Origin of the sequence: Streptomyces sp. Isolate_45 (assembly GCF_024721315.2) — a bacterium.
Classification (GTDB): domain Bacteria; phylum Actinomycetota; class Actinomycetes; order Streptomycetales; family Streptomycetaceae; genus Streptomyces.
On record NZ_JANFAK020000067.1, the window covers coordinates 1 to 42,856 of the forward strand.

At 72.4% G+C, this 42,856-nt stretch carries 40 protein-coding genes; 13 read left to right on the plus strand and 27 right to left on the minus strand.

The genetic code is table 11. The features are described 5' to 3' along the window. Nucleotides 1-230 precede the first annotated feature (230 nt). From NOD94_RS21670 to NOD94_RS21720, 11 genes are all read right to left on the minus strand, one after another. Nucleotides 231-1,403, minus strand: a complete 1,173-nt coding sequence (locus tag NOD94_RS21670) for a polyprenyl synthetase family protein (RefSeq protein ID WP_281207685.1) — start codon at nt 1,401-1,403, stop codon at nt 231-233. Continuing rightward, nucleotides 1,400-2,791: a hydroxysqualene dehydroxylase HpnE gene (gene hpnE / locus NOD94_RS21675; RefSeq protein WP_281207686.1), complete on the minus strand. Its 1,392-nt coding sequence runs from the start codon at nt 2,789-2,791 to the stop codon at nt 1,400-1,402. Before hpnE ends, NOD94_RS21670 begins: the two co-directional genes overlap by 4 nt. A gap of 139 nt (nt 2,792-2,930) precedes the next feature. Continuing rightward, nucleotides 2,931-3,881, minus strand: coding sequence for a presqualene diphosphate synthase HpnD (hpnD, locus tag NOD94_RS21680; protein ID WP_281207687.1), 951 nt, complete (start codon nt 3,879-3,881; stop codon nt 2,931-2,933). 8 nt (nt 3,882-3,889) lie between these two features. Continuing rightward, complete coding sequence (gene hpnC / locus NOD94_RS21685) at nt 3,890-4,822, minus strand: squalene synthase HpnC (protein WP_281207721.1); 933 nt, start codon at nt 4,820-4,822, stop codon at nt 3,890-3,892. A 389-nt stretch (nt 4,823-5,211) separates the two neighbouring features. Then, nucleotides 5,212-5,994 carry an ABC transporter ATP-binding protein gene (locus tag NOD94_RS21690; RefSeq protein ID WP_281207688.1) on the minus strand — a complete coding sequence of 261 codons (783 nt, stop codon included), beginning with the start codon at nt 5,992-5,994 and terminating at the stop codon, nt 5,212-5,214. Further along, entirely contained in the window at nt 5,987-6,916 is a 930-nt protein-coding gene (locus NOD94_RS21695) for an ABC transporter permease (protein ID WP_281207689.1), read from the minus strand. The genes NOD94_RS21690 and NOD94_RS21695 overlap by 8 nt, the downstream gene beginning before the upstream one ends. A 96-nt stretch (nt 6,917-7,012) precedes the next feature. Continuing rightward, nucleotides 7,013-7,906 (minus strand): glycosyltransferase, encoded by an 894-nt coding sequence (locus NOD94_RS21700; RefSeq protein ID WP_281207690.1) that lies wholly within the window; start codon nt 7,904-7,906, stop codon nt 7,013-7,015. Next, a complete protein-coding gene (locus NOD94_RS21705; RefSeq protein WP_281207691.1) occupies nt 7,903-8,682 on the minus strand; it encodes a CDP-alcohol phosphatidyltransferase family protein in 780 nt (259 codons plus the stop codon). Before NOD94_RS21705 ends, NOD94_RS21700 begins: the two co-directional genes overlap by 4 nt. After that, nucleotides 8,660-9,721 carry an iron-containing alcohol dehydrogenase family protein gene (locus tag NOD94_RS21710; protein WP_281207692.1) on the minus strand — a complete coding sequence of 354 codons (1,062 nt, stop codon included), beginning with the start codon at nt 9,719-9,721 and terminating at the stop codon, nt 8,660-8,662. The genes NOD94_RS21705 and NOD94_RS21710 overlap by 23 nt, the downstream gene beginning before the upstream one ends. Then, the gene (locus NOD94_RS21715) at nt 9,709-10,461 is read right to left on the minus strand and encodes a phosphocholine cytidylyltransferase family protein (RefSeq protein WP_281207693.1); all 753 of its coding nucleotides are present in this window, start codon (nt 10,459-10,461) and stop codon (nt 9,709-9,711) included. The genes NOD94_RS21710 and NOD94_RS21715 overlap by 13 nt, the downstream gene beginning before the upstream one ends. Further along, a complete protein-coding gene (locus tag NOD94_RS21720; protein ID WP_281207722.1) occupies nt 10,458-12,236 on the minus strand; it encodes a DUF5941 domain-containing protein in 1,779 nt (592 codons plus the stop codon). Before NOD94_RS21720 ends, NOD94_RS21715 begins: the two co-directional genes overlap by 4 nt. Before the next feature lie 399 nt (nt 12,237-12,635). On the opposite strand from NOD94_RS21720, the gene NOD94_RS21725 reads away from it, so the two are divergent. Together NOD94_RS21725 and idi are read left to right on the plus strand one after the other, a co-directional pair. Further along, nucleotides 12,636-13,874, plus strand: coding sequence for a bifunctional class I SAM-dependent methyltransferase/N-acetyltransferase (locus NOD94_RS21725; RefSeq protein ID WP_281207723.1), 1,239 nt, complete (start codon nt 12,636-12,638; stop codon nt 13,872-13,874). A gap of 142 nt (nt 13,875-14,016) precedes the next feature. After that, complete coding sequence (idi, locus tag NOD94_RS21730) at nt 14,017-14,616, plus strand: isopentenyl-diphosphate Delta-isomerase (RefSeq protein ID WP_281207694.1); 600 nt, start codon at nt 14,017-14,019, stop codon at nt 14,614-14,616. A 110-nt stretch (nt 14,617-14,726) separates the two neighbouring features. Here idi and NOD94_RS21735 read toward each other — a convergent pair whose 3' ends face one another. Continuing rightward, on the minus strand, nt 14,727-15,224 hold the full coding sequence (locus NOD94_RS21735; RefSeq protein ID WP_281207695.1) for an ATP-binding protein: 498 nt from the start codon (nt 15,222-15,224) through the stop codon (nt 14,727-14,729). 340 nt (nt 15,225-15,564) lie between these two features. Between NOD94_RS21735 and NOD94_RS21740 the strand changes: the two genes are divergently transcribed. Beyond that, a complete protein-coding gene (locus tag NOD94_RS21740; RefSeq protein ID WP_281207696.1) occupies nt 15,565-16,323 on the plus strand; it encodes an enoyl-CoA hydratase/isomerase family protein in 759 nt (252 codons plus the stop codon). Here NOD94_RS21740 and NOD94_RS21745 read toward each other — a convergent pair. Together NOD94_RS21745 and NOD94_RS21750 are read right to left on the minus strand one after the other, a co-directional pair. Continuing rightward, nucleotides 16,301-16,936, minus strand: coding sequence for a DJ-1/PfpI family protein (locus NOD94_RS21745; RefSeq protein WP_281207697.1), 636 nt, complete (start codon nt 16,934-16,936; stop codon nt 16,301-16,303). The two genes, NOD94_RS21740 and NOD94_RS21745, sit on opposite strands and share 23 nt — an antisense overlap. Before the next feature lie 125 nt (nt 16,937-17,061). Next, nucleotides 17,062-18,036 carry a GlxA family transcriptional regulator gene (locus tag NOD94_RS21750; protein ID WP_281207698.1) on the minus strand — a complete coding sequence of 325 codons (975 nt, stop codon included), beginning with the start codon at nt 18,034-18,036 and terminating at the stop codon, nt 17,062-17,064. Between the two features lie 145 nt (nt 18,037-18,181). Between NOD94_RS21750 and NOD94_RS21755 the strand changes: the two genes are divergently transcribed. Both NOD94_RS21755 and NOD94_RS21760 read left to right on the plus strand, forming a co-directional pair. Then, nucleotides 18,182-19,444 carry an SLC13 family permease gene (locus NOD94_RS21755; protein WP_281207724.1) on the plus strand — a complete coding sequence of 421 codons (1,263 nt, stop codon included), beginning with the start codon at nt 18,182-18,184 and terminating at the stop codon, nt 19,442-19,444. 33 nt (nt 19,445-19,477) lie between these two features. Further along, complete coding sequence (locus tag NOD94_RS21760; RefSeq protein WP_281207699.1) at nt 19,478-21,115, plus strand: ABC-F family ATP-binding cassette domain-containing protein; 1,638 nt, start codon at nt 19,478-19,480, stop codon at nt 21,113-21,115. Nucleotides 21,116-21,334: 219 nt separating this feature from the next. Here the strand turns inward: NOD94_RS21760 and NOD94_RS21765 are convergent, their stop codons facing one another. The 5 genes from NOD94_RS21765 to NOD94_RS21785 all read right to left on the minus strand — a co-directional run bounded on the left by NOD94_RS21765 (nt 21,335) and on the right by NOD94_RS21785 (nt 27,594). Continuing rightward, nucleotides 21,335-22,114 (minus strand): SDR family oxidoreductase, encoded by a 780-nt coding sequence (locus NOD94_RS21765; protein ID WP_281207700.1) that lies wholly within the window; start codon nt 22,112-22,114, stop codon nt 21,335-21,337. A 14-nt stretch (nt 22,115-22,128) separates the two neighbouring features. Continuing rightward, nucleotides 22,129-23,343 carry an MAB_1171c family putative transporter gene (locus NOD94_RS21770; RefSeq protein ID WP_281207701.1) on the minus strand — a complete coding sequence of 405 codons (1,215 nt, stop codon included), beginning with the start codon at nt 23,341-23,343 and terminating at the stop codon, nt 22,129-22,131. Next, complete coding sequence (locus tag NOD94_RS21775; RefSeq protein ID WP_281207702.1) at nt 23,333-23,785, minus strand: hypothetical protein; 453 nt, start codon at nt 23,783-23,785, stop codon at nt 23,333-23,335. Before NOD94_RS21775 ends, NOD94_RS21770 begins: the two co-directional genes overlap by 11 nt. Before the next feature lie 362 nt (nt 23,786-24,147). Further along, nucleotides 24,148-26,652, minus strand: a complete 2,505-nt coding sequence (locus tag NOD94_RS21780) for a Tex family protein (RefSeq protein WP_281207703.1) — start codon at nt 26,650-26,652, stop codon at nt 24,148-24,150. Nucleotides 26,653-26,730: 78 nt separating this feature from the next. Beyond that, nucleotides 26,731-27,594 carry a hypothetical protein gene (locus tag NOD94_RS21785; RefSeq protein WP_281207704.1) on the minus strand — a complete coding sequence of 288 codons (864 nt, stop codon included), beginning with the start codon at nt 27,592-27,594 and terminating at the stop codon, nt 26,731-26,733. A gap of 417 nt (nt 27,595-28,011) precedes the next feature. On the opposite strand from NOD94_RS21785, the gene NOD94_RS21790 reads away from it, so the two are divergent. Then, a complete protein-coding gene (locus tag NOD94_RS21790) occupies nt 28,012-29,550 on the plus strand; it encodes a M1 family metallopeptidase (protein WP_281207705.1) in 1,539 nt (512 codons plus the stop codon). Between the two features lie 36 nt (nt 29,551-29,586). Here NOD94_RS21790 and NOD94_RS21795 read toward each other — a convergent pair whose 3' ends face one another. Then, on the minus strand, nt 29,587-30,483 hold the full coding sequence (locus tag NOD94_RS21795; protein WP_281207706.1) for an oxygenase MpaB family protein: 897 nt from the start codon (nt 30,481-30,483) through the stop codon (nt 29,587-29,589). Between the two features lie 141 nt (nt 30,484-30,624). Between NOD94_RS21795 and sph the strand changes: the two genes are divergently transcribed. Continuing rightward, nucleotides 30,625-31,614 carry a sphingomyelin phosphodiesterase gene (gene sph / locus NOD94_RS21800; protein ID WP_281207707.1) on the plus strand — a complete coding sequence of 330 codons (990 nt, stop codon included), beginning with the start codon at nt 30,625-30,627 and terminating at the stop codon, nt 31,612-31,614. Between the two features lie 67 nt (nt 31,615-31,681). On the opposite strand, the gene NOD94_RS21805 is transcribed toward sph, so the two are convergent. Then, complete coding sequence (locus tag NOD94_RS21805) at nt 31,682-31,996, minus strand: 4a-hydroxytetrahydrobiopterin dehydratase (RefSeq protein ID WP_281207708.1); 315 nt, start codon at nt 31,994-31,996, stop codon at nt 31,682-31,684. Between the two features lies 1 nt (nt 31,997). Then, on the minus strand, nt 31,998-32,477 hold the full coding sequence (locus NOD94_RS21810) for a hypothetical protein (protein ID WP_281207709.1): 480 nt from the start codon (nt 32,475-32,477) through the stop codon (nt 31,998-32,000). A gap of 407 nt (nt 32,478-32,884) precedes the next feature. Between NOD94_RS21810 and NOD94_RS21815 the strand changes: the two genes are divergently transcribed. The 4 genes from NOD94_RS21815 to NOD94_RS21830 all read left to right on the plus strand — a co-directional run bounded on the left by NOD94_RS21815 (nt 32,885) and on the right by NOD94_RS21830 (nt 35,394). Then, the gene (locus tag NOD94_RS21815; RefSeq protein WP_281207710.1) at nt 32,885-34,075 is read left to right on the plus strand and encodes a helix-turn-helix transcriptional regulator; all 1,191 of its coding nucleotides are present in this window, start codon (nt 32,885-32,887) and stop codon (nt 34,073-34,075) included. Nucleotides 34,076-34,167: 92 nt separating this feature from the next. Next, complete coding sequence (locus NOD94_RS21820; RefSeq protein WP_281207711.1) at nt 34,168-34,377, plus strand: hypothetical protein; 210 nt, start codon at nt 34,168-34,170, stop codon at nt 34,375-34,377. Between the two features lie 220 nt (nt 34,378-34,597). After that, nucleotides 34,598-35,155 carry a hypothetical protein gene (locus NOD94_RS21825; protein WP_281207712.1) on the plus strand — a complete coding sequence of 186 codons (558 nt, stop codon included), beginning with the start codon at nt 34,598-34,600 and terminating at the stop codon, nt 35,153-35,155. Between the two features lie 32 nt (nt 35,156-35,187). Next, on the plus strand, nt 35,188-35,394 hold the full coding sequence (locus NOD94_RS21830) for a hypothetical protein (protein ID WP_281207713.1): 207 nt from the start codon (nt 35,188-35,190) through the stop codon (nt 35,392-35,394). A gap of 189 nt (nt 35,395-35,583) precedes the next feature. Here the strand turns inward: NOD94_RS21830 and NOD94_RS21835 are convergent, their stop codons facing one another. The 5 genes from NOD94_RS21835 to NOD94_RS21855 all read right to left on the minus strand — a co-directional run bounded on the left by NOD94_RS21835 (nt 35,584) and on the right by NOD94_RS21855 (nt 41,229). Continuing rightward, complete coding sequence (locus NOD94_RS21835; protein ID WP_281207714.1) at nt 35,584-35,748, minus strand: hypothetical protein; 165 nt, start codon at nt 35,746-35,748, stop codon at nt 35,584-35,586. A 56-nt stretch (nt 35,749-35,804) separates the two neighbouring features. Further along, on the minus strand, nt 35,805-36,452 hold the full coding sequence (locus NOD94_RS21840; RefSeq protein ID WP_281207715.1) for a hypothetical protein: 648 nt from the start codon (nt 36,450-36,452) through the stop codon (nt 35,805-35,807). 526 nt (nt 36,453-36,978) lie between these two features. Beyond that, nucleotides 36,979-37,566, minus strand: coding sequence for a pyridoxamine 5'-phosphate oxidase family protein (locus NOD94_RS21845; protein WP_281207716.1), 588 nt, complete (start codon nt 37,564-37,566; stop codon nt 36,979-36,981). Nucleotides 37,567-37,666: 100 nt separating this feature from the next. After that, nucleotides 37,667-39,283: a bifunctional aspartate transaminase/aspartate 4-decarboxylase gene (locus tag NOD94_RS21850; protein WP_281207717.1), complete on the minus strand. Its 1,617-nt coding sequence runs from the start codon at nt 39,281-39,283 to the stop codon at nt 37,667-37,669. Between the two features lie 125 nt (nt 39,284-39,408). Next, a complete protein-coding gene (locus NOD94_RS21855) occupies nt 39,409-41,229 on the minus strand; it encodes an AMP-dependent synthetase/ligase (protein ID WP_281207718.1) in 1,821 nt (606 codons plus the stop codon). Nucleotides 41,230-41,314: 85 nt separating this feature from the next. Between NOD94_RS21855 and NOD94_RS21860 the strand changes: the two genes are divergently transcribed. Together NOD94_RS21860 and NOD94_RS21865 are read left to right on the plus strand one after the other, a co-directional pair. Continuing rightward, nucleotides 41,315-42,043, plus strand: coding sequence for a MerR family transcriptional regulator (locus tag NOD94_RS21860; protein WP_281207719.1), 729 nt, complete (start codon nt 41,315-41,317; stop codon nt 42,041-42,043). Nucleotides 42,044-42,090: 47 nt separating this feature from the next. Continuing rightward, nucleotides 42,091-42,822, plus strand: a complete 732-nt coding sequence (locus NOD94_RS21865; RefSeq protein WP_281207720.1) for a 1,4-alpha-glucan branching protein — start codon at nt 42,091-42,093, stop codon at nt 42,820-42,822. Nucleotides 42,823-42,856 lie beyond the last annotated feature (34 nt).

Sequence of the window (42,856 nt, forward strand, 5' to 3'; positions counted from 1 at the left end):
CGATCTCCCGGCCGCCGTCCGGGCGGCGTCGGCCGGGGCCCGGCCGCCGTCGTGTCGCGGTTCGGCGCCGCCGGCCATCGCACCGCCGCCGTCGGTCGTCGCTGTCATGGCTTCCCCTCCGTGCAGTCTGCAGTGTCCTCTGCTGTGCTGGGGTCTGCCGTCGGCCGGTGTGCGCCTAACAGGTGCGGCGCCGGCCGGCGACTAGCGCGATATCCGCATTCGGGCGGCGATCACCTCTTGCGCACGACGACGAAGTCGGCGAGGGCGACGAGCTGGTCGCGCACCCGCTGCGGCATGTCGACGTCGTCCAGTGCGCGGATGGCGATCGCGTGCTGGCGGCGTGCTTCGTCCGCGGTCCACTGGCGGCCGCCCGCGGCTTCGATGAGGGCGGCGCGGGCCGCGAACTCCTCCTCGGAGAAGTTCTCGAAGTCGTTGCTCTTGGCGTCGGCGGTGAGCAGCCGGCCGAGCTCCTCGCAGGCGGGTCCGCCGGCCGCGAGGGCGGCGACGACGGGCAGGGACTTCTTGCGCTGGCGCAGGTCGCTCCAGGTCTGCTTGCCGGTGGCCTCCGGGTCGCCCCAGATACCGAGGAGGTCGTCGACGGCCTGGAAGGCGAGGCCGAGGTGGTAGCCGTACTCCTCCAGCTTGTCGGCGGTGCGGTCGTCGGCACCACCGAGGACGGCGCCGATGGACACCGCGCAGGCGAGGAGGGCGCCGGTCTTGTTGCCCTCCATCTCCAGGCACTCCTCGACGCTGACGCGCTCGCGGTGCTCGTAGGAGATGTCCTGGGCCTGGCCGTCGATGAGCTTGCGGCTGGCGGTCGTCAGGCGGCGGGCCGCGCGGCCGGCCTCGACGGTTCCCAGTTCCAGCAGGACCTCGTTGGCCAGCGCGAAGAGGGCGTCGCCGACGAGGATGGCCAGGGCCGGGCCGTGGACCTTCCACACGGTGTCGCGGTGGCGGCGCTGCTCGTCGCCGTCCATCAGGTCGTCGTGCAACAGCGAGAAGTTGTGGACGAGTTCCACGGCGACGGCGCCGGGGATCCCGACCTCGGCCGCGGCCCCCGCGGCTTCGGCGGAGAGCAGCGCGAGGGCGGGACGGACGGCCTTGCCGCCGTCACCGTCGGCAGCGTTGCCGTCGGCGTCGATCCAGCCGAAGTGGTAGGCGGCGACGGTGTCCATGGGCGCCGCGAGCCGGTCCACTGCGGCGCGGAGCACGGGAGTCGACAGCGTGCGGCCGCGTTCCAGGAGCGCGAGCGTGTCCGCCTTCTCCAGGCCCCCTCCGGCCGTGCCCACACTGGCAGCCGTGTTCTCGACAGCCGGGTTCCCCGGGTTCACTGGCTCTCCTCTGGTTCCTGTACGTGCTGTTCGTGCTGTGCCTGTGGCGGTGGTGCTGGTGCCGGTCGTCATACCGCCTCCTGCAGCGGGTGTTCGGCGGGACGCCCGAGCGCGGCGAGCGCGCTGTGTGCCGCGCCGAGGCCGCTGCGCACGGCCCCCTCCATGGTCGCGGGCCAGCCGGTCGCGGTCCACGCTCCGGCGAGGTAGAGCCCCGGCGTGTCGGTCCGCGGGCCGGGGCGCAGCCGGCCGACTCCGGGCGCGGGGGCGAAGGTCGCGGTCCGTTCCCGGGTGACGAAGAAGTCCCGTACCTTCGCTCCGCGCGCGGCGGGCAGCAGCCGCTCCAGCTCGGGCAGGTACTTGGCGCGCAGGGCCGCGACGGGCTCCTCGATGTCGTCCTGGGCGACCGACTGGGACAGGGCCAGGTACTGGCCGCCGTCGGTGAGGCCGGAGGCGTCGGTGCGGTCGAAGACCCACTGGACGGGCGAGCCGAGGGCCGCGAAGAAGGGCTGCTTGAGCACCTTGCGGTCGTAGACGACGTGGACGTTGAGGATGGGCGCGGTGCCGATGTCGAGGAGCTTGTCCGGGTCGGGCAGGGCTCCCGCGGGCAGCAGGGCGTGCGCCTCGCGCTGGGGGACGGCGAGGACGACGGTGTCCGCGTCGAAGGACCCGTCCTCGGTGTCGACCCGCCAGGCACCTTCTCCGGTACGGGAGACGGCGGTGACGCGGGTGCGCAGTCCGGTCGTCACGCCGGCCTTGTCGAGCGCCTTGCGGGCGAGGGTGTCGTGGAGGTCACCGAGCGGGACCTTGGCCCAGCCGATGTCGGCCGCGCCGTTCTCGGAGAGCAGCCCGGTCTTGAAGACCATGGCGGCCAGGCCCAGCGAGGACTGTTCGGCGGTGGCGTTGAGCGTGGCGATGCCGACGAGGTCCCACAGCGCCTCGATGGTGCGCGGGGACTGGCCGTAGCGGCGGAGCCAGGTGGCGAAGTCGAGTCCGTCGAGGGCCGGGTCGGTGGGGTCGAGGCGGCGCAGCGCGAGGGCGGCGCGCCCGACGGAGGCCCGCTCGGCGAGGGAGAGGTGCGGGTAGCGGGCCAGTGCCCCGGCAAGGTGCAGGGGTACGGGCAGGGCGCTGCGGCGCAACCGCCCGAGGCGGGGGCCGCGCGGGTGGGCGACGTCGAGGACGGGGACGTCGAGCCGGTCCTGGAGCGGGGCGAGGCCGGCTCCGTCCACGCGGTCGAGGAACCACCGGTAGGCGGTGCAGCAGCGGAGGTAGACGTGCTGGCCGTTGTCGACGGTCAGGTCGCCGCGCTTGAAGGAGAACGCGAGGCCGCCGAGCCGCGGGCGCCCTTCGAGGAGGGTGACCCGCAGTCCGGCGTCGGCGAGTTCGAGGGCGGCGCTGACTCCGGCGAGTCCGCCGCCCACGACGACGGCGCGGTCCTCGCCGCGCCGTTGGCTGCCGCTCATGACCCCTCCCCCGCGATGCGGTGCCCTGCCGGGCGCACCGGCGCGGGGGCCCGTCCGGCGGAGCCCGACGGGGAAGACGCGACTGCGGCCCGGGTGGTTGCCCGGTGGCCGGCGGCGCCGGGGTCGGTGGTGCGGTGCATCAGATCCGCCTCCGCGTGCTCTGGCGCGAGATGGTGCGCGCGTCGAGGCCCGACAGGCCGCGTACGGCGACGTACGCCTTCTCGTGCGTCGGCAGCGAGACACGGCCGCGCAGGACGGCCTCGGGCTCGCGCTCGATGCGGTCGAGGAGGCGGCGGTAGATGCCGGCCATGGCGGCCACGCAGGCGCCGCTGCGCCGGTCGAGCAGGGGCAGTAGCCGGTAGCCCTCGACGAACAGGGCGCGGGCGCGCCGGACTTCGTGGTGGACGAGTCCGGCGAAGTCGGAGCCGGCGGGGGCCCGGTCGCCGCGGAATCCTTCGGAGCAGCCGAACTTGGCGAGGTCCTCGGCGGGCAGGTAGGTGCGTCCGTTGGCGGCGTCCTCGCGGACGTCGCGCAGGATGTTGGTGAGTTGCAGGGCGAGGCCGAGGACGTCGGCGTACTCGTCGGCGCGGGCCGCTTCGGGGCCCGCGCCGCGCACGGTGCCGAACACGCCGAGGGAGAGCCGGCCGATGGCTCCGGCGACGCAGCGGCAGTAGACCTTGAGGTCGTCCCAGGTCTCGTACTCCTGACCGCGGACGTCCATCAGGACCCCGTCGATGAGTTCGTCGAGTCCGCCGAGCGGGATCGGGAAGCGGCGCGCGGCGTGCGCGAGGGCGACGGCGACCGGGTCGGTGTCGTCCTCGTCGATCTCGTCGGCCCGGACGCGGCCGAGGAGCGCGCGGGTCTCCTCCAGCCGGGCGAGCTTCGCCTCCGGGGGGAGGGTGCCGTCGCCGATGTCGTCGACGCGCCGGGAGAAGGCGTACAGCGCGGACATCGCCTGCCGCTTGTCGGTGGGCAGCAGCCGGATGCCGTACGCGAAGTTGCGTGCCTGCGTTCCGGTCACGGCCTCGCAGTAGCTGTAGGCCGCGATGACGGGTGCGGACGGTACGGACGCGTGTGTGGGGCCCTCCACGTTCGGGCTCACCCCTTTCTCGGCGCTGTGCGCAGGACGGCGGCCACCTCGCGGAGCAGGCCGCTCCGGGTGGGCTTGGGCGGTCCGGGAAGTACGTCGAACCCGACGTCCGAGACCGCTCTCAGGGCGGCGCGCCCTCCTCCCACGAAGCCCGCGAGCAACAGCCGGAGCCTGCCGTGGACGCTGCCCACGAGCGGGGTGCCCTCGGCCAGGAGCCCGCGCGCGCGTTCGGCCTCGAAGGCGATCAGGGCGCGTACGGAGGCGCCGGCGGACGGCGCCTTGAGATCGGCCTCGGTGACGTGGAAGCGGCGCATGTCCTCGGCGGGGAGGTAGACGCGGTTGCGGCCGAGGTCCTCGGTGACGTCCTGGAGGTGCTCGGCGATCTGCAGGCCGGTGCACACGGCGTCGGAGAGGCGGACGCGCTCGGGGGTGCTCGTGCCGGTGAGGGAGAGGACGAGGCGGCCGACGGGGTTCGCGGAGAGCTCGCAGTAGGCCAGGAGTTCCGCGTACGTCTCGTAGCGCGCGACCCGCTGGTCCTGGCGGTTGGCCTCGATGAGCCCGAGGAAGGGTTCGGGGCTGAGGCCGTGGGCTCGCACGACGGGCGGGAGGGCGGACAGCAGGGGGTGGCGCGGGGGCCCGTCGGTGCCGCCGAAGACGCGCAGGAGGTCGGCTTCGAGGGCGTCGAGCATGGCGGAGCGGTCGTCCGCGGCCGCCGGGTCGAGGCCCAGGAACACCGCGTCGCGGCCACCCGGGGCGAGGTCCCCGTCGCCGATGTCGTCGACGAGGCGGGCGTACCCGTAGACCGCCATCAGGCCGTCGCGCCAGGCGCGGGGAAGGAACGCGGGGGCGACGGGGAAGTTCTCCGCCGCGGCCTTGCGGAGAGTGGCGCGCGCGTGGGGGTCGAGGGTCCCGTCGGGGACTCCGGGGCCGCCGGGCCGGATGCCGTGCCCGGGGGTCACCGCCCGCCGCCCGGGGCGGGGACGGCCACTGTGCCTGGGGGCCGGAGAATTCCCGTAGCCATTGCCGTCACATCTCCCGTTCTACACTGCCGACCCAAGTCATCCTATTTCGGACACGCCGCCGGAGTTTACCCGGGGTACCCGGGGAGTTTCGGCTGCGGGGAATCGTCCCCTCTTGGCGCGATTGAGAACTGGTCCAGCTTACGCTGTACAACGTCGCGGAGGCCTATCGGGTATTCACCGGAGCACGGAATGTCGCCCCGCCCCGAATTGCGTCGCGGCCGCACATCCCGCTCCCCGGTGCTCCCGCACGCCGAGGCCCCCACCGCGCTTGGCGGCAGGGGCCCCGGGACCTACGAAGATCCCGCCGGTCAGTGGCCGGTGGCCTTTTCGTACGCCGAGACGACTTCCTCGGTGGGCCCGTCCATCAGGAGTTCGCCCTTCTCCAGCCACAGCACCCGGCTACAGGTGTCGCGGATGGACTTGTTGTTGTGGCTCACGAGGAAGACCGTGCCGGCCTTCTCCCGCAGTTCGCGGATGCGCGCCTCGGAGCGGACCTGGAACTTCCGGTCACCGGTGGCGAGCGCCTCGTCGATCATCAGGACGTCGTGGTCCTTGGCGGCCGCGATCGAGAAGCGCAGGCGCGCCGCCATTCCGGAGGAGTAGGTGCGCATCGGAAGGGAGATGAAGTCCCCCTTCTCGTTGATCCCCGAGAAGTCGACGATGTCCTCGTAGCGTTCCTTGATCTGCTCGCGGGTCATGCCCATCGCGAGTCCGCCGAGGACGACGTTGCGCTCGCCCGTCAGGTCGTTCATCAGCGCGGCGTTGACGCCGAGCAGGGACGGCTGGCCGTCCGTGTAGACCTTGCCGGACTCGCAGGGCAGCAGCCCGGCGATGGCGCGGAGCAGGGTGGACTTGCCGGAGCCGTTCGAGCCGATCAGGCCGATGGCCTCGCCGCGGTACGCGGTGAAGGAGACGCCGCGCACCGCGTGCACCCGGCGCACGCCGGGGGCCTCGCCCTTGCGGCGTCGGACGATCTTGCTGAGCGCGGCGGTGGCCGCGCCCTTGCCGGCGCCGCCGGTGTTGACCCGGTAGACGATGTGGACGTCGTCCGCGATCACTGTCGGGACGTGCCCGTCGGTCTTTTCAGCCACGGCCGTAACGCTCCTCAGCCTTCCAGAAGTACACGAAGCCGCCGAGGCCGATCACCACGGCCCAGCCCACGGCGAAGAGCCAGACGTGCGGGGGCAGGTTGCTCGCGCCGTAGTCGTCGATCAACGCGAACCGGATGAGGTCCATGTAGATCGCGACGGGGTTCCACAGCAGCACGTCGCTGATCCACTGCGGCTGGTCCTTGAGGTAGATGCCGATCGGGAACATCACGCCGGAGGCGTACATCCAGGTGCGCATCACGAACGGCATGAGCTGCGCGAGGTCGGGGGTCTTGGAGCCCATCCGCGCGAAGATCATGGCGAGGCCGGTGTTGAAGACGAACTGCAGCGCCAGCGTCGGGATCACCAGCAGCCAGGAGAGCCGCGGGTAGTTGCCGAAGCACACGGCGATCACGAAGACGACCACCATCGAGTACATCAGCTGCTGGAGCTGCTGCAACGAGAAGGACACCGGCAGGGCGGCACGGGGGAAGTGCAGGGCGCGCACCAGGCCGAGGTTGCCGGAGATCGCCCGCACGCCCGCCATCACCGAGCTCTGCGTGAAGGTGAAGACGAAGATGCCCATCATCAGGAACGGGACGTAGACGCCCTCGGGCATCTCCTTGCCCGCGCCGAGGATCAGGCCGAAGATCAGCCAGTAGACGGCCGCGTTCAGCAGGGGGGTCGCCACCTGCCAGACCTGGCCGAGCTTCGCCTGGCTGTACTGGGCGACCAGCCTGGCCCGGGAGAACGCCATGATGAAGTGGCGCCGCCCCCACAGCTCCCGGACGTACGCGCCCAGAGGGGGACGGGCCCCGCTCACGGACAGGCCGTACTTCCTGGCGAGCTCCTCGGGGCTCAGTCCCGCGTCTTCGGACACCGGCCTGCTCGTGGCGATGGCGCCGTCGTGGGTTGTGTCACTCACAAGTCGAAACTTTCCGTCTTCAAGATGCGGCAGAAGGGGCATCGGGCTGGAACGAAGGACCCGTGAACCGGGCCCATCGTCGCAGACACGGGCTTGTCAGATGACAGGCGGTCGGCCGAGCCGGGTCAGCCGCCACACGGTACGCCACTTCATCGGACGTCTGGGACCGCAGGGGGTGGTCCAGCCCTCCTTGAAGCCGCCGAACCAGGCCTTGAGGGCAGGCGCCGACGGCTTGCGCACCAGCGTCAGCGCGAGCCAGACGCCCAGGTACACCGGGACCAGCGGGGCGGGCAGGTTGCGGCGTGCGAGCCACACCCGGTTACGGGCCACCATACGGTGATAGACCGCGTGCCGGGAGGGGGCGGTCGTCGGGTGCAGCAGCACCATGTCCGCCCGGTAGTCGATCGACCACCCGGCGTCGAGGGCGCGCCAGGCCAGGTCGGTTTCCTCGTGGGCGTAGAAGAACTCGCCCGGCAGGGTGCCGACCTGCTCGAACACCTTCGTGCGGACGGCGTTCGCGCCGCCCAGGAAGGTGGTGACGCGGGACGAGCGCATCGGGTCCGAGGCGCGCAGCCGGGGGACGTGCCGACGCTGGGTCTCGCCGGTGTCGGGGTCGGCGATGCGGAAGCTGACGATGCCGAGCCGCGGGTCCTCGGTGAAGGCCTGGCGGCACAGTTCGGCGGTGTCGGTGCGCTCCAGCAGCCCGTCGTCGTCCAGGAAGAGCAGGACGTCCACGTCGCGGCCACCGGGTCCGAAGGCCTCGATGCCCGCGTTGCGGCCGCCGGGGATGCCCAGGTTCTCGGGCAGCTCGACGGTGCGGACGCCCTCGGGGACGCCCGTCTCCGCGGTGAGGGCCACGCCCTGCCCGACGACGACGACCTCGACCGGGTCGCCGTCCTGCCGGGCGACCGACTCGATCAGGGCCTTGAGGTCGTCGGGGCGGTTGCCCATGGTGATGACGACCGCGCCGACGCGCGGCGGGGCGCTCACCGGAGCCTGCTCGACGCGAGGACGGAGACCAGGTGGAGCACGGTCTGGAGCAGGGCGATGCCGGCGAGGACGGCGACGCCGAGCCGGGAGAAGAACAGGTCGCCCCGGACCTGGTCGAGCACGGCCAGCAGCAGGATGAGGAGGGAGGCCTCGATGCCCAGGACCAGCCGGTGGAACTTCAGCGCGGCCGCGGCCCGGCGGGCCAGGGCCATGCCGGAGGAACGCGGCTCGGAGGCGGCCTCCTGGACGGGAGGCTTGCCCACCTGGTGGCGGGCGACGCCGACCAGGTCGGTCTCGGCCTTGATCAGGATCGCGCCGAGCGCCGCGAGGGTGCCCAGGAAGGCCCACAGCCAGTCGATGCGGCCGGTGCCCCACAGGTCGGAGGCGCGCAGGCCGAAGCCGACCAGGACCGCCGCGTCGCACAGGTAGGCGCCGACGCGGTCGAGGTACACCCCGGACAGCGAGAACTGCCTCTTCCAGCGGGCGACCTCGCCGTCGACGCAGTCGAGCAGCAGGTACAGCTGGACCATGACCACGCCGAGGACGGCGCCCCACACGCCGGGCACCAGCAGGGCCGGTGCGGCGAGGACGCCGGCCAGGGTCATCACGTAGGTCAGCTGGTTCGGCGTGACCTTGGTGGTGACCAACAGGCGGGTGATGCGCAGGGAGATCTCGCGCATGTACAGGCGGCCGCCCCAGTGCTCCCCGCTGCGCCGGTCCTTCACGCCCGCCGGGTGAACGACGGGCCGGAGTTCAGCTACGGATGGTCTTGGCATAGTCGGAGTAAGCGTCCCTGATCTCGGCGGCGGACAGGTTGAGGTGTTCCAGGATCGTGAAGCGTCCCGGACGGGTCTGGGGGGCGTACTCGACGGCCGCGACGAACTCCTCGACGCTGAACCCGATCTCCTCGGGCAGCACGGGCAGTCCGTGGCCGCGCAGGACCTCGACGAAGAGTCCGGCCTTCTCGGCGGCCCCCCGCAGGTGCATGGCGAAGGCCGCGCCGATGCCGACCTGCTCGCCGTGCAGCGCGGAGCGGCCCGGGTAGAGCAGGTCGAAGGCGTGGCTGATCTCGTGGCAGGCGCCGGAGGAGGGCCTGCTGTCGCCGCTGATCGACATGGCGATGCCGGAGAGCACGAGGGCCTCGGAGAGCACGGTGAGGAACTCGTCGTCTCCGCAACCACCGGGGTGGCGGAGCACGGACTCGCCCGCGGTGCGGGCCATCGCGGCCGCCAGGCCGTCGACGGCCTCGCCGGTGATCGCGTGCGAGAGCTCCCAGTCGGCGATGGCCGAGATGTTGGAGATCGCGTCGCCGATCCCCGCGCGGATGAACCGCACCGGGGCGTCCTTGATCACGTCGAGGTCGATGACCATCGCGATCGGGGTGGGCACCCCGTAGGAGCCGCGCCCGTTGTCGTTGTCCAGGATGGACACCGGGGAGCAGATCCCGTCGTGCGACAGGTTGGTGGCGACGGCCACCATGGGCAGGCCGACCCGCGCCGCGGCGTACTTCGCCACGTCGATGATCTTGCCGCCGCCCAGGCCCACGACGGCGTCGTAGCGGCGGCCCTTTATGTCGTCGGCCAGTTTGACCGCGGAGTCGATGGTGCCGTCGACGACCGGGTACCAGTCGGCGTGCGGCAGGACGGGCTCCAGCTTGGCGCGCAGCGCCTGGCCGGAGCCCCCGCTGATCGCGATGGCGAGCTTGCCGGACGCGGAGATGCGCTGGTCGGCGAGCAGGCCGGCCAGGTCGTCCATCGCCCCTCGGCTGATGTCGACGACAACCGGCGAGGGGATCAGCCGCGTCAGTACTGGCATGCGATCGTCCGGCCCTTGGCGAGGTCGTCGTGGTTGTCGATCTCGACCCACTTGACGTCGCCGATGGGAGCGACGTCGATGGTGAAGCCGTCGTTCACGAGCTGCTGGTAACCGTCCTCGTAGTAGAGGTCGGGGTCGCGCTCGAAGGTGGTCTTCAGGGCCTCGGCCAGCTGCTCGGCGGCCTCGGGCTCGATGAGCGTGACGCCGATGTACTCGCCCGTCGCGTCGGCCGGGTCCATCAGCTTCGTGATCTTCCGCACGCCCTGGCCCTCGGCGGTGACGACCTTCATCTCCTCGTCGGCGAGGCTCTTCACCGCGTCGAGGGCGAGGATGATCTTCCGGCCCTCGCCGCGGGCGGCGAGCAGCGTCCTCTCGACGGACACGGGGTGGACGGTGTCGCCGTTGGCGAGGATCACGCCCTGCTTGATGACGTCACGGGCGCACCACAGGGAGTAGGCGTTGTTCCACTCCTCGGCCTTGTCGTTGTCGATCAGCGTGATCTTGACGCCGTACTTGGCCTCCAGGGCCTCGCGGCGCTCGTACACGGCCTCCTTGCGGTAGCCGACGACGATCGCGACCTCGGTGAGGCCGACCTCCGCGAAGTTGCCGAGCGTCAGGTCGAGGACCGTCAGGCTCTCCTCCTGGCCCTCGGGGCCGACGGGCACGAGGGCCTTGGGCAGGGTGTCGGTGTAGGGACGCAGGCGGCGTCCGGCACCGGCAGCGAGTACAAGGCCGATCATGCTGGTTCTCCTTCGTCATGTACGGCGGGTGCTCCGGAGGAGACCCAGAAGCGGATGCTCTCCACGAGCACCACCAGTGCCACGAACACGGCCATGGCCGTGAGCGCGACGGGGAACGCGTCACGGGCGAGGACGGTGGCCAGGACCACGGTCAGCAGGACCCGGCCCTCGTGGCCGCCGGTCGTCCGCACCAGCCAGTGCGGGGGCGCGCCCGAGCCACCGCGGATGCGGTAGACCGTGTCGTAGTGATGGTAGGCGACCGCCGCGACCAGTCCGAATGCGGCGGGAAGGGCCCCGGGGACGTCCGCCTTCCAGGCGAGGACGAGGACCGTCACGTACTCGGCGAACCGGAAGAACGGCGGGATCAGCCAGTCGAGGGGGCCCTTGAGGGGCCTGTCCACCGCCGCGCCGGAGACCAGGACGTAGACCAGAGCCGTCCCGATCAGCCAGGGGTCACCGAAGTCGCGGGTGACGGCGGCGCCGGTCATCAGCAGCGAAGCGAGCCCGGCCAGCCACACGGCGGCCCGGTCGGGCCGTTTGCCGGGCCGCCGGGAGGTCCAGGCGAGCACAGCGGAGTCGGCGAGGTCCGCGAGGGCCTGCGCCGCCCGGTCGGTGCGGGTCGCCTTGCGGGTCAGGGAGCGCAGGACGCGACCGGCGGTCGTGTAGAGGGCCCCGAAGGCGCAGCCGATGAGGAGCGCGTAGAAGACCGTGCGGGGGGTGGTGAGGGCGGTCAGGACCGCGATCATCGCCCAACGCTCACCGATCGGCAGGATGATCATCCGCCGGACCCAGACCGTCCATCCGACGCTGTCGAGCCGGCCGGAGAGGGCCGCGGTGGGACTCGTGTTGGCGGTCGCGTCGTGGTTCGCCTCGTTGAAGGAGAAGTCGACGACGTGCCGGCAGGTCATGAGGATCATCGCGCCGAGGGCCAGGCCCCAGACGTCGTCGCCGTTCCTGGCCGCGCCGAGCGCGAGGCCCGCGTAGAAGGCGTACTCCTTCGCGCGGTCGAAGGTCGCGTCGAGCCAGGCGCCCATCGTCGAGTACTGGAGCGAGTAGCGGGCGAGCTGCCCGTCGGTGCAGTCCAGGACGAAGGAGACGAGCAGCAGCACACCGGCCGCGACGTAGCCCCAGCGGTCACCGGTGGCGGCGCAGCCCGCCGCGATCAGCGCGGTGATCAGCGAGGCCGTGGTGACCTGGTTCGGGGTGAGGCCGCGGCGCGCGCACCAGCGGGCGATGTAGCGCGAGTAGGGGCTGATGAAGAAGGTGGTGAAGAACCCGTCGCGGGACTTGACCGCGGTCCGCAACCGGACGGCCTCGTCGTCCACGGCCGCGACGGCGGCGACGGCGCTCTCGCGCTCCGCCTCCCCGGCGGGTACGGCGGCGACGAGCGTGCCCAGTTCGGGCCGCTGGACCGTCGTACCGGAGTCTTCGACGGCGGCCGCGAGCCGGTCGGGGTAGGGCCCGGCGCCCAGCGCCTCGGGCGCGAGGGCCGCGGCCTCGTCGAGGGCGGCGCGGGCGTCGCCCCGTACGGCGAGTGCGCCGGTCACGGCGCAGGCGTCGAAGCGCGGGTCGGTCAGTGCGAGGCGCAGTGCGTGGACGTGCCCGACGAAGGCGCTGTCGACGACGGCCACGCGTTGATCGGCCGGTACGTCGGCCAGGGCCGCGGCGGTGTCTTCTGGACCGGTGACCGGGCGGACGTCGAACCCGAGCGACAGCAGCTCGTCCGCAAGCGGCGATCCGGGTACCGGCGGGCCGGTGAGGATGACGGTCGGCAGACGAACTCACTCCTTGCAGCGCGTACGGGACGGCCGCCGCGAGGGGCGGCGGCACGTCGGCAGAGGCTATCGGATGAATGGAAGCCGGCATTCATCAGCTGTTTACGGCCGGATGTTACGGTGGACGAAGACGCGTTCGACTTGTGTAAACGCGTCCGTGAACATCTGGTCGGCACACGAGCGGGAAAGAGGTGGGGTTGATGACCGTCGTAGCGATCGCGGCCATGCGCGGCGAGCTCCGGGACATCACCACTTCCTTCCGGGCGTCCGGCCGGGTCTGATCGGACCGATCGACCCCGTCGGCCGGAGCCCCTTCCTCAAGGGTTCACGTTGACCGACCACACCAGCACCACCCCTTTCTCTCCGGACACCTCCGACGAGGCCGTCTTCGCGGCCTTCATGGAGCTGCACCGGGGTCTGCCCCGGCAGTCCCCGGGCTCCGACGCGTCCACGCGCCGGTTGTTGTCCCTGTGCGGACCGCTGCCCGAGCGGCCGCGCGTCCTCGACATCGGCTGCGGCCCCGGCCGCAGCGCCCTGCTGCTCGCCGCCGAGGCGGGCGGCGCGGGCCTCGCCGAGGTGACCGCCGTCGACCTGTACGAACCGTTCCTCGACGAGCTGCGCGCCGCCGCCGCGGCCCGCGGGCTCGGCGACCGCGTCCGGGCCGTCAACGCGGACATGGGCGCACTCCCCTACGAGGACGGCTCGTTCGACCTCGTGTGGGCGGAGGGTTCCGCCTACGTCCTCGGCTTCGACCGGGCACTCGCCCGGTGGAGGCGACTGCTCGCACCCGGCGGCACCCTCGTGCTGAGCGAGTGCGAGTGGACCGCGGCGGAGCCCTCCGCCGGGGCGCGGGCCTTCTGGGACCCGCAGTACCCGCTGCGCTTCCCCGCCCGCCACCTCGCCGCCGTCCAGGCGGCCGGGTACCGCGTGCTGGGAGTCCACCCCCAACCGGACTCCGACTGGGCCGAGTACTACGGCCCGCTCGGCGAACGCGTCCGGACCGCCGAAGCCCCGACCGCCGCGGCGGGGGTCGCGCTCGCGGCCGTGCGCGAGGAGCTCGACGTACGGGTGCGGCACGGGCACGAGTACGGGTACACGGGCTACGTCCTGAGCCCGGTGACCGACGGCGACGACGGGCGGTGGCCCGCCCGGCCGGAGACCCCGGCCGACGTGGCCGCCGTACGCGCCGTCAACCTGGCCGCCTTCGAGAGCCCGTTGGAGGCCGACCTCGTGGACGCGTTGCGCGCCGACGCGTCCTGGCTGCCGGGGCTCTCGTACGTCGCCGAGGCACCCGACGGGTCGGTGGCGGCGCACGCCCTGCTGACCCGCTGCGAGGTGGACGGCGTACCGGCGCTCGCGCTCGCCCCGGTCGCGACCGATCCCGCGCTGCAGCGTTCGGGGGCCGGGAGTTCCGTCGTACGGGCCCTGCTCGCGGCGGCCCGGGAGCGGGGCGAGGCGCTGGTCCTGGTCCTCGGACATCCCGAGTACTACCCGCGCTTCGGCTTCGCTCCGGCGTCGCGGTTCGGGATCCGGGCGCCCTTCGAGGTACCGGACGGGGCCATGATGGCGCTCGTGCTGGACGACCGGCTGCCGGTCCCGACCGGCACCATCCGCTACCCCGCGCCGTTCGGTGTCTGATCCACCGCGCGTGACGGACTGACGCTCCGCCCCCCATCGCCTATCACGCGATGGGGGGCGGACATGCGTGGATCACGCGAAGTGGGGATGAGCCCCTTTTGTACGGCAGACTGAAGGTCGAAGTCCGAAGCGAAGGATGGGTATGCCGACCACACCAGCCACCGCCGCGCAGAGCGGGTCCCCCGGCGCCGGCACTCAGGAAGCGATCATGCTCGAACTGGTCGACGAAGCCGGCAACACCATCGGTACGGCGGAGAAGTTGTCCGCCCACCAGGCGCCCGGTCTGCTGCACCGGGCGTTCTCCGTGTTCCTCTTCGACGAGCAGGGCCGACTGTTGCTCCAGCAGCGCGCCCTCGGGAAGTACCACTCCCCCGGCGTCTGGTCGAACACGTGTTGCGGTCACCCCTACCCCGGCGAGTCCCCGTTCGCGGCGGCGGCCCGGCGGACCCATGAGGAGTTGGGGTTGTCGCCGTCGCTGCTCGCGGAGGCCGGGACCGTGCGCTACAACCATCCGGACCCCGCGTCCGGGCTGGTAGAGCAGGAGTACAACCACCTGTTCGTGGGACTCGCGCAGGCCGGACCGGAGCCGGATCCGGAGGAGGTCGGCGACACCGCGTTCGTCACCGCCGAGGAACTGGCGAAGCGGCACGCCGAGGTGCCGTTCTCGGCCTGGTTCATGACCGTGCTGGACGCGGCGAGGCCCGCGATCCGCGAGCTGACCGGCGACAACGCGGGCTGGTAGGTCGTCCGCGGGCAGGGCGTCCCCGAACCGGCGGGACGCCGGCGGGTGGTGGGACGTACCTGAACGGTGGGACACCCCGGGCCGCCGGCCCGTCGTTCCGCACGGGCCGGTCAGGACGTGGGGTTGCGCGGGGCGGTCAGGGGCAGGGCGGCCCAGATCACCTTGCCGCCGGTCGAGGTGTGCTCGACGTCGCAGACCCCGCCGGCCTCCAGCGTCACCTCGCGGACGAGGAGCAGGCCCCGGCCGCCGGTCTGGCCGAAGTCGGCCTCCAGCGCCTTGGGGCGGTACGGGTGGTTGTCCTCGACGGCCACCCGTACCCACTCGCGACCCACCGCGACCTCGACGGCCACCTCCGGGGAGAGCAGGGCCGCGTGCCGCACGGAGTTCGTCACCAGTTCGGAGACGATCAGCAGCAGGGAGTACACGAGGTCCTGATGGGCCGGTACGCCCTGCCGGCCGAGCAGGTCACGGACCGCGCGGCGGGCCTGCGGAACGGATTCTTCTACCGCCGGCGCGGTGAAGCGCCACACTCCCTCGTACGCGAGGGGGTCCGCCGGAGCAGGCGCCTCACCTCCCCCGGCTGGCGGGACGTTCCCGCTGTCTGTCATTTTCCGGCCCCCGTCTTCGCGCTCGATCGTCTCCACGCGTCAAGAGTGGGGAACAGCCTGGTCCGGACCGGACCCCTGACCAGAAGTCAGCGTCAATCGGACACTTTCTGACCACTGGCGTATGACAGAGTCAGTTGTTGGACTGTTCCTGATCCTGTTCGGGCGCTTTACGGATGGTCTCCCCGTCCCGTCCGCCGCGTCCGGCCCGCCCGCCACCTCGTCCTCCCTGACCGGGCCGCGGATCCGCCGGGCACCGAATCCCGGGGCCACCGCTTTCCGCGCCCCCGGGCTCGGACTCCCCCTTGATCCAGTACCGGCGGGCCCGGATAGCATCCGGCGCATGGACGCAGCCCGGGACGCAGCCCTCTCCCACACCGTGGCCGACGGGGTGGCCACCGTCGTCATCTCGCACCCCGCCAAACGCAACGCCATGACCGCGTCGATGTGGCGGGCACTGCCCGCGCTGCTGCCGGGTCTCGCCGCCGATCCGGCCGTACGCGTGCTGGTGCTGACCGGGGCCGGTGCCACGTTCTGCGCGGGCGCCGACATCTCCTCGCTCACCGGGGACGACGACCCCCAGGCCCTTTCCGTGGCCGCGGAGGAGGCCCTCGCCGCGTTCCCGAAGCCGACCGTCGCGGCGATCCGGGGGTACTGCGTGGGCGGCGGGAGCCAGCTCGCGGCGGCCTGCGACCTGCGCTTCGCCGAGCAGGGGGCGTCCTTCGGGGTGACCCCGGCGAAGCTGGGCATCGTCTATCCGGCCTCCTCCACCCGGCGACTGGCCTCGGTGGTCGGCCCGGCCTGGGCCAAGTACCTGCTGTTCTCCGCCGAGTTGATCGACGCGGAGCAGGCCTTGCGGGCCGGCTTCCTGAACGAACTGCTGCCCGCCGGCGAACTCGGCAAGCGGGTGGCCGAGTTCACCCGTGTGCTGACCACCCGCTCCTGGCTGACCCAGGCGGCGGCCAAGGAGTTCGTGGACGGCCGCACCGACCGGGACGCCCACTGGTCCGAGCGGGCCGCGGCGAGCGGCGACGCCGCGGAGGGCGTCGCCGCGTTCCTGGAGCGCCGCGCGCCGCTCTTCAGCCGGCCGTCAGTGGATTAGAGCCGCGCAGCCGGGCGACGATTTCGGCCGGGGCCTTGTCCGGGGAACCGGCGTCGTACGGCGGCTGGGGGTCGTACTCGCACATCAGCTGGACGGTCTGCGCGTACGTGTCGCCGGCGATCCGGCCCAGCAGGCCGAGGCCCATGTCGATGCCGGACGACACCCCGGCGGCGGTGACGTACTTGCCGTCGTACACCACCCGCTCCCCGGTGGGCTCGGCGCCGAAGGGGACCAGCCGGTCCAGGTAGAGCCAGTGGCTCGCGGCCCGGCGCCCGTCGAGCAGCCCGGCGGCGGCCAGCAGCAGGGAGCCGGTGCAGACGGAGGTGGTCCAGGTGGTGGTGGCGTCGACCCCGCGCAGCCAATCGAGGACCGCGGGGTTCTTCATCTCCACCTCGGGGTGCGGACCGCCGGGCACGACGACGATGTCGGGCCGGGTGACCTCGCCCAGCGCCCGGTCCGCGACGAGGGCGAGCGAACCGTTGTCGGTCCGCACCGGCCCGGGGCGTTCGGAGACGAAGACGGTCTCCGCGCCGTCGAGCCGGCCGAGGGTGTCGAAGGGGCCGACGGCGTCGAGTGCGGTGAAGCGGTCGTAGAGCAGTACGGCGATCTGCATGGCTCCTCCGGAGCTTTGACGGGGCGGACCGGTTCCGGGTCCGGTTCCGGATGCGGGTACGAGTACGAGTGCGGGTGCGGGCTGTCGGTGACCGCGTGGGGCTCCTGGGCGGGCCACCGGGGCGGTCAGGGCCGGGGCGCGGGCTGCGGGCCGAAGCGGCGCCGGTATTCGGCCGGGGACTGTCCCAGGGCTCTGACGAACGCCCGGCGGAGCGCCTCGGGGGTGCCGTAGCCGCACTCCCTGGATATCTGCGCCACCCCGTCCCGGCCGTCCTCCAGGAGCCGCCGGGCGTGCTCCACCCGGACCCGCTCGACGTAACGCCCCGGCGTCACCCCGGTCTCGGCCCGGAAGGCCCGGGAGAAGTGCCGCGGCGAAAGGGCTGCGCGGGCGGCGAGCGCCTCCACCCCGAGGTCCCCGGCGGGGTGCTCGGTGATCCACTGCTGGACGTCCCGCAGCGGCTCCCGGCGGGCCGTCTGAGCGGCGAGCTGGGCACTGAACTGGGCCTGGTTGCCGGGTCGGCGCAGGAACACCACGAGGTGGCGGGCGATGAGCAGGGCGACGTCGCGGCCGAAGTCCTCCTCCACCAGGGCGAGCGCGAGGTCGATCCCCGCGGTCACCCCCGCCGAGGTGGCCACGGGGCCGTCGCGGACGTATATGGGGTCGGGATCCACCGTCACCGCCGGGTAGTCCCCGGCCATCCGCTCGCACACGTCCCAGTGCGAGGTGGCCCGCCTGCCGTCGAGCAGCCCGGCCTCGGCGAGCAGCAGGGCGCCGGAGCACACGGCCACCAGCCGTTCCGCGCGTGCGCCGTACGCCCGGAGCCAGTCGGTGAGCCGGGGCTCGAAACGAGCCGAGTACTGCCCGCCGGGTACCAGCAGGGTGGTCCCGGGGCCGGGCCGGGCGCTCTCCAGGTCCCCGTCCGGGACCAGGGTCAGCCCGCTGTCCGTCCGTACGGCCGCACCGTCCGGGGACACCGTGGTGATCGCGTACCCGTCCCTGCCCGGGCACCGGGCGACGCCGCTGAACACCTCGACCGGACCGGTCACGTCCAGGCTCTGGACCCCGTCGTAGAGGACGACGAGCACGTTTCGCAGCGACATGCCTCCATGGTGTGACCTCGGGCGGGTGGCCGCAATGACGGGCATCCCACCCATCCGGCCATGCCGTCGACCGTGCGATCCTTCCGGGACACCCCGCCGCAGGTTCCCGCCCGGATCCCGGCCGCCCCCGTACCGGAGTCCCGCCCTGAACACCGTCCTCGCCGAGTCCCTGTCGGTCGCCGCCCTCCTCGGGGTGCTGGCCTTCGCCGTGCTGCGCCCGCGCGGGCTGCCGGAGGCGGCGGCGGCGGTACCGGCCGCCGCGCTGCTCGTCGCCCTCGGCGTGGTCTCCCCCGCCGACGCCTGGGGGCAGCTGCGGGAGCTGCTGCCCGTGGTCGGGTTCCTGGCCGTGATCCTCGTCCTCGCCCAGCTGTGCGCCGACGAGGGGCTGTTCCGGGCCGTCGGCGCGACCGTGGCCCGGCGGTCGGCGGGGCGGGAGCCCGGGACGCTGCTGGGCCCGGTGTTCCTGGTGGCCTCGCTGGTCACCGCCACGCTGAGCCTGGACGCCACCGTGGTGCTGCTGACGCCGGTGGTCCTTGCGACGGCCGCCCACCTCGGGTCGCGGCCGCGGCCGTACGTCTTCGCCACCGCGCACCTGGCGAACTCGGCGTCGCTGTTGCTTCCCGTGTCGAACCTGACCAACCTGCTCGCCTTCGCGGCGAGCGGGCTGTCCTTCACCCGGTTCGCCGCGCTGATGGCCCTGCCGTGGGCGGTGGCGATCGGGGTGGAGTACGTGGTGTTCCGCCGCTTCTTCCGCACCGACCTGAAGGCCCCGCCCGAGCACGCCCCGGACGCCGTGGAGCGGGTGGCGATGCCGCGCTTCGCGCTCGCGGTGCTGGTCCTGACGCTGGCCGGCTTCGTCGTGACGTCCTTCGCGGGGGCGAGCCCCGCCTGGGCGGCGCTGGCCGGGGCGGTGGCCTTGGCCGTACGGGCGCTGCGGCGGCGTGAGACCACGCCGGTCCGGCTGGTGAGGGCGGCCGCGCCCGCCTTCTGCGTGTTCGTGCTCGCGCTGGGCGTCGTCGTGCGGGCCGTGGTGGACCACGGACTCGGTGACGGGCTGGAGCGGGTGCTGCCGGCCGGGGACTCCCTGCCCGCGCTGCTCGCCGTGGCCGGCGTGGCCGCCGTCCTCGCCAACCTGATCAACAACCTGCCCGCGGTGCTCGCGCTGCTGCCGCTGGCCGCGCCGGGCGGGGCGGGACCGGTGCTGGCCGTGCTGATCGGGGTCAACATCGGCCCGAACCTCACGTACGCGGGTTCGCTGGCCACGCTGCTGTGGCGGCGGATCCTGCAGGCGCACGGCGAACGCGTCGGGCTCGGCGAGTTCACCCGGCTCGGGCTGCTCACCACCCCGCTTGGCCTGGTGGCGGCGGTCACGGCCCTGTGGGCGGGGCTACGGCTGATCGGCACCTGAGGCCCCCGCGGGCGCGGATAGGATCGGGGCATCATGACTGCAACCCTCGTCGCCAAGAACCTCACCGCCGCGCACGGTGAGCGCACGCTCTTCGCCGATCTCGACCTCGTCGTCGCGCCCGGCGACGTCATCGGACTCGTCGGCGTCAACGGCGCCGGGAAGTCGACCCTGCTGCGGCTCCTCGCCGGGCTCGACGCTCCGGAGACCGGTGAGCTGCGGCTCTCCCCGCCCGGCGCCGCCGTCGGTCACCTGCCCCAGGAGCCCGATCGGCGTCCCGGCGAGTCGGTTCGGGACTTCCTCGCCCGCCGTACCGGCGTCGCCGCCGCGCAGGCCGAGCTGGACGCGGCCACGCAGGGACTCGTGGACGGCACCCCGGGCGCGGACGACGCGTACGCGGACGCCCTCGACCGGTGGCTGAACCTCGGTGGCGCCGACCTCGACGAGCGGGCCGAGGAGGTCGCGGGTGAGCTGGGCCTCGGCGTGGGCCTGGACCTGCCGATGACCGCGCTGTCCGGCGGCCAGGCGGCCCGCGCCGGTCTGGCGTCGCTGCTGCTGTCCCGGTACGACGTGTTCCTGTTGGACGAGCCCACCAACGACCTGGACCTGGCCGGTCTGGAGCGGTTGGAGCAGTTCGTCAAGGGATTGCGCGCGGGCACGGTCGTGATCAGCCACGACCGCGAGTTCCTCACGCGGACCGTCACCAAGGTCCTCGAACTCGACCTGGCGCAGCAGCAGATCAACCTCTACGGCGGCGGTTACGACTCCTACCTGGAGGAGCGCGAGCGGGCCCGGGGCCACGCCCGTGAGGAGTTCGACGAGTACGCGGGCAAGAAGGCCGCCCTCGAGGGCCGGGCGCAGATGCAGCGCAACTGGATGGACAAGGGCGTGCGCAACGCCCGCCGCAAGTCCTCCGACAACGACAAGATCGGCAAGAACCTGCGCGGCGAGTCCAGCGAGAAGCAGGCCGCGAAGGCGCGCCAGACGCAGCGCGCGATCGAGCGGCTGGACGTCGTCGAGGAGCCCCGCAAGGAGTGGGAGCTGCGCATGGAGATCGCGGCGGCCCCGCGCTCCGGGTCGGTGGTGGCCACCCTGCGCGAGGCGGCCGTGCGGCGCGGGGACTTCGCGTTCGGTCCCGCGAGCCTGCAGATCGACTGGGCGGACCGGGTCGCGATCACCGGGGCGAACGGCGCCGGCAAGTCCACCCTCCTCGCGGTCCTGCTGGGCCGGCTCGCCCCGGACTCCGGCGCAGCGACCCTCGGCTCCGGAGTCCTGGTCGGTGAGGTGGACCAGGCCCGCGGTCTGTTCCTCGGCGACGAGCCGCTGCTGGAGGCCTTCTGCGCGGCGGTCCCGGACACCGAGCCGGCGGAGGTGCGCACCCTGCTGGCCAAGTTCGGCCTGAAGGCGGCGCACGTCCTGCGCACCGCGGCGACGCTCTCCCCCGGCGAACGCACCCGGGCGGCGCTGGCACTGCTCCAGGGGCGCGGCGTGAACCTCCTCGTGCTCGACGAGCCGACGAACCACCTCGACCTGCCGGCGATCGAGCAGCTGGAGGCGGCCCTGGACGCCTACGAGGGCACCCTGCTGCTGGTCACGCACGACCGCCGGATGTTGGACGCCGTCCACGTGACCCGCCGCCTGGAGGTCGTCGACGGCAAGGTCACCGAGCTGTAGCGGCGGCCTCGCGGGCACAGCGTTCGCGCGCTTCCCGCACCCGTCGGGCGACCTCCGGGTCGCCCGGCGGCAGCCACGCGGCGAGCAGCACGCCCGCCGTGCCCAGCGTCGCCCAGTACCGGACCGGGTCCCCCCGCTCACAGACCGGTAGGCGTACGAGCGTCGCGCACGCCTTCGCCCCGGACCGCAGGGCCTCGCGGGCCCGCTACACCGGCGCGCTCACTCGTCGGATCCGGCGGGTGGCCTGCGGGTGCGGGCCATCCTGCGGGCCACGAAGCCGCGCGGCAGGTGGCGGGCGGCGAGGGCGTACGCCTGGTAGCGGCGGCCCGTGATGCTCACCGGTCGGCGTCGGGCCAGGTCGCGCAGGGCCTTGGCCACGACGGCATCGGGCTCCAGCCAGACCGCGTCGCGCAGCGCGCTGACGTCCATGCCGGCGCGCTGCTGGAACTCGGTGCGGGTGAAGCCCGGCACCACCGCGAGCACCCGGACCCCGTACGGTTCCATGTCGACCCGCAGCGATTCGCTGAAGGCTGTCACCCAGGCCTTGGCGGCCCCGTACGTCCCGGTCGGCAGCAGCGCGGCGACCGAGGCCACGTTGAGCACGGCGCCGCGGCGGCGTGCGCGCAGACCGGGCAGCAGGGCGTGCGTGAGCCGCAGCGGGACCTTCACGAGGAGGTCGAGCATCCGCTCCTCGTCCTCGACGGGGTTGTACGGGAAGGGCGCCGGCAGCCCGAATCCGGCGTTGTTGACGAGTACGTCGACGGGCCGGGTCGGGTCGGCGAGCCGTTCGGCGACGGCGGCGCACTGCCGCCCGTCCAGCAGGTCGGCGGGCAGCACCTCGCAGCCGGCGCCGAACTCGCGGCCGAGCTCCGCGGCCAGGGACTCCAGCCGGGCCTTGTCGCGGGCGACGAGGATCAGGTCGCAGCCCTTGGCGGCGAAGCCGCGCGCGAAGGCGGCGCCGAGTCCGGCACTGGCTCCGGTGATCAGAACGGTGGTCAAGGCGGTTCCACTTCCTACGGGTTCGGGCTGCCGGGAGCGCCGGCGGCCCTGGATGCGGTGAAGGCGGCGGTACCGGGCGCGGCCCAGGCGTGGGCGACGTCCACCAGGAACCCGGCCTCGCCCTCCAGGTCCCCGCCCTCGGCCGACGTCCGGATCTCGGCCGGCAGTTCCAGGGATCCGGCGCCCGGCCGGCCGGGCAGTCCGGCGAGCTTCGCCTGCCGGGCCTGTTTCAGTACGCAGGCCAGCGCGGCGGCCGTCCGCCGTTGCTCGGGGATCCCGCTCCCGGCGACGTGGTCGCGCGCGAGCTCGGGCACGCCCCGGTCCACGTACTCGCCGAGCACCAGGATCGCGTCACGGGTCTCGATGACCTTGCGGTAGACCAACAGGCCGCGCGGCAGCGGCGGCCACAGCAGCTCCAGCACCCGGCCGGCCCGGGGCGGGGAGAGCACCACGTGCGGGACGGCTTCGACGAGGTCCCGCCACAACGGCCACAGCCGCCAGGCGGTGGTGACGTCGGCGGTGGTGCGGCGCAGGGTGAACAGGGTCGGCACCAGGATCGCGGCGGCCCGCAGCAGGCCGTGCAGGTTCATCAGCAGCGGCAGGGCGGGCATCGCCCAGGTGTTCGCGAACAGGGCCTTGAGGAGGTACGCGAACCAGAACAGCCCGGCGAGGGCGGTGCCGAGGCCGAACAGTCGCAGTCCGGCGGCGAGTGCGCGGCTCTCCGTCCGGTGGGCGTAGCGCCGGCAGACGGTCACGCAGATGGTGTTGGCGATCAGGTGGGCGGAGATCAGGACGAGCCAGTAGGCGAGGGAGGGCACCGGGTCGCCGGTGGGCGGGATGGTGTGGCTCGCGTGCCCGGGCGCGGAGGCGTCCAGGGTGAGCAGGACGGCCGACCACAGCAGGGTTCCGGCCCAGGCGGCGCGCTGGAGGGCGCGCCCGCCGGTGGCGGCGGCCACGAAGTAGAGCACGGCGCCGGCGGACAGGACCCCGATGAGGTTGCGGACGAGGCCGACGGCGTGCGCGTATCCGGGGTCGCGGCTCGTGGCGTGGGCGACGACCTCGGGCAGGTTGAGGGTCATCGCGGCGGCGGCGGTGGCGACGGCGAGCCACAGTCCGCGTTGCTGCGGCGAGCGCAGGGCGCCGGGGGCGCGCAGCAGGACGGCGACCCACAGGCACACCACGCTCGGTACCGCGAGCCAGTCCCCGAAGGCGGCGAGGTCAGCCGCCATCGCGCCGACCCCGCTCGTACCCCATGGCGGACTCCAGCCGGGCGAGGGCGCCCCGGGGCGTGCCGGCCGGGCGGGGCCGGCGCGGGCCGGGGGCGCGGGTGCGGATCATGCTCGCGAGCAGTTCCGCCTCCCGTTCCTGGAGGCTGCTGTAGTTGGTGCGGCCCAGGACCACGGGCGCCCGGCCGTCGGTCTCCTCGGCGTCGAGGGAGTGGTGGCCGAAGAGGATGTGACCGAGCTCGTGGAGCACGATGTGCTCCCGGTGCAGCGGGGTGGTGCGGGCCTCGTAGAAGACGTGGTCGACGCTCGCGGTCCCCACCCACAGGCCGCACACCCCGGATTCGGCTGCCTCGGGGGGCAGCGGGTGCAGCCGGATGGGCCGGCCGCGCTGTTCGGCGACGCGTGCGCACAGTCCGTCGAGCGAAAACGGATGCGGCAGGTCCATATGGCCGAGAATCAACTCGCACCGTTTGCGGAGGCTGAGATCCCCATGGGGCATGTGGTCCCTCTTCGAACCCTTTCTCGGGCAGCGTCGGTAGGCGTGCGGGGGCATCGGCATAAGGTCCTGTGCCTTGAGGCGGCCTCGGGGGGCGGTCCCGGAGGGAAAGACGGAACACCCGTCCGCACTGGACGAACGGGTGTTCCACCATCCCTACCGATTCCGTTCGGGACTTGGCAAGGCGTGCCGCCGGCCGGGGTATCCATCCGGCCATTTCCGACAGCCGGGCCGCCCCGGCGTCGGGGCCCGCTCGCGGCCTCCGTCAGGCCCCGCTCGCGGCGCCCGTCAGGCCCCGCTCGCGGCGCTCGTCAGGTCCGCTCGCGGCGCTCGTCGGGGCCGGTGAGACCGGCCTTGCGCAGGGCGTCGGCCATGGCGCTGTTGGCGGGTGCCGGGGCGCTGCCGCGCCGGTTCCCCTGGCCCGTGCCGGACCCGCCGCCCTGCCGCTGTCCCGCACCCGGTCCGCCGCGCTGCACCTGGCCGCCCTGGCCCTGGCCGCCCCGGCGGTCCTGACCGGCAGCGCCCTGGCCGGCGTTGCCCCGGTCGGCCGCACCGCGCTGCTGCGGGGGGCGGCCGCCGCCCCGGCGTTCCTCGCGCTGCCTCGGCGCACCGGCACCGGCACCGGCGCCGCGCTCGGCACCGGCCTCGTCCTCCAACCGCAGGGTCAGCGAGATCCGCTTGCGCGGGATGTCCACGTCCATGACCTTGACGCGGACGATGTCGCCCGGCTTGACCACGTCCCGCGGGTCCTTGACGAAGGTCTTCGAGAGCGCCGAGACGTGTGCCAGGCCGTCCTGGTGGACGCCGATGTCGATGAAGGCGCCGAAGGCGGCCACGTTCGTGACGACGCCCTCCAGGATCATGCCGGGGGCCAGGTCGCCGATCTTCTCCACGCCCTCCTTGAAGGTGGCCGTCTTGAAGGCGGGACGCGGGTCGCGGCCCGGCTTCTCCAGCTCGCGCAGGATGTCGCCGACCGTCGGCAGGCCGAAGGCCTCCGTGACGAACTCCTCCGGCCGCAGGGAGCGCAGGACGGCCGTGTTGCCGATCAGCGCGGCCACGTCACCGCCCGCCGTCTTCCCCATCGCCCGGACCACCGGGTACGTCTCCGGGTGCACCGCCGAGGCGTCCAGCGGGTCGTCCCCGTCGCGGATCCGCAGGAAGCCCGCGCACTGCTCGTACGCCTTCGGGCCGAGGCGGGCCACGTCCTTGAGGCCCTTGCGGCTGCGGAAGGGGCCGTTGGCGTCACGGTGGGCGACGATGTTCTCGGCGAGGGTGCCGCTGATGCCCGACACCCGTGAGAGCAGCGGGGTGGAGGCGGTGTTGACGTCCACGCCGACGCCGTTCACACAGTCCTCGACGACCGCGTCGAGGGAGCGGGAGAGCTTCACCTCGGACAGGTCGTGCTGGTACTGGCCGACGCCGATCGACTTCGGGTCGATCTTGACGAGCTCGGCCAGCGGGTCCTGGAGCCGACGGGCGATGGAGACGGCGCCGCGCAACGACACGTCCATGCCGGGGAGTTCCTGCGAGGCGAAGGCCGACGCGGAGTACACGGAGGCGCCCGCCTCCGAAACCATCACCTTGGTCAGGCCCAGCTCGGGGTGACGGGTGATGAGGTCCCCGGCCAGCTTGTCGGTCTCGCGGGAGGCCGTGCCGTTGCCGATGGCGACGAGCTCGACCGCGTGCTCCTTCGCGAGGCGCGCCAGCTTGGCCAGGGACTCGTCCCACCGGTTGGCGGGCACGTGCGGGTGGATGACGTCCGTGGCGACGACCTTGCCGGTCGCGTCGACGACGGCCACCTTGACGCCCGTACGGAAGCCCGGGTCCAGGCCGAGCGTGGAACGGGTGCCGGCGGGGGCGGCGAGCAGCAGGTCGCGCAGGTTCGCCGCGAAGACGCGTACGGCCTCGTCCTCGGCGGCGGCGCGCAGCCGGGACCGCAGGTCGATGCCGAGGTGCACCTGGACCTTGGTGCGCCAGGCCCAGCGGACGGTGTCGGCCAGCCACTTGTCGCCGGGGCGGCCGCGATCCGCGACACCGAAGCGGCGGGCGATCATCCCCTCGTACGTGGACGGCCCGGGAACCTCGGACTGCTCCTCCGGCTCCAGGTCCAGGGCGAGGACGTCCTCCTTCTCGCCGCGCAGCATGGCGAGCACGCGGTGGGAGGGGAGGGCGGTGAACGGCTCGGCGAAGTCGAAGTAGTCGGCGAACTTGGCGCCGGCCTCCTCCTTGCCCTCGCGGACCTTCGAGGCGAGCCGGCCGCGGCCCCACATGCGTTCGCGGAGTTCTCCGATCAGGTCGGCGTCCTCGGCGAACTTCTCGGTGAGGACGGCGCGGGCGCCCTCCAGCGCGGCGGCCGGATCGGCGACGCCCTTGTCCGCGTCGACGAACGCCGCCGCGGCGGTGGCGGGTTCGACCGAGGGGTCGGCCAGCAGGCCCTCGGCGAGCGGCTCCAGGCCCGCCTCGCGGGCGATCTGGGCCTTGGTGCGGCGCTTGGGCTTGAAGGGGAGGTAGATGTCCTCCAGCCGGGCCTTGGTGTCGGCCGCGTTGATCCGGGCCTCCAGGGCTTCGTCCAGCTTGCCCTGTTCCCGTACGGATTCGAGGATGGCCGCGCGCCGGTCCTCCAGCTCGCGCAGGTACCGCAGCCGCTCCTCCAGGGTGCGCAGCTGGGCGTCGTCGAGCTCCTCGGTCGCCTCCTTGCGGTAGCGCGCGATGAACGGGACGGTGGAACCGCCGTCGAGCAGCTCGACGGCGGCCTTGACCTGCCGTTCCCGTACGCCGAGCTCCTCGGCGATCCTGCCTTCGATGGACATCGTCACTGTGCGGTCCCGCCTGCCTTCGTTTGCGTGGAAGGCTGCCAATTGTGGCAGGTGACCGCGGCGGACGGCGGGAACCCCTCAGGCCTTGCCGAAGAGGTCGCGGGGGAAGGCCCCGGCCACGACGGCCCGTTCGACGAATCCGGCGCCCAGTTCGGCGAGTCGGGCGAGGCCCTGCGCGCCTAGGTGTTCGTACGGGGCCGCGTCGAGCCGGTCGGTCTCGGTCTCCAGGCGTTCGCGGACGGCCCTGCCCTCGTCGGTGAGCTCGCCGTCGGGCTCCAGGATGCCGCGGGCGCGCAGCCGGGCCGCGGCCGCGTCGAGGTCGTCCTGCTGCCAGCCCCGGATGCTCTTGACCCACTTCGGGGTCATGCCGCGACCGGTGGCGGTGTGGCTGACCAGGGCCTCCAGCGGGTCGAGGCCGGTGAGGAGGAGGGCGGCGAGGTGGCCGTCGCCGCGGTGCTCGCGGAGCAGGGTGGTGGCGTGCCACAGGCGCAGGTGCGGCTCCCGCGGTACGGGGAGGTCGGCGTGGGCGGCGTAGAGGGGGCGGGCGTGCCGGGTGCAGCCCCCGGTGGCGCGCATGGCCAGGTCGGCGGCCTCGGTCAGTTCCGGCGAGTCGATGACGTCGGGTCCCAGGAGGCGGCGCAGGGTGGTGTCGGCGGCGCGCAGTCGGGCGGCGAGGACCTGCTCGGGCGTGGCGACGTCCCAGACGGCGGGGAGGTGCGCGGCGACCAGGTCGTGGCGGTAGTTGTAGAAGGTGGCGGTCACCGCGCCGGGGCCGACGGCGCCCATGGCTGCGGATCGGGTGGCGAGGTTGACGGCGACGCGGTGGGTGACGCCGAGTGTGCCGAGCTCGGTGGTGAGGTCCGGCGAGAAGTAGATCGTGGAGTGCAGGGGGTTGATGGCGGTGTGCCAGCACCGTCGGGCGGCGCGTGGAGGAAGCGTCATGCGCCGCAGGTTACCGACTGCTCAGTATGTTGGGTATCCCGGGATCCCGCCGACCGGGGCGGCGACACCCCCACTGCCCGCTCCGGCCCGCGCCGGCCCGCGCCGCGCCCATCGTTTCCGGCCTTTCTCGTACGGGCGGCGCAGGACGCTGCGCGCGGTGCGCGCGGGGGCGCCGGCCACCCGCGCACGGCGTTCCGGACCCGGTGCGCCGCGGCCCGTCCGGCCCGTGAGGGCGCCGGCGCCGCCGGCCGTCCGGCCGCGCTCACCGACCGGCGCGTCCGCTCAGCGGGGTGTGACGGCCGAATGGCGATCGTGTGACAGCAGGGGCCATGGACATGACGCGGCACGGCACGGATGAATACGGTCGACCGACGAGACCTTGAACCGATCTGTCTCCCCTACCACTTGGAGCTCTTCGTGCACCGCAAAGTCATCGCCCCGAGCGTCCTGGCCGCCTCCCTCCTGCTGGTGATCCCGGCGTCGGCGGCCAGTGCCGGTCCGGGTGCCCCGGGTATCGGCGATCCCTACTACCCGGCCAGCGGGAACGGCGGTTACGACGTCTCCCACTACGACCTGCGCCTGCAGTACCAGCCGAAGACGGACCTGCTGGAGGGCACCGCCACCCTGCTGACCACCGCCAAGCAGGACCTGTCCCGGTTCAACCTCGACTTCGGCCTCAAGGTGAGCGAGGTCCGGGTCAACGGGGTGAAGGCGAAGTTCGCCGCGACCGGCACCCAGGAGCTGGAGGTCACTCCCGCCCAGCCGCTCCTGAAGGGAAAGCAGTCCTCGGTGGTCGTCAAGTACGCGGGCAAGCCCTCCGAGTTCAAGGTCGACGGCTGGACGGCCTGGCAGCGCACCCCGGACGGCGGTGTGGCGGCGCAGGAGCCGGACTCGGCGATCTGGTGGTTCCCCAGCAACGACCACCCGCTGGACAAGGCCACCTTCGACGTGTCCGTCAACGTCCCGGACGGCACCCAGGCGATCAGCAACGGCGTGCTCCAGTCGCAGAGCTCGAAGCTCGGCTGGACCCGCTTCAACTGGCGCTCCAACAAGCCGCAGGCCACGTACCTGGCCACCCTGGCCATCGGCAAGTTCGACATCACCACCGACAAGACGGCGAGCGGCCTGCCGATCCTCAACGCCTACAGCAAGGACCTCGGCGACAACGCGGGCGCGGCGCGCGCCAGCGTGGAGCGGACCGGCGAGGTCGCGGAGTGGCTGGAGGGGATCTTCGGCCCCTACCCGTTCAACGCGCTGGGCGGCTACGTCCCCAACGTGAACGCGGGCTACGCGCTGGAGACCCAGACCCGGCCGTTCTACGGCCCCCGCCAGTTCCAGAACGGGGCGAACGTCTCGGTGGTCGTCCACGAGATCGCCCACCAGTGGTACGGCGACAGCGTCTCCGTCGACAACTGGAAGGACATCTGGGTCAACGAGGGCTTCGCCCGCTACAGCCAGTGGCTGTGGTCGGAGAAGGAGGGCGAGGGCACCGCGCAGGAGCTCGCCGACTGGACGTACGCCTCCCGTCCCGCCGAGGACCCGTTCTGGCAGGTCAAGCCCGGTGACCCGGGTCCGGAGAACCAGTTCCACGGAGCCGTGTACGACCGGGGCGCCATCGCTCTCCAGGCGCTGCGGAACGAGATCGGCGACGAGAGGTTCTTCCAGATCCTCAAGGGCTGGCCGACCGAGCGGGCCCACGGCAACGCCAAGGTCGGCGACTTCGTCCGCTACGCGGAGAAGGTCTCCAACAAGCCCCTGGCGCAGCTGTTCGAGACCTGGCTCTACACCCCGGGCAAGCCGGCCTTCGCCCCGCCGGCCGCCAAGGCGGGGGCCCGTTCCCTCCAGGCCCCGGCCAGGCCCACCGTGGAACCGAAGTCCTGGAAGAAGATCGCCGCGACGAACACGGTCCACGACCACGGCCAGGAGCAGGGCCGCGGGAACGGCCACGCGCACTGATCACGACCACCCCCCACCCGTGCGCGCCGGTGCCCCTCAGCGGGCGCCGGCGCGCCACCGGGCCCGCGCGGCGCGGGCGATCGGCAGGTAGCGCAGGCGCTCGGGCAGCAGCGGTACGAGGATCCGTACGGCCGTGCTGAACCGCCGGAGCCTGCGCTCCTGGGCGGGGGTCCAGCTCAGGCCGATGGCCTCCCGGGCGTCGGGCGGCATGTAGCCGACGCTGACGAAGGCGCGCAGCCGCAGGAAGGCCGCCCGCAGCAGCGGCCACGTGAGCCGCAGCAGCAGTCGGACCGGCGCGGACCCGACCTCGGGCCGGGGCAGGGCCACGTCGGTGGCGACCAGCTCCCGCGCCACAGCGGTCGGCTCGATCTCCTCCGCGAGCATCCGGCGGTAATACACCCAGTACTCCTCGATGCTCTGCGGCATGTCCCGGTCGTGGATGCCGAGTATCCGACCGACCTGGAGCCACTCCCGGTAGAGCTGCCGCTCCTGGGCCGGGGTGAAGGGCCGCAGCAGGTAGCGCCCCGCATGCAGGTAGACGGGGAAACCGGTCGCGTGCACCCAGGAGTAGCAGGCCGGGTCGAGCGAGTGGTAACGGCGGCCGCGGGTGTCGGTCCCCTGGATCTCCTTGTGCAGGCGGCGTACCCGGCGGCCCTCCTCGGCGGCGCCGGCGCCCCCGTACACCCACAGCTGGACGGAGCGCAGCGAGCGTTCGCCACGGCCCCAGGGGTCGGTGCGGAAGACGGAGTACGCGTCGACGCCGGCCCCGATGGCCGGGTGGGCGACCTGCATGGTGAAGGCGGCGGGCAGCATCAGCAGGGCGCGGACGTCCCCGGCGATGGTCCACAGCACCCCGCCGGGGGCGGGGGGCCCGGGGTCGGGGCGGCGTCCGGCCGGAGGTGTGGCGGGCGGTGCGTGGTGCGGCTTCTCCATGAGTCAAGTATGCGAGCCCCGAACGGTCGCGCTCCGGACAGAAAGTCGATGCACGGGTGTTACCCAGAGGTAACTGGTGCTGCTTGTATGACGGGCGTCGATCTTCCCCGCACTTCCCCCGCAGGAATGATGGAGACCCTCATGCTGCACACCTCGCCCCGCACGCGCCGCGCCGCCGCCACGGCCGTCGCGGCGGTCGCCGTCGGCGCCCTGGCCGTCACCACCGCGCCGACCGCCGGCGCCGCGGAGGGCGCCGCGGCCCCGCGGCTCAGCGTCCTGTCGTACAACGTGTTCCTGATGAGCAAGAACCTCTACCCGAACTGGGGCCAGGACCACCGGGCCTCGGAGATCCCCAAGGCGTCCTTCTACCAGGGGCACGACGTGGTCGTGCTCCAGGAGGCCTTCGACAACTCGGCGTCGGACGCGCTGAAGGCCAACTCGGCCGCGAAGTACCCCTACCAGACGCCGGTCGTGGGCCGCAGCAAGAGCGGCTGGGACGCCACGGGCGGCGCGTACTCGGCGACGACGCCGGAGGACGGCGGCGTCACGGTCCTCAGCAAGTGGCCGATCGTCCGCAAGGAGCAGGTGGTCTACAAGGACGCCTGCGGCGCCGACTGGTGGTCCAACAAGGGCTTCGCCTACGTCGTGCTGAACGTGAACGGCGCGAAGGTGCACGTGGTCGGCACGCACGCCCAGTCCACCGACCCGGGTTGCGGCGCGGGCGAGGCGGCGCAGATGCGCAGCCGGCAGTTCAAGGCGATCGACGCCTTCCTGGACGCGAAGAACATCCCGGCGGCCGAACAGGTCATCGTCGCGGGTGACATGAACGTCGACTCGCGGACCCCGGAGTACGCCTCCATGCTGGCGGACGCCGACCTGGCCGGCGCGGACACCCGCACGGGACACACGTACTCCTTCGACACGGCGCTCAACTCGATCGCGAAGTACCGCTACCCCACGGACCCGCGCGAGGACCTGGACTACGTCCTGTACCGCAAGGGCAACGCCCGCCCGGCGGGTTGGGAGAACAACGTCGTCAAGGAACAGTCGGCGCCGTGGACGGTCTCCAGCTGGGGCACCTCCTACACGTACGACAACCTTTCGGACCACTACCCGGTGATCGGCCGCTAGGCGGTTTCGCAGCGCGACGCCCCCTCCTGGCCTTCGGGCTGTGGGGGGCGCTGTCGGGCGTCCGGGTTCAGTCCAGCGGAAGCGCCTGATGCGCGGCGACGATCGCATCGATGCGCTCCGCCAGGTCGAAGTCAGCCGCCGTCAGCCGGTTGCCGGCGTCGTGCGTCGTGATCGAAGCCCGCAAGTGGTCGATGCGGAGATCCAGGTCCGCATGATGCTGAATCCGCCGGGACCGGTCGGCGATCGTCACGATCGCGGCCACCGCGGCGTGGTACCGGATCGCGTACGTGCGAGTGATCGCGTCGCCCACCTGCTCCCAGCCGGGCAGCCCGGCCAGGTGCTCGGCGATCTGCTCGTGCGTCATCGGCTGCGGCACGCCCATGTCAGCTCCCCTCGGTCACAGGCGCCAGCACCTCGTCGAGGTCCCGGCCTACCGGGGCATCGTGCCACGGCCGCATGGCCCGCTCCAGGGTGACGAGTTCACGGCGCATGCGGGCGGACCCGGTCTCGACGGCGATCTTCACCGCGGTGCGGGCGATCTCGACGGCCTGTTCCGGCTCCCGGGCGCCGGCCGCAGCGGTGGCGTGCCGGGCGAGGTAGACGCCGCGGTCCCGGCGGGCGCCGGCGGGTACCGCGTCGAGGACTTGTGACCAAAGCGAATCGGCTTCGCGGCCGAGGCCGAGGCGGCCATAGCAGGTGGCCCGTTGCACTTCGAGGTACCCGGGAGTTCGTCGACAGGCGTTGCCCCAGGGCAGGTCATCGTCGACTCGGGAAATCAGCCCGGCCGCCGTGTCGATGAGCCGGTCGACGGCGGTCCGGTCGCCGGTGAGGCCGGCGCCGTGAGCCTGCTGCTGCAACGCCATGACCCGCACCTTGGGGAAGATGCGGTCGTCGTCGAGCGCGGCTTCGCACAGGTCGATGACCCGTGCCCGTCGCCGAGATCGGTACGGACCTGGGCGAGGTTGACGATGGCGTAGCCGAACGGTCGGCCACGTCCGGCTCTGCCGGGCACAGACAGTTTCCTCCGGCACCGGCACCATTTTGAAAGCCGGCAGCTGGCTGCGCCTGATCCGTATCGCCTGACCACGCACCAGGCGCAGCGCCCCCTCTCGCCTTCGGGCGGGAGGGGCGCTTTCGTGCGTTCTGGATCACACAGAATCGGCCCTGCCCCCTAGGCTGTTCAGTGACGAGCTGGACAGAGAGGGGCAAGGCCGTGTCACCTGATGCTACCCCGAACCCGTACGCCGATCCGCTGGTCTTCGGCCAGAGAATGCAGATCCTCCGCCAACGCCGAGGACTCACCCGCGAGCAGCTCGGCGGCCTCACCGCCCGATCCGCGTCGTGGGTCAAGGCGGTGGAAACCGGCCGTCTGAAAACACCGACCCTGCCGCTGATCCTCAGGATCGCCGAGGTGCTACGGGTCAGAGACCTGTCCGACCTCACCGGGGACCAACACATGCAAACCAGTCTCTTCGCCGGCCCCGGGCATCCCCGGCTCGCCGCTGTGCAGGCCGCCGTCAACGCGCTGCCGCTCGACAGCCGCGAAGCCCCGCCCGCAGCTCACCTTCAGGCCCGCCTCGCCCGGGCGTGGCAAGCCCGGCACTCGGCACCAAACCACCGCGAAGTCGTCGGTGTCTTGTTGCCCGAGCTGATCCGCGACGCTCAAGCCGCCGTCCGGCAGGCCGAGATGCTCGCCGACCGCAAGGCCGCCCAGGCGGCACTCGCCGAGGTCTACGCGCTCGCGCAGTTCTTCGCCGCGTACCAGCCGGACCCCGCGCTTCTGTGGCGTCTCGCCGACCGGGGGATGACCGCCGCTCAGGACGCGGAGGACCCTCACGCCATCGGCGTGGCTGCCTGGCTCCTTGCCCAGGCTCACCGCGACTCTGGACCCGCTCATCTCGATGCAGCCGACACGGTGACGCACGAGGTCCTGGCGCACTTGGAACCGCTGCTGCCGGACGCCGAGGACGACGTGCGGGCCATCACCGGGGCCCTGGTCTTCGAGGCTGGGTACACAGCGGCCCGGCGTGGTGAGACCGGTCTGGCCTGGAGTTACTGGGATCAGGCACGCACGATGGCCAAGGCCTTGCCCAGTTCCTACTACCACCGGGTGACGTCCTTCTCTCAGGCTGTCATGGGCGCGCACGCGGTAACGGTCGCCGTTGAACTGCACGCCGGTGGGGAGTCCGCGCGGCAGGCCGCCCGCGCCGAGGCTTCGTCGATCCCGTCCCGGCCACGGCGGGCCCGGCACCGTATCGAGCAGGCCCGCGCGTACCACCTCGACGGGCAGCCTGACGTGGCGCTGGCCACGCTCGCGCAGGCTCACGTGGCGGCGCCGGAGACCGTGCAGTACAACGGCTTTGCCAAGCGCATCGTGCTGGAGGAGGCCGAGGCGAAGAGTCCGGCTCGGCGCCGGCGCGCGTCTGAACTCGCTCAACGGATCGGGCTTCTGACGGCTTGACAGCAAGGGGCACAATCTGTGCCCCTGCGACTACTCGGCCGCCCCTACCGTCGTCCTACCAACCCGCTGACGACGGTAGGGAGCGCAAACTGATGGCCGAGGTGTACGAGTACGTCCCGCACGCCCTTCTCCGCAAACGGGTTCGGGACATCGCGTCCGGTGTCGAGGGCGAGCTGATGGCCGTCGTCCACGAGAACGTGTCGGACACCGCGATCGAGCACTGGGTCGACCTCGCCTACATCCGGTCCGCATCCGGCCACGAGTTCTCGACCGTCATCGACAACATCGAGGCGACGGCGTGATCCGCCAAGAGCTGGCTCCGACCCGCCGCGGCTGTACCCACTGCCGCGCCACCCCGGCACCCGGCGCCGGCCCTGAGGGCGGGGCGACGATCCACGCGAAGGGCTGCCCGCGCGGCGGTCGGACCGGAATCCGCTGAACTCGCGGCCGCCGGCGCTCCGCCGTTTCCCGGTGGCCGGGCCCCCACTCCTGCACGTTCCTGCATACGACCGAAGGAGAAGCATGTCCACTCCGCCCGTACCACCCTGCTCCACCCGGCCCGGCAACCCGGTCCCGCCGTCCGCGCGCGCCTTGCTGTCGGATGCCCAGTTCAACGACGTCCGCGCCACCGTCCTCGACGACAACCCGGGCATGGAGCCCGAGATGGCCAGCCGCCTCGTGATCGAGGCCCTCAAGTTCGTAGCGGCAGCCGCCCTGTTCCCGACGGTGCGGATCGCCCCGACGCGCGAGGTCGACGAGGGCTGGCACGCGCTCATCCTCCACACCCACCTGTACGCCTCCCTGACGAGCCGCTTCGGCCGGATGGTGCACCACTACCCGGAGCGGCCGGACCAGACCCGCCACGACCCCGACGTCTTGACCCGGACGATCGCTTTGATCGAGCAGGCCGGCTACACCCCGGACGCCGAGCTGTGGGTGGGACCGAAACGGTCGCTCGTGTCCGTCGCGACGAACTGTTCGCACACCCCCGTGCCCGGAGGGTGCGGGCCGATCAACCCCGGCAACTGCGCCACGCACGGCGGCGGTGGCGACGGCGACGGGGACGGGGACGGGGAATAGGCTCAGCGCACTCGCGACGAAAGGGTGATGGCATGACCGCGGCCGAGGCACACCAGTTCCACGTCTCCATGAGGCAGCACGGGATCCGGGGGTTCCTGATCCCTGCCGACCCGGACCGTCCCGACGGGGCATGGCTCGTGGCCGACAAGGACGGGCGAGACATCACATCCGCTGTCTACGCCCAGGTGCTGACCGCGCGCCAGCAGCAGCCTCAGCGGGGCTTCGTCGTCTCGCGCTGATTGAAGACCGCCCCGGCCGGCAATTCCCCCGCTGGCCGGGGTACTCCCTGGCCATCCGCGTCAGGTCGAGGCTCCCTTGAGTCTGACTTGACCTGGCATTTTGGTGGGGATGCACCACGTTCAGACATGTGATTCGACCAGTATGGCGATGTCCATGACGAACTTGAGCCACATGCTCCGCTTACCAGCCTAGTCCCGCACGAGATGCGCGAGCGGCACGCCGATCGCCTCGGCGATGAGGATCAGGATGAGGATGAGCGTGTCGAGGAGCGCGCTGGCCTGACCGCGCTCGATCCGAACGTACGAGTCAGGCAGGATCCTGAAGAGACGGCCCAGGCCGTTCTCAGCGGTCACCTCGCAGCCCGGACCTGGCCGGCCGCGAGGTGCAGGACCTTGGCCGGACGAGACGCCTAGAAGGGGAGGCCGATCAGGCCCCACCCGCGGGCGCCGGCCTCGGTGGCCGCGTCGCCCCACTCGCGCAGCAGTGCCGCGGCGGCGTCGAAGCCGGCGGGGCGGCCCGCCCAGCCGGCGGCCTCGTCCGCGAAGGGCCCGCGGAGTTCCTCCAGTCGGGGTGCGGCCAGCTGCCAGGAGCGGACCAGCTCCGACACCTCGTCCGGCGCGCTGAGCAGGAGCACCCGGGGGCGCCACGGAGCGGGGTCGTCGGGGAAGCCGCGCGCGGCGGGCCGCTCCTCCTCCGCGGTGGCCGTGGGGTCCTGCCACGTGTGGTCGGCCGGGTCGTCCCAGAACAGGCCGCGCAGGAAGTGGTCCAGGGCGTCCCGCAGTTCGGGCGCGACCGAGGTCCGCACGTCCTCCCAGGCGTTGGCCAGCCGGGGGTGCCAGCCGTAGGAACCGGTGGTTCCGTGGAACCGGTACTCGGCGCACCAGGACACCTGCCGCTGCCACGCCCAACCGCCCGTCACCGCGTGGTCGGCGTCTTCGCACGCCGCGCAGCAGAAATCGGGGCAGGCGGCATCACGCAGTGCGTCCACCCTGTCGTCCGCCGGTATCCGCGCCAGGTGCTCCCAGTCGACCATGAGCACGGTGATGTCGAGTCCCATCGGGACAGGCTAGTCGGCGGACGTGACGGCCGCGCGGACGGATCGTGGGCGGCCGGGGCCGGACGACGACCACAGGATGCCGGTCACGGTCCCGGACGGACGCCCTCGCCGAGGAGATCCGTATCCCGCTGGAGGGCCGAGGACCGGCCACGACCGACGGAGAGCGAGCGGACCGGTGATCCGGGACCCGCAACGTCCGGCCGGCGCCCTCCGAAGGCGGCCCCACCCCGCTGACCGAGGACGAGGAGCGGCGCGCACGGGCGACGCCGTTCGGCGAACTCGGCCGCACGATCGCCGAACGCGGCCGGGTGCGCCACCCCGCGCACTCGCCGGAGGAGCGGCGCCGCCTCGTCGGGGTCGCGCACCGGCTCCAAGCCCACTGGGGCCGGTAGGTGTTCGTCGAGGCCGAGGACCGGCGTGCGGTCAGGCCCCACCTCGCGGGGTACGGCCCGGCCCGGCTACGCCTGCTCCCGACGGGCCTTGGCCGGCCCCGGCGGCGCCCCGGGGCGGCCGGTGGGGCGGTCGCTCAGAAGTTGGCGGGCGGCAGCGGGAGGGGCAGGCCGGGCAGGCCGTCGATGCTCTGCGCTATGTGTTCCTTCTTGGCGAAGTAGGCGCTCAGCGAGGCGTCGTCCTCGCGCGAGAAGCGCCTGCCGTGCAGGTCGCGTTCCTCGTCGTACGACATGAACGGCACCCCGTACCCGCAGGAGTCGCGGACGAGGTCGGCCGTCACCACGATGATCGCGCGCAGCCCGTGCAGGGTCGGGTCGATGTCCGGGAAGTGCGCGAGGAGTTCCTTGAAGCGCGGGTCGTCACGGAAGACGGGCTCGCCGCGGCCGTGCACCCGAACGATGTTGGGCGGTCCCTGGAAGGCGCACCACATCACCGTGATCCGACCGTTCTCCCGCAGGTGCGCGATGGTCTCGGCGGTGCTGCCGGCGAAGTCGAGGTAGGCGATCCGCTGCTCGTCGAGCACCGCGAAGGAGCCCTTGAGGCCCTTCGGGGAGAGGTTGACCGTGCCGTCGCCGACCAGCGGGGCGGTCGCGGTGAAGAAGATCGGCTGCTGCTCGATGAAGGTGCGCAGCCTGCCGTCGATGCGTTCGTAAGTCTTTCCCATGTCTAAGGATTATCCGAGGAAAACCTTCGCCTGTCTAACGACTACTCGGGGCTTCGTCACCTCGTGCGGGTGCCCGCCTCCGGGCGGGCACCCGCCGGGGTCAGCCGGCGGCCTTGGAGCGCTGCCACTCCTCGGCGTAGTCGTTGAAGATCGCCCGGAGGTGGTGACCGATCTTCAGGTAGTCGAGGTCGTCGAGGTTGGCCAGGGAGACCCGGACCGACCACTGGGGGCCGTCGAACCCGCCACCGTTGAGGAGGACGACGGAGGTCTGTTCGGCGAGTCGGAACAGCGGGTCGACCGGTTCGTAGTTCTTCTCCGGGAAGTCGGCGAAGTCCTTGCCGTGGACCCGTTCGGCCTCGGCGAGCAGGTCCAGCTCGATGTAGTAGCCGGCCCGCTTGTCGTCCTCGCTGATCTTCATCCGGGCGCCCTCCAGGAGGAGGTCGAGACGCCGGTGGACGATCTGTCGGATGCGGGCCTTGTAGGCCTGCCCCTCGTCGAGCATGTCGAAGAGGGAGAAGAGCACCATCATCGTCTGCTGCGGCAGCGACAGGCCGGCGGTGTGGTTGAGCGCGACGGACCGGGAGTCGGCGACCAGCCGGTCGATGAAGCGGATGGAGCCCGGATCGAGGGTCAGGGTCCCGTACCGCTTGGCGAGGCGGTCCTTCCGGTCCTGGGGGAACGCCGCGATCATCTCGTCGATGACGTTGTCGTCGTGCAGGCCGATGACGCCGAGCCGCCGGCCCGTGCAGCCGTAGTGCTTGGAGTACGAGTACACGAGCAGGGTGTTGCACGGGAGCTCGGCGGCGAGGGAGCGGAAGCCCGGTACGAAGGTGCCGTAGACGTCGTCGGTGACGATCAGCAGGTTGGGGTTGGGGCCGGCCACGATCTCCTTGATCTGATCGGCGACCCGGTCGCTGAGCGCCAGGGACGGCGGGTTGCTGGGGTTCACGAGGCAGACGAGCTTGACGGCCGGGTCGGCGAGCTTGGCGATCTCCTCCTGCGGGTAGCGCCACTGGCGCACCCCGGTCTCGGCGAACAGGCTCGCGGAGACGTTGACCACCTCGAACCCGAAGGTGTCGAGTTCGGGGATCTCGATGTAAGGGTTGAACACCGGGGCCAGCAGGGCGATCTTGTCGCCCTTGTGGAGGATCCCGTTCTTCATCAGGGAGTCGAAGATGTGGCACATGGCGGCCGTGCCGCCCTCGGTGGCGAAGAGCGAGAGGGTGTCGTGCGGCGGCCGCTCGTCGAACATCTCGTCGGAGACGTAGCCGCGGACGATGTGCTCGGCGTGGGTCAGCATCCGTTCCGGGACCGGGTAGTTGTCGCCGGTGATCGCGTCGGTCAGCTCGTGGATGAAGGCGTCCTTGTCGAACGGCCGGCGCGTCAGGGCGTACTGGACGCAGGCGGAGAGCATCTCGACGCCCGGGAGCTCGGGGTGGCGGCGCACCCATGACTCGAAGCGACCGCCGATGCCCTTCTCCTCCGGCATCCCGCCGAGGTCGTCGGCGGTCCAGACACGACGGGACTCGTCGAGGGCGAAGTAGCCGAGTGCGTAGAAGGCCTCGCGCGGACCGGTCGCGATCCAGTTGGGGTTGCCGCGCCGATTCGGTGGCGGCGCCGGCCAGGAACCCGCCGAGCGTGATCGGGCCGACCCGCAGCTTGCCGAGGAGGTAGCCGGCGGCCAGGCACAGGAACAGGGCCGGTTCGGGATGGTCACGCAGCACGCCCACGGGCCGTCACCCCGATCCGGCGGGGCCCCCGGAGGCCCGGGGGCAACGTGTCGACATTTCCCCGCCCTCACCCGGTGGGCGCGGGCCCGCCCACCGGGTGGGGCCGTCCGGGCTACGGAGCTTCGTACAGCCCTTCGATCAGCGATCCGTACTTCTCCCGGACGACGCGGCGGCGCAGTTTCAGCGAGGGCGTGAGCTCCCCGGACTCCGGCCCCCACTCCGCGGCGAGCAGCCGGAACCGCTTGATCTGCTCGGTGCGGTTGAGGCGGGCGTTGGCGGCCTCGACGGCGCGGGCGACTTCGTCCAGGACCGCCGGGTGCCCGGCGAGCGCGTCGAGGGAGGCGGCCTCGACGCCGCGGGCGGCCGCCCAGGCCGGTGCCAGTTCGGGGTCGAGGACCAGCAGGGCGACGAGGTAGGAACGGCCGTCCCCGTGCACCAGGGCCTGGCCGATCAGCGGGTGCTCCTTGACGGTGTTCTCCACCAGGGCCGGGGACACGTTCTTCCCGTTGGAGGTGATGATCAGTTCCTTCTTGCGGTCGGTCAGCCACAGGAAGCCGTCCCCGTCGATCCGGCCGATGTCCCCGGTCGGGAACCAGCCGTCGGCGTCGGACGCGTCCTCCAGCGATCCGTCGGGCCTCAGGTAGCCGGCGAAGACGGTCTCGCCGCGGGTGAGGATCTCCCCGTCCTCTGCGACGCGCAGCTCCAGCCCGTCGATGGGGCGGCCCACCGAGCCCAGCCGGAAGTCGTCGGGGCTGTTGACGGTGCACACGCCGGAGGTCTCGGTCAGCCCCCAGGCGTCCATGATGGTGATCCCCCAGCCCGCCCAGAAGCGCACCACGTCGATCGGCATCGGCGCGGTGGCACTGGCCGTCCACACGAGCCGGTCCAGGCCGGCCAGGCGCAGCAGCGGCTCCAGTACGCGCTCGCGCGCCTCGGCGTACGAGGCTTCGAGCGCGGCCGGCACGTCCTCCCCGCGTTCGCGGTGGCCGGCCCGGGCGCGGGCCAGGTCCCCCGCCTCGTCGATGGCGCGCTGCTGCTCCAGGGGCAGCTGGGCGAGGACCGCCCGGACGCCGGCGGCGAGCTTCTCCCACACCCGGGGCACCCCGAAGAACTGCACGGGGTGCAGCTCGCGGACGGCGGTCGCCACGGCGGTGGGGTCGCCGACGAGCCGGACGTGGGCGGCGCGCAGCAGGGGCAGGTAGATGCCGAGGATCCGCTCCGCGATGTGCGCGAAGGGCAGGTAGCAGATGTGCTCGGCGTGTTCGGGCAGGTCCGTGTTCCGGTCGAGGCGGACGGCCTGGAGCAGGATGTTGCGGTGGGTCAGGCGGACGCCTTTGGGGTCCCCGGTGGTGCCGGAGGTGTAGACGACCGTCAGTGCGTCCTCGGGGCGGGTTTCCCGCCAGGCCTTCTCGAAGGCGTCGGCGCGGTGCAGGCGGGCGCCGCTCGCGTACAACGATCCGTAGGTGCGGTGCGGACCGGCCTGGGCGGCCTCGGCGACGACGAGGCGTTCCAGGGGGACGGAGTCGTCGGCCAGCAGCGGTTCCCACCGGGCGAGTTCGCGGGCGCCCTCGACGACGGCCAGGCGCGCCCGGCTGTGGCGGGCGATGTGGGCTATCTGTTCGGGTGCGGAGGTTCCGTACACGGTGACGGGGACGGCGCCGAGGTGAACGAGGGCGAGGTCGGTGAGCCAGTGCTCGGGGCGGTTGCCCATCATCAGCAGCACGTGTTCGCCGCGCTCGACGCCGAGGGCGGCGTACCCGGAGGCGAGGACGGCGACCTTGCGGCGGACCTCGCTCCAGGTGAGGGTCCGCCAGTCCGTCCCCTCGCGCCAGGAGAGCGCGGCGAGGGAGCCGTGTTCTTCGGCGTTGCGGGCGAGCAGGGCGGGGAGGGTGATCTCTCCGGGTTGTCCGGGCAGTCGCAGGTTCGTGGTCATGGGCAGCTCCTGGCCGTTTCACATCGTTGGTGCGACAGCAATACTGTTGAACCCAAGCTGTGGAGCAGAGAGCGAGGCGCAGACGATGGCCGACCGGGCAACCGAGCCGATGCTCACCGTCGACGAGCTGGCGTCGAAGGCCGGCGTCACCGTCCGCACCGTACGGTTCTACAGCACCCGCGGGCTTTTGCCCCCTCCCGTGATCGGACCCCGTCGGGTGGGGCACTACGGCCCCGAGCACCTGTCCCGGCTGGCGCTGATCGAGGAGTTGCAGCACCAGGGCATGACCCTGTCGGCGATCCAGCGCTACCTGGACGCGCTGCCCGACGACCTGAGCGCGCACGACCTGGCCATCCACCGGGCCCTGGTGGCCACCTGGGCCCCGGACGCGGCCGAGGACGTGTCGCGAACGGAGCTGGAGCGACGGGCCGGACGGGACCTGACGGACGGTGACCTGCGCCGGCTGGCCGCGATGAACGTGGTGGCCGCCTCGGGCGACGGCTTCCGCGTCGATCCCGGGCTGCTGCGGCTGGGGGTGGCGCTGCTCGACGTGCCGATCGCGCACGAGACGATCCTGGTGGCCCGCGGGTTGCTGCTGGAACACGCGCGGACGGCCGCGCACCAGCTGACGGCCCTGTTCCGCGACGAGGTGTGGGGGCCGTTCACCGAGGGCGAGAGCGACCCGGAGCGGGTGGAGTCGATGAAGGCACTGTCCGCGCACATGCAGCCGATGGTGGTGCAGGCGCTGGTGACGGCCTTCCAGCGGTCCCTGAAGGAGGAGCTGCGGGCGGCGTTCGTCCCCGAGTCCGACTGAGGGCAAACTCCTCGCGCGGGCCCGGTGGCACGAGTAGTTTCGCGATCATGGCAGTCATCCACCACACCACGCTGACCCCGACCAAGGTCGAACTCCTCGCCGCCTGGCTCCCGTCGCGCCCCTGGTACCGGGCCACCACGGCCGCCCCGGAACTCGCGAAGGCGGGCGGTTTCAGGCTCGACGACCCCGAGGGCGAGGTGGGCATCGAGTTCCTGGTCGTCACCGACGGCTCCGACGGCTCCGCGCCCGCCTACCTGACGCCGCTCACCTACCGCGGAGCCCCCCTCGACGGCGCGGAGGCGGCCCTGCTCGGAACCATGGAGCACGGGGTGCTCGGCAAGCGCTGGGTCTACGACGGGGCCCACGACCCCGCCCTGGTCGGCCAGTTGCTGGCGCTGCTGGCGGGCCGGGCCGTGGCGCAGGCCCAGAGCGAGAGCGACGTCCCCGACCCGACGGTGGAGGTGCGTACCGTCGCCGACCTGCCGGCCACGCTGCCGCAGGTGACGGAGACCGCCGACGCCACCGTCCTCGCGACGGCGCAGGGGGCGCCGGTGACCCTCAGCCTGACCCGGGTCCTGCGCCCGGGACCCGCCGCCACCGGGGAGGACGTACGGGGGCAGGTGCTGGCCCGCTGGTCCGCCCCGGACGGCGCCGAGCCGCGCGGGGGGGGGGGGGGGGGGGGGGGGGGGGGGCGGGGGGGGGGGCCCCCCCCCCCCCCCCCCCCCCCCCCCCCCCCCGCCGCGAGCGGGCGCAGGGTCACCTCCTGGGACTTCATGTAGGGCGTGACGTAGAAGACGCAGGCGGCGGGGTCCG

Excerpts from the sequence above, each read along its gene's own strand:
- NOD94_RS21775 (WP_281207702.1), bottom strand. The coding sequence starts at position 23,785 with ATGGACCTGCCGCATCCGTTTTCGCTCGACGGACTGTGCGCACGCGTC.
- NOD94_RS21810 (WP_281207709.1), bottom strand. The coding sequence starts at position 32,477 with ATGGCGTTGCAGCAGCAGGCTCACGGCGCCGGCCTCACCGGCGACCGG.
- NOD94_RS21830 (WP_281207713.1), top strand. The coding sequence starts at position 35,188 with ATGACCGCGGCCGAGGCACACCAGTTCCACGTCTCCATGAGGCAGCAC.
- NOD94_RS21820 (WP_281207711.1), top strand. The coding sequence starts at position 34,168 with ATGGCCGAGGTGTACGAGTACGTCCCGCACGCCCTTCTCCGCAAACGG.
- idi (WP_281207694.1), top strand. The coding sequence starts at position 14,017 with ATGCCGACCACACCAGCCACCGCCGCGCAGAGCGGGTCCCCCGGCGCC.
- NOD94_RS21770 (WP_281207701.1), bottom strand. The coding sequence starts at position 23,343 with ATGGCGGCTGACCTCGCCGCCTTCGGGGACTGGCTCGCGGTACCGAGC.
- NOD94_RS21860 (WP_281207719.1), top strand. The coding sequence starts at position 41,315 with ATGGCCGACCGGGCAACCGAGCCGATGCTCACCGTCGACGAGCTGGCG.
- hpnE (WP_281207686.1), bottom strand. The coding sequence starts at position 2,791 with ATGAGCGGCAGCCAACGGCGCGGCGAGGACCGCGCCGTCGTCGTGGGC.
- NOD94_RS21715 (WP_281207693.1), bottom strand. The coding sequence starts at position 10,461 with ATGATCGGCCTTGTACTCGCTGCCGGTGCCGGACGCCGCCTGCGTCCC.
- NOD94_RS21845 (WP_281207716.1), bottom strand. The coding sequence starts at position 37,566 with ATGGGAAAGACTTACGAACGCATCGACGGCAGGCTGCGCACCTTCATC.
- NOD94_RS21725 (WP_281207723.1), top strand. The coding sequence starts at position 12,636 with ATGGAGCTGCACCGGGGTCTGCCCCGGCAGTCCCCGGGCTCCGACGCG.
- NOD94_RS21670 (WP_281207685.1), bottom strand. The coding sequence starts at position 1,403 with ATGACGACCGGCACCAGCACCACCGCCACAGGCACAGCACGAACAGCA.
- NOD94_RS21740 (WP_281207696.1), top strand. The coding sequence starts at position 15,565 with ATGGACGCAGCCCGGGACGCAGCCCTCTCCCACACCGTGGCCGACGGG.
- NOD94_RS21855 (WP_281207718.1), bottom strand. The coding sequence starts at position 41,229 with ATGACCACGAACCTGCGACTGCCCGGACAACCCGGAGAGATCACCCTC.
- NOD94_RS21840 (WP_281207715.1), bottom strand. The coding sequence starts at position 36,452 with ATGGGACTCGACATCACCGTGCTCATGGTCGACTGGGAGCACCTGGCG.
- NOD94_RS21815 (WP_281207710.1), top strand. The coding sequence starts at position 32,885 with ATGCAGATCCTCCGCCAACGCCGAGGACTCACCCGCGAGCAGCTCGGC.
- NOD94_RS21760 (WP_281207699.1), top strand. The coding sequence starts at position 19,478 with ATGACTGCAACCCTCGTCGCCAAGAACCTCACCGCCGCGCACGGTGAG.
- NOD94_RS21825 (WP_281207712.1), top strand. The coding sequence starts at position 34,598 with ATGTCCACTCCGCCCGTACCACCCTGCTCCACCCGGCCCGGCAACCCG.
- NOD94_RS21710 (WP_281207692.1), bottom strand. The coding sequence starts at position 9,721 with ATGCCAGTACTGACGCGGCTGATCCCCTCGCCGGTTGTCGTCGACATC.
- sph (WP_281207707.1), top strand. The coding sequence starts at position 30,625 with ATGCTGCACACCTCGCCCCGCACGCGCCGCGCCGCCGCCACGGCCGTC.
- NOD94_RS21745 (WP_281207697.1), bottom strand. The coding sequence starts at position 16,936 with ATGCAGATCGCCGTACTGCTCTACGACCGCTTCACCGCACTCGACGCC.
- NOD94_RS21805 (WP_281207708.1), bottom strand. The coding sequence starts at position 31,996 with ATGGGCGTGCCGCAGCCGATGACGCACGAGCAGATCGCCGAGCACCTG.
- NOD94_RS21785 (WP_281207704.1), bottom strand. The coding sequence starts at position 27,594 with ATGACGCTTCCTCCACGCGCCGCCCGACGGTGCTGGCACACCGCCATC.
- NOD94_RS21865 (WP_281207720.1), top strand. The coding sequence starts at position 42,091 with ATGGCAGTCATCCACCACACCACGCTGACCCCGACCAAGGTCGAACTC.
- NOD94_RS21705 (WP_281207691.1), bottom strand. The coding sequence starts at position 8,682 with ATGCCAAGACCATCCGTAGCTGAACTCCGGCCCGTCGTTCACCCGGCG.
- NOD94_RS21735 (WP_281207695.1), bottom strand. The coding sequence starts at position 15,224 with ATGACAGACAGCGGGAACGTCCCGCCAGCCGGGGGAGGTGAGGCGCCT.
- NOD94_RS21750 (WP_281207698.1), bottom strand. The coding sequence starts at position 18,036 with ATGTCGCTGCGAAACGTGCTCGTCGTCCTCTACGACGGGGTCCAGAGC.
- NOD94_RS21795 (WP_281207706.1), bottom strand. The coding sequence starts at position 30,483 with ATGGAGAAGCCGCACCACGCACCGCCCGCCACACCTCCGGCCGGACGC.